Source organism: Pseudomonas sp. RL_5y_Pfl2_69 (assembly GCF_963970465.1).
Classification (GTDB): Bacteria; Pseudomonadota; Gammaproteobacteria; order Pseudomonadales; family Pseudomonadaceae; genus Aquipseudomonas.
On the sequence record NZ_CAXAOU010000001.1, the window covers coordinates 575,161 to 631,786 of the forward strand.

56 protein-coding genes, 2 tRNA genes and 1 pseudogene (2 of these 59 running past the window's edge) are annotated in these 56,626 nt (G+C 57.6%); 36 read left to right on the forward strand and 23 right to left on the reverse strand.

The window, feature by feature from the left end:
• The 6 genes from AACY07_RS02715 to mreB form a co-directional block, all read right to left on the reverse strand.
• On the reverse strand, positions 1–2,917 hold the 5' portion of the coding sequence (locus AACY07_RS02715; protein WP_339473356.1) for a YhdP family protein. The gene continues 896 nt to the left of window position 1, outside the view; the window shows 2,917 of its 3,813 coding nt (coding positions 1–2,917); it begins with the start codon at positions 2,915–2,917; its stop codon lies off the left edge, out of view.
• Between the two features lie 75 nt (positions 2,918–2,992).
• Positions 2,993–4,450, reverse strand: a complete 1,458-nt coding sequence (rng, locus tag AACY07_RS02720) for a ribonuclease G (RefSeq protein ID WP_133076383.1) — start codon at positions 4,448–4,450, stop codon at positions 2,993–2,995.
• Between the two features lie 56 nt (positions 4,451–4,506).
• Positions 4,507–5,112, reverse strand: coding sequence for a Maf family protein (locus tag AACY07_RS02725; protein ID WP_133076384.1), 606 nt, complete (start codon positions 5,110–5,112; stop codon positions 4,507–4,509).
• Between the two features lie 51 nt (positions 5,113–5,163).
• Positions 5,164–5,652 carry a rod shape-determining protein MreD gene (gene mreD, locus AACY07_RS02730; RefSeq protein ID WP_019825061.1) on the reverse strand — a complete coding sequence of 163 codons (489 nt, stop codon included), beginning with the start codon at positions 5,650–5,652 and terminating at the stop codon, positions 5,164–5,166.
• Positions 5,652–6,737, reverse strand: a complete 1,086-nt coding sequence (gene mreC / locus AACY07_RS02735; RefSeq protein WP_339473438.1) for a rod shape-determining protein MreC — start codon at positions 6,735–6,737, stop codon at positions 5,652–5,654. Before mreC ends, mreD begins: the two co-directional genes overlap by 1 nt.
• A gap of 143 nt (positions 6,738–6,880) precedes the next feature.
• Positions 6,881–7,918: a rod shape-determining protein MreB gene (gene mreB / locus AACY07_RS02740; protein ID WP_003439856.1), complete on the reverse strand. Its 1,038-nt coding sequence runs from the start codon at positions 7,916–7,918 to the stop codon at positions 6,881–6,883.
• Between the two features lie 210 nt (positions 7,919–8,128).
• Between mreB and gatC the strand changes: the two genes are divergently transcribed.
• The 5 genes from gatC to AACY07_RS02765 all read left to right on the forward strand — a co-directional run bounded on the left by gatC (position 8,129) and on the right by AACY07_RS02765 (position 12,979).
• Positions 8,129–8,416: an Asp-tRNA(Asn)/Glu-tRNA(Gln) amidotransferase subunit GatC gene (gene gatC, locus AACY07_RS02745; RefSeq protein WP_019825066.1), complete on the forward strand. Its 288-nt coding sequence runs from the start codon at positions 8,129–8,131 to the stop codon at positions 8,414–8,416.
• 14 nt (positions 8,417–8,430) lie between these two features.
• Complete coding sequence (gene gatA / locus AACY07_RS02750; RefSeq protein WP_339473359.1) at positions 8,431–9,882, forward strand: Asp-tRNA(Asn)/Glu-tRNA(Gln) amidotransferase subunit GatA; 1,452 nt, start codon at positions 8,431–8,433, stop codon at positions 9,880–9,882.
• Between the two features lie 10 nt (positions 9,883–9,892).
• Positions 9,893–11,338, forward strand: a complete 1,446-nt coding sequence (gene gatB, locus AACY07_RS02755) for an Asp-tRNA(Asn)/Glu-tRNA(Gln) amidotransferase subunit GatB (protein ID WP_133076387.1) — start codon at positions 9,893–9,895, stop codon at positions 11,336–11,338.
• Between the two features lie 178 nt (positions 11,339–11,516).
• On the forward strand, positions 11,517–11,888 hold the full coding sequence (locus AACY07_RS02760; RefSeq protein WP_133076388.1) for a septal ring lytic transglycosylase RlpA family protein: 372 nt from the start codon (positions 11,517–11,519) through the stop codon (positions 11,886–11,888).
• 50 nt (positions 11,889–11,938) lie between these two features.
• Positions 11,939–12,979: a calcium/sodium antiporter gene (locus AACY07_RS02765; RefSeq protein WP_339473440.1), complete on the forward strand. Its 1,041-nt coding sequence runs from the start codon at positions 11,939–11,941 to the stop codon at positions 12,977–12,979.
• Here AACY07_RS02765 and AACY07_RS02770 read toward each other — a convergent pair.
• Both AACY07_RS02770 and AACY07_RS02775 read right to left on the reverse strand, forming a co-directional pair.
• Positions 12,976–13,917 (reverse strand): AEC family transporter, encoded by a 942-nt coding sequence (locus tag AACY07_RS02770; protein ID WP_133076389.1) that lies wholly within the window; start codon positions 13,915–13,917, stop codon positions 12,976–12,978. The genes AACY07_RS02765 and AACY07_RS02770 overlap by 4 nt on opposite strands.
• Before the next feature lie 65 nt (positions 13,918–13,982).
• The gene (locus tag AACY07_RS02775) at positions 13,983–14,540 is read right to left on the reverse strand and encodes a hypoxanthine-guanine phosphoribosyltransferase (RefSeq protein ID WP_133076390.1); all 558 of its coding nucleotides are present in this window, start codon (positions 14,538–14,540) and stop codon (positions 13,983–13,985) included.
• Positions 14,541–14,705: 165 nt separating this feature from the next.
• On the opposite strand from AACY07_RS02775, the gene upp reads away from it, so the two are divergent.
• A complete protein-coding gene (upp, locus tag AACY07_RS02780; RefSeq protein ID WP_133076391.1) occupies positions 14,706–15,344 on the forward strand; it encodes a uracil phosphoribosyltransferase in 639 nt (212 codons plus the stop codon).
• A 1-nt stretch (position 15,345) separates the two neighbouring features.
• Entirely contained in the window at positions 15,346–16,620 is a 1,275-nt protein-coding gene (locus tag AACY07_RS02785) for a uracil-xanthine permease family protein (RefSeq protein WP_133076392.1), read from the forward strand.
• A 107-nt stretch (positions 16,621–16,727) separates the two neighbouring features.
• On the opposite strand, the gene hemH is transcribed toward AACY07_RS02785, so the two are convergent.
• Both hemH and AACY07_RS02795 read right to left on the reverse strand, forming a co-directional pair.
• Positions 16,728–17,753: a ferrochelatase gene (gene hemH, locus AACY07_RS02790; RefSeq protein WP_338648775.1), complete on the reverse strand. Its 1,026-nt coding sequence runs from the start codon at positions 17,751–17,753 to the stop codon at positions 16,728–16,730.
• A 13-nt stretch (positions 17,754–17,766) separates the two neighbouring features.
• A complete protein-coding gene (locus tag AACY07_RS02795) occupies positions 17,767–18,669 on the reverse strand; it encodes a TIGR01777 family oxidoreductase (RefSeq protein ID WP_339473362.1) in 903 nt (300 codons plus the stop codon).
• Positions 18,670–18,860: 191 nt separating this feature from the next.
• Here AACY07_RS02795 and AACY07_RS02800 point away from each other — a divergent pair, with 191 nt between their 5' ends.
• The 11 genes from AACY07_RS02800 (at position 18,861) to AACY07_RS02850 (ending at position 28,500) form a co-directional block, all read left to right on the forward strand.
• Complete coding sequence (locus tag AACY07_RS02800) at positions 18,861–19,847, forward strand: NAD(P)/FAD-dependent oxidoreductase (RefSeq protein ID WP_339473363.1); 987 nt, start codon at positions 18,861–18,863, stop codon at positions 19,845–19,847.
• Positions 19,844–20,059, forward strand: coding sequence for a TIGR02450 family Trp-rich protein (locus AACY07_RS02805; protein ID WP_019825089.1), 216 nt, complete (start codon positions 19,844–19,846; stop codon positions 20,057–20,059). Before AACY07_RS02800 ends, AACY07_RS02805 begins: the two co-directional genes overlap by 4 nt.
• Before the next feature lie 122 nt (positions 20,060–20,181).
• Entirely contained in the window at positions 20,182–21,150 is a 969-nt protein-coding gene (locus tag AACY07_RS02810; RefSeq protein ID WP_339473365.1) for a DUF523 and DUF1722 domain-containing protein, read from the forward strand.
• Between the two features lie 2 nt (positions 21,151–21,152).
• A complete protein-coding gene (locus tag AACY07_RS02815) occupies positions 21,153–22,088 on the forward strand; it encodes a MerR family transcriptional regulator (RefSeq protein ID WP_338648780.1) in 936 nt (311 codons plus the stop codon).
• A 12-nt stretch (positions 22,089–22,100) separates the two neighbouring features.
• Positions 22,101–23,546 carry a deoxyribodipyrimidine photo-lyase gene (gene phrB, locus AACY07_RS02820; RefSeq protein WP_338648781.1) on the forward strand — a complete coding sequence of 482 codons (1,446 nt, stop codon included), beginning with the start codon at positions 22,101–22,103 and terminating at the stop codon, positions 23,544–23,546.
• Positions 23,539–24,309 carry an SDR family NAD(P)-dependent oxidoreductase gene (locus AACY07_RS02825; protein WP_339473367.1) on the forward strand — a complete coding sequence of 257 codons (771 nt, stop codon included), beginning with the start codon at positions 23,539–23,541 and terminating at the stop codon, positions 24,307–24,309. The genes phrB and AACY07_RS02825 overlap by 8 nt, the downstream gene beginning before the upstream one ends.
• On the forward strand, positions 24,306–25,553 hold the full coding sequence (locus AACY07_RS02830; protein WP_339473369.1) for an NAD(P)/FAD-dependent oxidoreductase: 1,248 nt from the start codon (positions 24,306–24,308) through the stop codon (positions 25,551–25,553). The genes AACY07_RS02825 and AACY07_RS02830 overlap by 4 nt, the downstream gene beginning before the upstream one ends.
• Entirely contained in the window at positions 25,550–26,350 is an 801-nt protein-coding gene (locus AACY07_RS02835) for a DUF1365 family protein (protein ID WP_133076401.1), read from the forward strand. The genes AACY07_RS02830 and AACY07_RS02835 overlap by 4 nt, the downstream gene beginning before the upstream one ends.
• Entirely contained in the window at positions 26,337–27,608 is a 1,272-nt protein-coding gene (locus tag AACY07_RS02840; protein ID WP_339473371.1) for a cyclopropane-fatty-acyl-phospholipid synthase family protein, read from the forward strand. Before AACY07_RS02835 ends, AACY07_RS02840 begins: the two co-directional genes overlap by 14 nt.
• On the forward strand, positions 27,601–28,095 hold the full coding sequence (locus AACY07_RS02845; RefSeq protein ID WP_326397358.1) for a DUF2878 domain-containing protein: 495 nt from the start codon (positions 27,601–27,603) through the stop codon (positions 28,093–28,095). The genes AACY07_RS02840 and AACY07_RS02845 overlap by 8 nt, the downstream gene beginning before the upstream one ends.
• A 99-nt stretch (positions 28,096–28,194) precedes the next feature.
• Positions 28,195–28,500 (forward strand): YkgJ family cysteine cluster protein, encoded by a 306-nt coding sequence (locus tag AACY07_RS02850; RefSeq protein ID WP_037032157.1) that lies wholly within the window; start codon positions 28,195–28,197, stop codon positions 28,498–28,500.
• A gap of 10 nt (positions 28,501–28,510) precedes the next feature.
• Here the strand turns inward: AACY07_RS02850 and AACY07_RS02855 are convergent, their stop codons facing one another.
• The 6 genes from AACY07_RS02855 to hemA form a co-directional block, all read right to left on the reverse strand.
• Positions 28,511–29,029, reverse strand: coding sequence for an acyloxyacyl hydrolase (locus AACY07_RS02855; protein WP_133076404.1), 519 nt, complete (start codon positions 29,027–29,029; stop codon positions 28,511–28,513).
• 82 nt (positions 29,030–29,111) lie between these two features.
• Positions 29,112–29,903 carry a glutamate racemase gene (gene murI, locus AACY07_RS02860; protein WP_339473374.1) on the reverse strand — a complete coding sequence of 264 codons (792 nt, stop codon included), beginning with the start codon at positions 29,901–29,903 and terminating at the stop codon, positions 29,112–29,114.
• A complete protein-coding gene (locus AACY07_RS02865) occupies positions 29,896–30,651 on the reverse strand; it encodes a molybdopterin-synthase adenylyltransferase MoeB (RefSeq protein ID WP_133076406.1) in 756 nt (251 codons plus the stop codon). The genes murI and AACY07_RS02865 overlap by 8 nt, the downstream gene beginning before the upstream one ends.
• Positions 30,645–31,475 carry a peptide chain release factor N(5)-glutamine methyltransferase gene (gene prmC / locus AACY07_RS02870; protein WP_339473375.1) on the reverse strand — a complete coding sequence of 277 codons (831 nt, stop codon included), beginning with the start codon at positions 31,473–31,475 and terminating at the stop codon, positions 30,645–30,647. Before prmC ends, AACY07_RS02865 begins: the two co-directional genes overlap by 7 nt.
• Complete coding sequence (gene prfA / locus AACY07_RS02875; RefSeq protein WP_339473376.1) at positions 31,476–32,558, reverse strand: peptide chain release factor 1; 1,083 nt, start codon at positions 32,556–32,558, stop codon at positions 31,476–31,478.
• Between the two features lie 2 nt (positions 32,559–32,560).
• Positions 32,561–33,844 (reverse strand): glutamyl-tRNA reductase, encoded by a 1,284-nt coding sequence (gene hemA / locus AACY07_RS02880; protein WP_133076409.1) that lies wholly within the window; start codon positions 33,842–33,844, stop codon positions 32,561–32,563.
• A gap of 203 nt (positions 33,845–34,047) precedes the next feature.
• On the opposite strand from hemA, the gene AACY07_RS02885 reads away from it, so the two are divergent.
• From AACY07_RS02885 to AACY07_RS02955, 15 genes and pseudogenes are all read left to right on the forward strand, one after another.
• The gene (locus tag AACY07_RS02885; RefSeq protein ID WP_133076410.1) at positions 34,048–35,772 is read left to right on the forward strand and encodes a tetratricopeptide repeat protein; all 1,725 of its coding nucleotides are present in this window, start codon (positions 34,048–34,050) and stop codon (positions 35,770–35,772) included.
• A gap of 18 nt (positions 35,773–35,790) precedes the next feature.
• On the forward strand, positions 35,791–36,402 hold the full coding sequence (gene lolB, locus AACY07_RS02890; RefSeq protein ID WP_405046719.1) for a lipoprotein insertase outer membrane protein LolB: 612 nt from the start codon (positions 35,791–35,793) through the stop codon (positions 36,400–36,402).
• 1 nt (position 36,403) lies between these two features.
• Positions 36,404–37,291, forward strand: a complete 888-nt coding sequence (gene ispE / locus AACY07_RS02895; RefSeq protein ID WP_326427360.1) for a 4-(cytidine 5'-diphospho)-2-C-methyl-D-erythritol kinase — start codon at positions 36,404–36,406, stop codon at positions 37,289–37,291.
• Between the two features lie 10 nt (positions 37,292–37,301).
• Positions 37,302–37,376 (forward strand) — tRNA-Gln (locus AACY07_RS02900).
• Positions 37,377–37,421: 45 nt separating this feature from the next.
• Entirely contained in the window at positions 37,422–38,363 is a 942-nt protein-coding gene (locus AACY07_RS02905; RefSeq protein ID WP_019825119.1) for a ribose-phosphate pyrophosphokinase, read from the forward strand.
• A gap of 140 nt (positions 38,364–38,503) precedes the next feature.
• Positions 38,504–39,091, forward strand: coding sequence for a 50S ribosomal protein L25/general stress protein Ctc (locus AACY07_RS02910; protein ID WP_095035802.1), 588 nt, complete (start codon positions 38,504–38,506; stop codon positions 39,089–39,091).
• A 166-nt stretch (positions 39,092–39,257) separates the two neighbouring features.
• Entirely contained in the window at positions 39,258–39,842 is a 585-nt protein-coding gene (gene pth / locus AACY07_RS02915) for an aminoacyl-tRNA hydrolase (protein ID WP_003439790.1), read from the forward strand.
• Positions 39,843–39,865: 23 nt separating this feature from the next.
• Positions 39,866–40,966 (forward strand): redox-regulated ATPase YchF, encoded by a 1,101-nt coding sequence (gene ychF, locus AACY07_RS02920; RefSeq protein WP_133076413.1) that lies wholly within the window; start codon positions 39,866–39,868, stop codon positions 40,964–40,966.
• Between the two features lie 131 nt (positions 40,967–41,097).
• Positions 41,098–42,171, forward strand: a complete 1,074-nt coding sequence (locus AACY07_RS02925; protein WP_133076414.1) for an FUSC family protein — start codon at positions 41,098–41,100, stop codon at positions 42,169–42,171.
• Between the two features lie 237 nt (positions 42,172–42,408).
• Entirely contained in the window at positions 42,409–43,326 is a 918-nt protein-coding gene (locus AACY07_RS02930) for a sigma 54-interacting transcriptional regulator (RefSeq protein WP_339473378.1), read from the forward strand.
• 294 nt (positions 43,327–43,620) lie between these two features.
• Positions 43,621–43,863 carry a hypothetical protein gene (locus AACY07_RS02935; RefSeq protein WP_339473380.1) on the forward strand — a complete coding sequence of 81 codons (243 nt, stop codon included), beginning with the start codon at positions 43,621–43,623 and terminating at the stop codon, positions 43,861–43,863.
• 120 nt (positions 43,864–43,983) lie between these two features.
• A complete protein-coding gene (locus AACY07_RS02940) occupies positions 43,984–44,337 on the forward strand; it encodes an EscI/YscI/HrpB family type III secretion system inner rod protein (protein ID WP_339473382.1) in 354 nt (117 codons plus the stop codon).
• Positions 44,338–44,375: 38 nt separating this feature from the next.
• Positions 44,376–45,122: a type III secretion system inner membrane ring lipoprotein SctJ gene (sctJ, locus tag AACY07_RS02945; protein ID WP_339473383.1), complete on the forward strand. Its 747-nt coding sequence runs from the start codon at positions 44,376–44,378 to the stop codon at positions 45,120–45,122.
• On the forward strand, positions 45,119–45,679 hold the full coding sequence (locus tag AACY07_RS02950) for a type III secretion protein (RefSeq protein ID WP_339473385.1): 561 nt from the start codon (positions 45,119–45,121) through the stop codon (positions 45,677–45,679). Before sctJ ends, AACY07_RS02950 begins: the two co-directional genes overlap by 4 nt.
• A pseudogene (locus tag AACY07_RS02955) lies at positions 45,655–46,155 on the forward strand (type III secretion system outer membrane ring subunit SctC); the annotation flags it as partial. The gene AACY07_RS02950 and the pseudogene AACY07_RS02955, both read left to right, overlap by 25 nt.
• On the opposite strand, the gene AACY07_RS02960 reads toward AACY07_RS02955, so the two are convergent.
• The 3 genes from AACY07_RS02960 to sctW are packed head-to-tail and all read right to left on the reverse strand — an operon-like array spanning position 46,115 to position 50,213.
• The gene (locus AACY07_RS02960) at positions 46,115–47,020 is read right to left on the reverse strand and encodes an FHA domain-containing protein (protein WP_339473387.1); all 906 of its coding nucleotides are present in this window, start codon (positions 47,018–47,020) and stop codon (positions 46,115–46,117) included. The pseudogene AACY07_RS02955 and the gene AACY07_RS02960 overlap by 41 nt on opposite strands.
• Entirely contained in the window at positions 47,017–49,110 is a 2,094-nt protein-coding gene (sctV, locus tag AACY07_RS02965; protein ID WP_339473389.1) for a type III secretion system export apparatus subunit SctV, read from the reverse strand. Before sctV ends, AACY07_RS02960 begins: the two co-directional genes overlap by 4 nt.
• Positions 49,107–50,213, reverse strand: coding sequence for a type III secretion system gatekeeper subunit SctW (gene sctW, locus AACY07_RS02970; RefSeq protein WP_339473391.1), 1,107 nt, complete (start codon positions 50,211–50,213; stop codon positions 49,107–49,109). The genes sctV and sctW overlap by 4 nt, the downstream gene beginning before the upstream one ends.
• Before the next feature lie 25 nt (positions 50,214–50,238).
• Between sctW and AACY07_RS02975 the strand changes: the two genes are divergently transcribed.
• Both AACY07_RS02975 and AACY07_RS02980 read left to right on the forward strand, forming a co-directional pair.
• Complete coding sequence (locus AACY07_RS02975; protein WP_339473392.1) at positions 50,239–50,406, forward strand: hypothetical protein; 168 nt, start codon at positions 50,239–50,241, stop codon at positions 50,404–50,406.
• Between the two features lie 68 nt (positions 50,407–50,474).
• Positions 50,475–51,014: an RNA polymerase sigma factor gene (locus tag AACY07_RS02980; RefSeq protein WP_326397353.1), complete on the forward strand. Its 540-nt coding sequence runs from the start codon at positions 50,475–50,477 to the stop codon at positions 51,012–51,014.
• Between the two features lie 85 nt (positions 51,015–51,099).
• Here the strand turns inward: AACY07_RS02980 and AACY07_RS02985 are convergent, their stop codons facing one another.
• Positions 51,100–52,317 (reverse strand): MFS transporter, encoded by a 1,218-nt coding sequence (locus AACY07_RS02985; RefSeq protein ID WP_219261707.1) that lies wholly within the window; start codon positions 52,315–52,317, stop codon positions 51,100–51,102.
• A gap of 172 nt (positions 52,318–52,489) precedes the next feature.
• On the opposite strand from AACY07_RS02985, the gene AACY07_RS02990 reads away from it, so the two are divergent.
• Positions 52,490–52,566: transfer RNA gene (locus AACY07_RS02990), tRNA-Met, on the forward strand.
• Between the two features lie 408 nt (positions 52,567–52,974).
• On the opposite strand, the gene betA is transcribed toward AACY07_RS02990, so the two are convergent.
• The 3 genes from betA to AACY07_RS03005 form a co-directional block, all read right to left on the reverse strand.
• Positions 52,975–54,663 carry a choline dehydrogenase gene (gene betA / locus AACY07_RS02995; RefSeq protein ID WP_133076433.1) on the reverse strand — a complete coding sequence of 563 codons (1,689 nt, stop codon included), beginning with the start codon at positions 54,661–54,663 and terminating at the stop codon, positions 52,975–52,977.
• A gap of 2 nt (positions 54,664–54,665) precedes the next feature.
• Entirely contained in the window at positions 54,666–56,237 is a 1,572-nt protein-coding gene (locus AACY07_RS03000) for a purine-cytosine permease family protein (RefSeq protein WP_133076434.1), read from the reverse strand.
• A gap of 136 nt (positions 56,238–56,373) precedes the next feature.
• On the reverse strand, positions 56,374–56,626 hold the 3' portion of the coding sequence (locus tag AACY07_RS03005) for an aldehyde dehydrogenase family protein (protein ID WP_339473393.1). Its footprint extends 1,256 nt past the window's final position; the window shows 253 of its 1,509 coding nt (coding positions 1,257–1,509); its start codon lies off the right edge, out of view — the gene reads right to left on this strand; it ends in the stop codon at positions 56,374–56,376.

Genomic DNA, 56,626 nt, shown 5'->3' on the forward strand with positions numbered 1-56,626 from the left:
ATCTGATGCTCTGCATCGTGACCACAATCGGGGCGTTTTTGGCATCCGGCAAGGTCACGGCACCGATAGCCTGTTTGCTGTCGATTTGCAGCGCCCAGGCCGCCGCGTTGCGCTTCATGACCAGACGAACTTTGTCCAGTTGGGTACCGAAGGCAATCAACTTGCCGACTTTAAAATCTGCACTGCTGAGCAGTTGCTTGGCACTGCCCCCCGGATCCTTGCCGGCATAGCGTTCGACCAGCGCCTGCCACGGGGCAACGTCCAGTTCCGACAGCACGCCACGAATTCTCAGGCCTTTGGTGGTCGGCAAGATCGGATCGCCATCGCCCAGAAACAACTCACCGCGTCCGTCTTCAAACTTGCCGTTGGGCGCGGCAAAGGTCAGGTTGGCCAGGTCGCCGTAGTCAAACCAGTAACGGCGCTCGGCACCTTGCAGGGTCATGCGAAACACGCTGTTGCGGCTTTCATTGGCCGCCAGACCGAAGGGCGCTGGCAAATCAACCACTGCGCCCTTGAGGCTGGAACTGACCCGTAGCTGGCTGTCGGCACCGTCCAGGGTCAGTTGCAATTGATAAGGCAAGTCACCCGTCACCGGGATCGGCTGATTGAACTTGAGCCAGTCCGTGAGTTTTTTAACCCCAACCTGGCCGCTGGCCACGACCCGGGTGCTGAGGCGACCAGGCTTGCCGTCGGCAAAAATCTGCGCCGTGATCGGACGATCAAAGGCCCGGGCGCTGATGCCCTTGCCGGTCAGCCCCTTGGTACTGTCAAAGCGAAAGCTGCCCTTGAGCTGAGTCAGTTCAAACTCCGGGTCGCTGATTTTCAAGCGCGCCTTGTCGGTGTTGAAATCCACCAGGATTTTAGGCTCAACGCCTTTCTCCAGAGGGATATCCAGATCGACGCGGCCTTTGAGCGAGCCTTCTCCCTGCCAGCCGGCGAACGTTTCAGCGGTGCCAATCGGCGCCTCCTGAAGTATTTTCAGGCCGTCACCCAACCCGCCCTCAAAATCGCCGTCCAAAAACAGGTGGCTGACCTTGCCGGTGGGCACATGGGGAATACTGACGGCCACATTGCGGACCTGGGTGTCGAGCAACTGGCCCTTGCTGGCCATGATGCGCACACCGCTGTCTTCGATGAACACATCACCCGAGACGTTGCGCACATGGGGCCAGCCGGGCTGGAACGCCAGTTCGGCGCCATGCACTTTAAAGAACAGGCTGATATTGCGCGCTGCCGCAACGGCGTCGTGGCTCAGAGAGCCCTGGTACTGGAAGAAGCCCTCTTCCACCGCACCCTTTATGATTGCGGTGCTCAACCATTCGGTGAGCGCCGGGCTCAACACTTCCGGCAGGTATTTAGGCGTGAAACTGCCGTCGCCATCCGTAAGGCCGACCCGCAGGTCCATGTAGTCTTCCTGGGAATGGTCGAGATGGATACGGATCAAAAAGTCCGCCGCAATCTTGCCTTCTTCGCCCAGCACTTTGATGTACGGGGCAACCAGGGTGAAGCTGTCCTTGTTCAACGTCCACGTCAGCAAGGCGTTGGCTTGCTGGTACTGCCAGGGTTTGGCGAAGATCGGCTCCAGATGCAGCATGAAGTCCTTGCTGTCGAGCCGCAGTTCGCCCTTGCCCAGGTCACCGCTGATCAGGCCGCTGACATTGCGCGCAGCCGGGGCGCCGTGGGTGGCGTTGAAGCCGACCTGCTGCAGGTTCGCCGCAAAGCTGAGTTTTTGATCATCGCGGGCCTCGGGGCGGTAATCGGCAAGCACATTGCGCAGCGTACCCGTGACCTTGAGTTGGTCAATAACCTTGGCCACACCGTCCGGCCAGGGTGCCAGGGAGTCGAGCAAGGGTGTGATCGGGGTCAGGTCCAGGCGGTCGGCCTGTAAATGCCAGCGCTCCTGCTCCTTGTCGGAGGCCGCAAACTGCTGCAGTTGCAGGCGGGTTTCCCAACGGGTCTTGCCCAGATTCATGGCCAATGAATCGAGCACCACATTGAAACCTTGCTTGCCCTGTTCGGCCCAGGCATGCAGGGCCAGGTTCTCGATGGTTTCAGGTTTGCGGTCGGCGTAGGCACCTTTCAGTTTTGGCGCATTCAAGCGCGCTACCGCGCTCTGTACCGAGCCCTTGCCCCAGTTGAACCAGAGTTCGCCGCCCGCCTTCAGCTCAGAGACTTTCCAGGGTGCAATCAGTGTGGCTGGCAGCCATTTGGCCCAATCACTTTGCGGCAGGCTCACGTAGGCCTGGGCCGCGCCATCACGCCAGCGACTGGCCTGGACCTGGGTCTTGAGGCTCAGCGCTACTGGCTGGCCATCGGGCAGGGTCAGGCGCGCATCGAGGCGCTGATCCGAGGGGCCAACGTCCAGCGTCAGCCCTACATAAGTCAGGGTCAGCGGAGCTTGCTTGAAGGGTTCTAGCGTCACCTGGCTGTCGAGTACCGACAACTGCGCCACGTGTTGCAACTGATTGAGCAACTGCTCCGGGTCCAGTGGCTGATCATCCTGCACCGGCAGCCCTTCAAGGCTCCAGTGGCCGCTTTCATCCTGGCGCAAGCTCAGTTGCAGGCCATTGAGTTGTACGCGGGCGATGCGGATATCCCGGCTCAACAGGCTGGCCCACACGTCGGGTACCACCCGCACTTCATCCAGACGCAGGGCACTGTTGCCCTCGCCGATCATCACGTCGTGTGCCAGCAACACCGGCGCCATCACACTCCAGCGGCCCTCGAGGCTGCCAATGGTCAATGGCATGCCCAAAGCTTCGCGGGCCTTGTTCTGGACCTCTACGCGGTATTCGGCAATCAGGGGCGTGAGTTCGCGGCCCAGGCTGACGTACAGCGCCGTCAGCACCAAAACCAAAGCACACAGGCCCAACCCCCAACGGGTCAGCGCGGCAAAAAAGCGTGTCAGACGCTCCATGTCATGTGGCCCCTTCAGTAATAATCGAAGGGGCCGGATTCAGCCCCTTTAAAACGCTATATGACGCCTGATACTTCAGAGCAGCACCACGTCGTATTGTTCCTGGGAATACATGGTTTCGACTTGAAAGCGAATCGTACGCCCGATAAATCCTTCAAGCTCTGCAACGTTACCCGACTCTTCGTCCAGCAAGCGATCGACCACTTTCTGGTTGGCCAGTACCCGATACCCCGTTGCCTGATAAGCCCGGGCCTCGCGCAGGATTTCACGGAAGATTTCATAGCAGATGGTTTCAGGGGTTTTCAACTTGCCACGGCCCTGACAGCACACACACGGCTCGCACAAGACCTGTTCCAGGCTTTCGCGGGTACGCTTGCGGGTCATCTGCACCAGGCCCAACTCGGTAATCCCGATGATGTTGGTTTTGGCGTGATCACGCTCAAGCTGTTTTTCGAGGGTACGTAACACCTGGCGCTGATGCTCTTCATCTTCCATGTCGATGAAGTCGATGATGATGATCCCGCCCAGGTTGCGCAGGCGCAGTTGCCGGGCGATGGCTGTGGCCGCCTCGAGGTTGGTCTTGAAAATGGTTTCTTCAAGATTGCGATGGCCCACAAATGCGCCGGTATTGACGTCGATGGTGGTCATGGCTTCCGCCGGATCGACCACCAGATAACCGCCGGACTTGAGCGGTACCTTACGATCAAGGGCTTTCTGGATCTCGTCTTCGACGCCATACAAATCGAAAATCGGCCGCTCACCCGGATAATGCTCAAGGCGGTCGGCAATTTCCGGCATCAGTTCGGCAACAAACTGCGTGGTCTTCTGGAAGGTTTCCCGTGAATCGATGCGAATTTTCTCGATCTTGGGGCTGACCAGATCGCGCAAGGTCCGCAACGCCAGGCCCAGGTCTTCATAGATCACGGTCGGCGCGCCAACGGTCTGGATCTGGGCACCGATCTGGTCCCACAGACGACGCAGGTAACGAATGTCCATCAGGATTTCATCCGCCCCGGCGCCCTCGGCCGCTGTACGCAGGATAAAACCACCGGTTTCCTTGATGCCTTCCTGGGCCACGCAATCGCTGACCACCTTCTTCAGGCGCTCACGCTCGGCTTCGTCTTCGATCTTCAACGAAATGCCCACATGGGCAGTGCGTGGCATGTACACCAGATAGCGTGACGGTATCGACAGCTGGGTTGTCAGGCGTGCACCTTTGGACGCAATCGGGTCTTTGGTGACTTGCACCACCAGGCTCTGGCCTTCATGCACCAGGGTGCTGATGCTTTCAACCGCCTGGCCTTCACGCAGGGAAATTTCGGAGGCATGGATAAACGCAGCGCGATCCAGTCCGATATCAACAAATGCGGCCTGCATGCCGGGCAAAACCCTGACAATCTTGCCTTTGTAGATATTGCCCACAATACCCCGGCGCTGGGTACGTTCGACATGAACCTCTTGCAGAACACCGTTCTCTACCACCGCCACGCGCGATTCCATCGGCGTGATGTTGATCAGGATCTCTTCACTCATGGCTGGGTCTCGTTCAGGCGTCATCACAGTAGTGCCACGTCTCGTAGGTGCGGTATTCAGCGCACGGTAAGGTTTTGCCAACAGGGTATGCCGAAATGCCCGAGCAGTTCTGCGGTTTCGCACACAGGCAAGCCCACAACGGCGGAATAACTGCCATTGAGCCCCGCTACAAACACTGCGGCCAACCCCTGAATGGCGTAGCCACCGGCTTTATCCTGCGGCTCACCGCTGGCCCAATACAGGCTGGCTTCTTGTTTACTGATGTTGCGAAAGCGTACCTGGCTGCTGACCACACGGGTTTCACAGCGATCGGCATCAATGATTGCGATGGCGGTCAACACTTCATGCTCCCGGCCAGACAGCGCCATGAGCATAGCCAAGGCATCGGCCTCGTCGATCGGTTTACCAAGAATGCAGCCATCCAGGACCACGGCGGTGTCGGCCCCCAGCACGCAAAAAGTGCTGTCCGCCGCTGTTGTCAGGAGTTGCTGGCGCCCAGCCTGGGCCTTTTCGCGCGCCAGGCGCTCGACGTAGGCCACAGGGGGTTCATTTTGAAAGGGAGTTTCATCGATGGCCGCGCTGACCGTTTTGAACGGCACGCCGATCTGAGTCAGTAACTCGCGTCGGCGCGGTGAGCCAGAGGCCAGATAAAGCGAAGTCATCAAGACATCTCCCTGTCGAAGTGCACAAACCAGGAAATGGCTCGTATCCAATTAATTGATTTTAAAACGTCGGCACAGCCCACGAAGTCCGTAACTGATCCAGGGCCACAACAGGGCGCTGACCAACGCGGGCAAGACCAGCGCCAGGGTCGGCTGTCGATTACCGGTCAAGGCACTGAGCCACAACTGGGCAAGCTGGGCCAGACCGAAAATCACCAGAAGCACCAGGCATTGCTGCCACATCGGGAACACCCTCAGACGCTGTTGAAGCGACAGTACCAGGAAGGTGATCAAGGTCAGGGTCAGGGCATTCTGCCCCAGCAACGTGCCGTAGAGCACATCTTCGGCCAGCCCCAGGCAAAACGCTGTAACCATACCCACTTTGTGCGGCATGTATAAGGCCCAAAAAGCCAGCAACAGCGCCAGCCACAGCGGACGCAGGATTTCCATGAACTGGGGCATCGGTGAAATGCTGAGCAACAGGCCGATGGCAAACGTCAGCCAGATCAACCAGCCATTACTCGAACGCGTATTCGCCATTATTGCCTCTCCCGAGTAGTGGCCGGCGCAGTGGCAGGCGTTCTGGCTGCGGCGGGGGTTGCAACTGGCGCAGGTTTTTTCACGGCCTTGGGGTCAGTGGCCACCGCCGCAGGCGCGGCAGGTGTAGCTGGCGCTGCAGCGGGTGCAGCGGCTGGCGCAGGCACTGTCGGCTTGGGCACTGTGGTCGGAACGATCGCCGGCGCTTCACCGTTTTGCTCGGCTTCCTGGGCCTTGGCCGCATCGTTGGCCCGCTCTTCCGGAGTTCGGCTATCGCTGAACACCAGCAGCAGGTAGCGACTGCGATTCAATGCCGCCGTGGGAACCGCACGCACAATGGCGAACGGCTGACCCGAGTCGTGGATGACTTCCTTGACCGTTGCCACCGGATAACCGGCCGGGAAGCGCTGCCCCAGGCCCGAGCTGACCAGCAGGTCGCCCACTTTGATATCCGCAGTGTCGGCCACATGGCGCAGTTCCAGGCGCTCGGGGTTCCCCGTACCGCTGGCAATTGCACGCAAGCCATTACGGTTTACCTGGACCGGAATGCTGTGAGTGGTATCGGTGAGCAACAGTACACGGGAGGTGTAGGGCATCAACTCAACCACCTGCCCCATCAAGCCCCGTGCGTCGAGCACTGGCTGACCCAGCACCACGCCGTCGCGCTCACCCTTGTTGATGATGATGCGATGGGTAAAAGGGTTAGGGTCCATGCCGATCAACTCGGCCACTTCCACCTTTTCGTTGACCAGCGCAGAGGAGTTCAACAACTCGCGCAGACGAACGTTCTGCTCGGTCAAGGCGGCCAGCTTTTGCATGCGGCCTTGAAGCAGAAGGTTTTCGGTTTTGAGTTTCTCGTTTTCAGCCACAAGCTCGGTGCGGCTGCCGAACTGACTGGCTACGCCCTGCCACAATCGCTGCGGCAAATCGGTAATCCAGTAGGACTGCATCAGCACCAGCGACATTTGACTGCGCACAGGCTTGAGCAACGTGAAGCGAGCGTCCACTACCATCAGCGTGACAGATAGCACGACCAGCACCAGAAAGCGCACGCCCAATGATGGGCCTTTGGAAAAGAGCGGTTTAATAGGCCGCTCCTCCCGGGCAAGTGTTCAATTTATTCATACGGCTTCAAGCGGCCTGGATGAAGATTGACAGAAGATAAACGCCAAAAGGCAGCACTGCAAAGTGCTACCTTCTGGTGATAACCATAGGACTGCACCACGCGATCTTATTCGCTGGAGAGCAGGTCCATTGTGTGTTTATCCATCATTTCCAGCGCACGGCCACCGCCACGCGCAACGCAGGTCAGCGGGTCTTCGGCAACGATAACCGGCAGGCCGGTTTCCTGAGCCAGTAACTTGTCGAGGTCACGCAGCAAGGCGCCACCACCGGTCAGTACCAGGCCACGCTCGGCGATGTCCGAAGCCAGCTCTGGAGGAGACTGCTCCAGCGCGCTTTTCACAGCCTGAACGATGGTTGCCAGCGACTCTTGCAGAGCCTCAAGCACTTCATTGGAGTTCAGGGTGAAGGCACGTGGGACACCTTCTGCCAGGTTACGGCCGCGCACGTCGACTTCACGTACTTCGCCACCCGGGAAAGCCGTACCGATTTCGGTCTTGATGCGCTCGGCCGTCGATTCACCGATCAGGCTGCCGTAGTTACGACGCACATAAGTGATGATCGCTTCGTCGAAGCGGTCGCCGCCAACCCGTACGGATTCGGCATACACCACACCGTTGAGGGAGATCAGCGCGATTTCAGTGGTACCACCACCGATATCGACAACCATCGAGCCGCGTGCTTCTTCAACCGGCAAGCCGGCACCGATGGCAGCAGCCATTGGTTCTTCGATCAGGAACACTTCACGGGCGCCCGCGCCGAGTGCCGATTCACGAATGGCGCGACGCTCTACCTGAGTCGACTTGCACGGGACGCAAATCAGTACGCGTGGGCTAGGTTGCAGGAAGCTGTTTTCATGCACCTTGTTGATGAAGTACTGCAGCATTTTTTCGCAAACGCTGAAATCGGCAATAACGCCGTCCTTCATCGGACGAATGGCAGCAATGTTGCCCGGTGTACGGCCAAGCATGCGCTTGGCCTCGGTGCCGACGGCAACGACACTTTTCTGGTTACCGTGTGTCCGAATAGCCACAACCGATGGCTCATTCAGGACGATACCGCGCTCACGCACGTAAATAAGGGTGTTGGCAGTGCCCAGGTCGATGGAAAGATCGCTGGAAAACATGCCACGCAGTTTCTTGAACATGGGAAAGGGACCCTAGGCAACGCGTGGGTAAAAAAGTGCGGCAAACTCTAACAACGACAGGGATTTTGGGCAAGGCGCCAATATGTTAAATTGGGCGCTTTTCTGAGCACCAACTCCCACAATCGCGGCCATATGACCGTAGAAATGCGGTAGTGTTCCGACAATCTAACACACGGATAGCATCCGTCCTGTTTTCCACTGGAGAATCCCATGGCGCTAGACCGCTCCGACGTGGAAAAAATCGCTCATTTGGCCCGCCTTGGTCTTAATGATGCCGATATTCCACGCACCACCGAAGCCCTTAACAGCATTTTGGGGCTGATTGATCAGATGCAGGCTGTTGACACCACAGGTATCGAGCCTATGGCCCACCCTCTGGAAGCCAGCCAGCGCTTGCGTGCAGACGTCGTGACTGAAAGCAATCATCGCGAGGCTTATCAGTCCATCGCTCCAGCGGTCGAAAACGGCCTCTATCTGGTTCCGAAAGTCATCGAGTAAAGGAAAGAGCCTGCATGCATCAATTGACTCTGGCCGAGATCGCCCGCGGACTCGCCGATAAAAAGTTTTCTTCCGAAGAGCTGACCAAGACCCTGCTGGCGCGTATCGCCCAGCTCGATCCTCAGCTCAACAGTTTCATCACAGTCACCGAAGACCTTGCCCTAGAGCAGGCCAAGGCCGCTGACGCACGTCGCGCCAACGGTGAAACCGGTGCCCTGCTGGGCGCGCCGATCGCTCACAAGGACCTGTTCTGCACCCAGGGCGTACGCACCAGCTGCGCCTCCAAAATGCTCGACAACTTCAAGGCTCCCTACGACGCCACCGTGGTTGCCAAGCTTGCCGCTGCCGGCACCGTGACCCTGGGCAAGACCAACATGGACGAATTCGCCATGGGGTCGGCCAACGAGTCGAGCTACTACGGCGCGGTCAAAAACCCGTGGAACCTCGAGCACGTACCGGGCGGTTCTTCGGGCGGTTCGGCAGCCGCTGTTGCCGCTCGTCTGCTCCCTGCTGCGACCGGCACCGACACGGGCGGATCTATCCGACAGCCGGCAGCCCTGACCAACCTCACCGGCCTGAAACCGACATACGGTCGTGTTTCGCGCTGGGGCATGATCGCTTACGCCTCCAGTCTCGATCAGGGCGGCCCATTGGCTCGCACCGCCGAAGACTGCGCCATCCTGCTGCAAGGCATGGCCGGTTTCGACCCGCAAGACTCCACCAGCATCGACGAACCCGTACCGGACTTCAGCGCCAGCCTCAATGGTTCGCTGCAAGGCCTGCGCATCGGCGTGCCTAAAGAGTTCTTCAGCGAAGGCCTGGACGCGCGCATTGCCGAACTGGTCCACAACAGCGTCAAGGCGCTTGAAAAGCTCGGCGCCGTGATCAAGCCCATCAGCCTGCCGAACATGCAGCACGCCATTCCTGCGTACTACGTGATCGCGCCAGCAGAAGCTTCGTCCAACCTGTCGCGTTTTGACGGCGTGCGCTTCGGCCATCGCTGCGAAGACCCAAAAGACCTCACCGACCTGTACAAGCGCTCGCGCGCCGAAGGCTTTGGCCCGGAAGTACAGCGCCGGATTCTGGTCGGTGCCTACGCCCTGTCGGCGGGTTACTACGACGCTTACTACCTGCAAGCGCAAAAAATCCGTCGCCTGATCAAAAATGACTTCATGACCGCGTTCAACGAAGTCGACATCATCCTCGGCCCGACCACGCCTAACCCGGCCTGGAAAATCGGCGCTAAAAACAGCGATCCGGTTTCGGCCTATCTGGAAGACGTCTACACCATCACCGCCAACCTCGCCGGCCTGCCAGGCCTGTCGATGCCAGCCGGTTTTGTCGATGGCTTGCCAGTAGGCGTGCAATTGCTTGCGCCTTACTTCCAGGAAGGCCGCCTGCTCAACGTCGCTCACCAGTATCAGCTCAACACTGACTGGCACACGCGCTCACCTGCCGGCTTCTGAGGAGAAACATATGCAATGGGAAGTTGTGATCGGGCTGGAAATTCACTCCCAGCTCGCCACCCAATCGAAGATTTTCTCCGGTAGCGCCACCACCTTTGGCGCAGAACCGAACACCCAGGCCAGCCTGGTCGACCTGGGCATGCCCGGCGTACTGCCGGTGCTGAACCAGGAAGCCGTGCGCATGGCGGTCATGTTCGGCGTAGCCGTTGACGCCGAAATCGTTCAGCACAACGTGTTCGCCCGCAAGAACTACTTCTACCCGGACCTGCCCAAGGGCTACCAGATCAGCCAGATGGAACTGCCGATTGTCGGCAAGGGCCACCTGGACATCACCCTTGAAGACGGCACCGTCAAACGTGTCGGCATTACCCGTGCCCACCTGGAAGAAGACGCAGGCAAAAGCCTGCACGAAGACTTCAGCGGCTCCACCGGCATCGACTTGAACCGTGCCGGCACGCCATTGCTAGAAATCGTTTCCGAGCCGGACATGCGCAGCGCCAAAGAGGCCGTGGCCTACGTCAAGGCGATGCACGCTCTGGTGCGTTACCTGGGCATTTGCGACGGCAACATGGCTGAAGGCTCCCTGCGCTGCGACTGCAACGTATCGATCCGCCCGGTCGGCCAGGCCGAGTTCGGGACTCGCTGCGAGATCAAGAACGTCAACTCGTTCCGCTTTATCGAGAAAGCGATCAACAGCGAAGTACAACGCCAGATCGAGCTGATCGAAGACGGCGGCAAGGTCATTCAGCAAACCCGCCTGTACGACCCGAACAAGGACGAAACCCGCGCCATGCGCAGCAAGGAGGAAGCCAACGACTACCGTTACTTCCCCGATCCTGACCTGCTGCCAGTGGTGATCGAAGATTCGTTTATCGAAGAGGTGCGTGCCACGCTGCCGGAACTGCCGCCGCAAAAGCGCGAACGCTTCCAGTCGCAGTTCGGCCTGTCGGCCTACGACGCCAGCGTATTGGCTTCGAGCCGCGAGCAAGCGGACTACTTCGAAAAAGTCGTGAGCATCAGTGGCGATGCCAAGCTGGCGGCCAACTGGGTGATGGTCGAGTTGGGCAGCCTGCTCAACAAACAAGGCCTGGACATCGACCAGTCGCCGGTCAGCGCAGAGCAATTGGGCGGCATGCTGCAGCGCATCAAAGACAACACCATCTCCGGCAAAATCGCCAAGGTTGTGCTGGAAGCGATGGCCAATGGTGAGGGCAACGCAGACGAAGTCATCGAAAAGCGCGGCCTCAAGCAAGTGACCGACAGCGGCGCCATTGAAAAGGTGCTGGATGAAATGCTGGCGGCCAACGCAGAGCAGGTCGAGCAATACCGTGCGGCAGACGAAGCCAAGCGCGGCAAGATGTTCGGCTTCTTCGTGGGCCAGGCGATGAAAGCCTCCAAAGGCAAAGCCAACCCGCAACAGGTCAACGAACTGCTCAAGAGCAAGCTCGAAGGCTAAGCCACAAAACTCGTAGCAGCTGCCGCAGGCTGCGTCCGGCGGCGTAGCCGTCGTAAAACCAGAGGTTGCGGTTCAAGAGTTGAACCGCATTTTCTAACTTTACGATCGCTTCGCAATCGAACGCAGCCTTCGGCAGCTGCTACGCGAATCGCTTTTCAAGCAACATAAGGATTCCCCCATGAAGCGGCTACTCGGCGCTTGCGCCCTGCTCAGCTTGCTCGCAGGCTGCGCCAGCCATGACATAGACCCCCGTGGCTATGACAAAACAGGCATTGCCTCTTATTACGGTGCTCGCCATCACGGCAAGCGAACCGCCAGCGGTGAACCATTCGACCAGAATGCCCTTACCGCCGCCCACCCTGCCCTGCCTTTCGGGACGCGGGTGCTGGTCACCAATCTGAGCAACGACAAATCTGTTGTGCTGCGCATCAATGATCGCGGCCCCCATACCCGCGGACGCCTGATAGACGTTTCGCGCAAGGCCGCCCAGCAACTGGATATGCTGCGCAGCGGCACAGCAAAAGTCCGGGTTCAGGGCTTGAGTGATTAATTGAGGGAGTTGCCGCCATTTTGGGCTTGAGCGCGCTGTCACCATGGAACCTGCTGCAATTGCTCTGCGGCCTCGTCATGCTGATCGCAGGGGCCGAATTGCTGGTGCGCTGCGCCGTACGCATGGCTGCCAACATGAAGGTACGCCCGCTGCTGATCGGTTTGACCGTGGTCGCATTGGGCAGCAGCGCCCCACAGATGACTGTCAGCCTGCAGGCCGCGCTCAATGACACCTCGGACATTGCCGTAGGCAGTGTGATCGGCAGCAATATTTTCAACATCCTGGTCACCCTGGGGCTGTCGGCGCTGATCATTCCCCTGCGCGTATCCCGTCAACTGGTACGCCTGGACATTCCCCTGATGATCCTCGCCAGCGCCCTGGTGTTTGCCCTGGCACTCAACAAACAGCTCGATCGCCTGGACGGTGTTGTCCTGTTGTGCGGCCTGATGATCTACCTGGCCCTGCTGCTGCGCCAATCGCGTCAAAGCGGCCACCATCACAACAGCCACGCGCAGCCACACACCCCATGGCTGCACAACATCGCGTTAATGCTGTTGGCCCTGATCCTGCTCGGGGCGGCCGGGCACCTGCTGCTCGGCGCGGCAGTCACGGTTGCCACTGAGCTTGGACTATCAGAGCGGATTATCGGGCTGACCATCATTGCGGTCAGCACTTCACTGCCGGAACTGGCCACGTCACTGATCGCAGCCTTTCGCGGCCAGCGCGAAATCGCTGTCGGCAATGTGATTGGCAGCAATGTTTTCAGCCTGCTGGGGGTACTTGGCCTGACGGCTCTGGTCGCTCCAGCGCCCTTGTCGGTATCGCCCAACGCGCTGGCGTTCGACTTGCCGGTGATGCTGGGTGTGGCGGCGCTGTGTCTGCCCGTGTTCTACGCGGGGTACCGCGTCACCCGCGCTGAAGGGTTGCTGTTTCTGGGTTTATACCTGGCCTATGGGCTGCATGTAGTGTCCTTCACCATCGGCATGCCCTTGGCCGGCAAGCTTGAACACCTGATGCTGTTTTTCATCTTGCCGGTGCTGCTGGTGTTTCTGCTGTTCAGTACCCTGCGCGCGTGGCGCCGTCAGCACTAGATCCAGCCGCCCCACTGCAATACAAATATCCCGATATTGGTCGTGATGGCCGCCATCAAGGTGGTGATCACAATAATTGCAGCCGCCAGCTCGTGATTACCGTTGGCCGCCCGCACCATGACATAACTGGCAGCGGCCGTCGGGCTGGCGAAATAAAGGAACAAAATCCCCAATTCCGGCCCGCGAAAGCCACACAACCAAGCCCCCAGTGTTGTCAGTAGCGGCAAACTGACCATTTTCACCAGACTTGCGCTCAGCGCCCTGTCGCCACTTTTACGCAGACTTGCCAGCGACAGAGTGCCACCGATGCAAATCAGCGCCAGGGGCAAGGTCATTGCGGCCAGGTATTCGCCAGACGCTTGCAACCAACCGGGCAGGCTGATCTTGAATACCGCAAACGGCACCGCAGCCAGCACGCTGATGATCAGCGGGTTCTTGACCACACTTTTGCAGATGCTCCACGGATCGGACTTGATCACCGGGCTGTACACCGCCAGCACGATAGTCGACAGCGTGTTGTAGAACAGGATCACGAGGCCTGCGAGTACCGCGCCCAATGAAATCCCGTAGTCGCCGTACATGCTGGCCGCGAGAGCCAGGCCAATGACCCCGTTATTGCCGCGAAAGGCGCCCTGGGTGTAGACCCCACGGTCTTCACGAGGGCAGCGCCAGATCGACCAACCCCAGGCAAACGCAAACCCTGCGAGGGTTGCCAGCACGAAATAAGCCAGCACCTTGGGCTGCAGGGCCGCCCTGAGATCGGCATGCAAAATGCCCAGAAACAACAACGCCGGCATGGTGACGTTAAACACCAGTGCCGACGCTGTGTGGATAAAGTTGTCATTGATCCAGCCCACGCGCTTGAGCACCACGCCCAGAAACAGCATGGCAAACACGGGGGCGGTTATCGTGAGCGTCTGAAGGAAAATAGCCAGCATGTCAGCACACTCATGGAGGTAGAACCGGGTTGAGGCCTTCTTGAAGAAAGCCTCAACGTCCTTTGTTACATACCTTTGACGGCATAAATGCCGGCGGCATTACGCCAGTAGCCTTTGTAGTCCATACCATAGCCGAAGATATAACGGTCAATGCACGGCAAGCCGACGTAGTTGGCCTTCAAGTCCGGACGCGCCTTGCGGTCATGGTCCTTGTCGATCAATACCGCGGTGTGCACCTGACGGGCACCGGCGTGCTTGCAGAATTCTACGATCGCGCTAAGGGTGTGCCCCTCGTCGAGGATGTCGTCGATGATCAACACGTGACGGTCGATGAACGATACTTCTGGCTTGGCTTTCCAGAACAGGTCGCCGCCAGTGGTTTCATTGCGATAGCGCGTAGCGTGCAGGTACGACGCTTCAAGCGGGAATTTCAGATGGGTGAGCAGCTTGCCGGAAAAAATCAGGCCGCCGTTCATCACACAAAAAACCACTGGATTGGTCTCGGCCATTTCTGCCGTGATTTGCGCACCAACGCGGGCAATTGCCTCTTCGACTTCGGCTTCGGTGTACAGGCAGTCAGCCTCTCGCATGATTTGACGGATATGCTCGAGATCAGCAGACATGACGCTCTCCAGGGGGGGTTGTGCAAGAAAAGCGGGCAAAGGTACGCATCCGCATGGCTCAGATCAAGCATTTATGGACTAACGTGCAGTAATGTCTGTAGGACATCACCCCGGATTAGATTAATCTAGGCCGGTTTTTTTGCCTGCCCCCCGGAGTTTTTCCCTATGCCTATCCGCGAGATACGCCATCCGCTAATCCGTCATAAACTCGGCCTCATGCGTCGCGCTGACATTAGCACGAAGAATTTCCGTGAGCTCGCTCAGGAAGTCGGCGCTTTGCTGACCTATGAAGCCACCAGTGACCTGACCCTCGAAACCTACGATATCGAAGGCTGGTGCGGCACTGTTCAAGTTGAAAAAATCGCCGGTAAGAAAATTACCGTCGTGCCGATCCTGCGCGCCGGTATCGGCATGCTGGAAGGTGTTCTGAGCCTGATCCCGGGCGCCAAAGTCAGCGCTGTCGGTATTGCCCGTAACGAAGAAACCCTCCAGGCCCACACCTACCTGGAAAAACTGGTTCCGGAAATCAACGAGCGTCTGGCGATGATTATCGACCCGATGCTGGCCACCGGCTCTTCGATGGTTGCCACCATTGATCTGCTGAAAAAAGCCGGCTGTAAGGAAATCCGCGCCATGGTGCTGGTTGCTGCGCCAGAAGGGATTGCTGCTGTTGAAGCCGCTCACCCGGACGTGACCATCTACACCGCCTCCATTGATGAGCGTTTGAACGAGCACGGCTACATCATCCCGGGCTTGGGCGATGCCGGCGACAAGATTTTCGGCACCAAGCAAAAGGACATTTAACATGCAGGACGAGTTCAACGACCCGCTCTGGCGCCAGATAATCTCTGGCGCGCAGATGCTCTTCGTGGCGTTTGGCGCGTTGGTGTTGATGCCATTGATTACCGGCCTCGACCCCAACGTTGCGCTGTTCACGGCGGGTCTCGGGACTCTGCTGTTCCAGATCGTGACCCGGCGCCAGGTGCCGGTCTTTCTGGCTTCGAGTTTCGCTTTCATTACCCCGATCATTCTCGCCAAAGGGCAGTTCGGCCTTGCAGCGACCATGGGCGGCGTCATGGCAGCCGGTTTTGTGTATACCTTTCTCGGTTTCGCGGTGAAGCTCAAGGGCACCGGGTTCATCGACCGCTTGTTGCCACCTGTGGTGATCGGTCCGGTGATTATCTCGATTGGCCTGGCGATGGCGCCTATTGCAGCGCACATGGCCATGGGCCGCGCTGAAGATGGCACCGAGCTGATTCACTATCAGACGGCCATGATGATCTCGATGCCAGCGCTGCTGACCACCTTGATCGTGGCTGTATTCGGTAAAGGGATTTTCCGTCTGGTGCCCATCATCGCCGGTGTGCTGGTCGGGTTTGGCATGGCGTTTTACTTTGGCGTCGTCGACACCGCCAAGATCGCCGCAGCGCCGTGGTTCGCCATGCCGCACTTCACTGCCCCCGAGTTCAACTGGCAGGCGATTCTGTTTATCGTCCCCGTAGCGCTTGCTCCGGCCATTGAACATATCGGCGGCGTGATTGCCGTAGGCAGCGTGACCGGTCGCGACTACCTGAAAAAGCCGGGCCTGCACCGCACGCTGTTCGGTGACGGTATCGCCACCACCGCTGCCGGCATGCTGGGCGGACCACCCAACACCACCTACGCCGAAGTGACTGGCGCGGTGATGCTGACCAAGAACTACAACCCGAAAATCATGACCTGGGCAGCGATTTTCGCCATCAGCCTGGCATTTGTCGGTAAGTTCGGCGCACTGCTGCAAAGCATTCCGGTCCCTGTAATGGGCGGGATTCTGTGCCTGCTGTTCGGTTCGATTGCAGCCGTGGGCATGAACACCCTGATCCGCCATCAGGTCGACCTGAGCGAAGCACGCAACCTGGTGATCGTGTCGGTGACTCTGGTCTTCGGGATTGGCGGCGTGCTGATCGGTACGGGGATGGGGCCTGAGGACTTCGGTCTTAAAGGCATCGCGTTGTGCGCCATTGTGGCGATTGCGCTGAACCTGATCCTGCCGGGCAACGACAGCTGGAAACACAAGAAAGGTGACGGCCCCGTCATCTGACCTGTAATCCCTGTAGGAGCGGACATGCTCGCGATTGCATCACCTCTATCCAACCGATAGACCGCGTTGACTGCATCGCGAGCAAGCCTGCTCCCACAGGGGTTTTTCTAAAGCGCCAGCGGCGCCCTTTCACACAAAGTTTTTAACGCCTGCGCCCATTGCGGGTTGTCATTGAGACACGGCACCAGCACCAACTCTTCGCCCCCCGCCTCGATAAACTGCTCGCGCCCGCGATCACCGATCTCTTCCAGCGTTTCAATGCAATCAGCCACAAACGCCGGGCACATCACCAGAATCTTCTTCACCCCCTGCTTGGCCAACGCATCAAGACGCGCCTCCGTGTAGGGTTCGATCCACTTGGCCCGGCCCAAACGGGACTGGAACGCCACCGACCACTTGCCTTCAGGCAACCCCATACGCTCGGCAAAAGCCTGGGCAGAACGCAAACACTGCGCTCGATAACAGGTTTGCAAAACTGCAGGCGAAGCATTCTGGCAGCAGTCTTCATTCTTGAAGCAGTGATTGCCGGTCGGGTCCAGCTTGTGCAAATGCCGCTCGGGCAAACCGTGAAAGCTGAGCAGCAGGTGATCGTAATCCTGCTCCAGATGCGGCCGGGCGCTAGCCACCAGCGCATCGAGGTACTCGGGCTGGTCATAGAAGGGCTGCACAATCGAAAACTGCATCGGCAATTTTTTGGCCTTGACCACGCGCTTGGCTTCTTCAATCACCGTGGTCACGGTGCTGTCAGCGAACTGCGGATAAAGCGGTGCCAGCGTGACCTTCTTGATGCCCTGCGACGCCAGACGGGTGAGCACGGTTTCAATCGACGGCTCGCCGTAACGCATGGCCAATTCGACCGGGCCCTGGGTCCACTCTTTGGTCATCGCCTGCTGCAGGCGACGACTGAGTACCACCAGTGGCGAACCCTCGTCCCACCAGATCGAGGCATACGCGTGGGCCGACTGCTCAGGACGCTTGACCAGGATCAACGACACCAGCAAGCGCCGTACCGGCCACGGCAAGTCGATGACATACGGATCCATCAAAAACTGGTTCAAGTAACTGCGTACATCCGCTACCGAAGTAGACGCCGGCGAACCCAGGTTAACCAGCAACAACGCGTGGTCGGTCATGCAACTTCCTATTTCAGAGGCGGGCGGCGATATCATCAAGTGCCGCACGCAAATCGGTGAACTGAAAAGTAAAACCGGCAGCCAGCAACTTTGCAGGCATAGCCCGCTGGCCACCCAGTAACAAACCGGACATCTCGCCCAGCAACACGCGCAGTACAAATGCAGGCATGGGCATAAATGCCGGACGTTGCAACACGCTGCCCAAGGTCCTGGCGAAGTCGGCATTGCGTACCGGGTGTGGCGCGCAGGCATTATAAGGACCGCTGGCGGCATTCTCATGCACAAGAAAATCAATCAGGGCAATTTGATCCTTGATATGAATCCACGGCATCCACTGCCGACCATTGCCTATCGGCCCGCCCAGCGCCAGCTTGAAAGGCAACAACAGGCGCGACAAAAAGCCGCCTTCAGCTGCCAGTACCAGTCCCGTGCGCACCAGCACCACTCGAATGCCCAAGGCCTGCGCCCGCTGCGCGGTTTCTTCCCAGGCAATGCACAAGTGGCTGGCAAAATCTTCGCTGACGGGCGGTGAGTCCTCGGTCAGCTCACGCTCGCCACCGTCGCCGTACCAGCCAACGGCCGAACCGGACACCAGCACCGACGGCCTTTGGTCCCGGCTTTCAAGCCAGGCCACCAGGGTTTCGGTCAGGGTAATGCGACTGCTCCACAGCAGAGCCTTGCGCCCGCGCGTCCAGGGACGATCGGCGATGGGCGCACCTGCCAGATTGACCACGGCATCAATCGGTTCCTGCCCGAGCTCCTCAAGCAGGGCAACACCCTTGACCTGAGCACCGCACAATCGGGCCACTTGCTCAGGGCGCCGACTCCACACACTAAGGCGGTGGCCTTGCGCCAGCCAGTGACGACAGAGCTGACGCCCTATCAAGCCTGTACCGCCGGTCAGCAATATGTGCATGAGTTGATCCTCGCAAGGAGTTTTATCGGGAGCACTGGTCTATTTTTACTGTAAGACCTTTTATCGGTCGTCGACCTGACTTAAGAATAGGCCACATGGATCTGGAAGAATCACTAAAACCTATACTAACAAATAGAATTGTACAGGTATTGCCGACGGCGTAGTCTGTGCAAACAGAGATCGAGGCCATAATGACTGTACCTATCGCGATTATTGGCGCCGGCATAGCCGGGCTGGCAGCAGCAAACACTCTGCACAAGGCAGGGCACGCGATTCATCTTTTCGACAAGAGCCGTGGCAGCGGCGGACGCATGTCGAGCAAGCGCAGCGATGTCGGTGTACTGGACCTGGGGGCTCAGTACTTCACCGCACGGGACCGGCGTTTTGTCGATGAAGTCCAGCAGTGGCAAGCCAATGGCTGGGCTGCCGAGTGGGAGCCACACCTGTACCACTATAAAAACGGTCAGTTAAGCCCCTCCCCCGACGAACAGACCCGCTGGGTGGGCACGCCCCGCATGAGCGCCATCACACGCGGCCTGCTCGGCAGTCTGCCAGTCAGCTTCTCGTGCCAGATCACCGACCTGATACGCGGCGAGAAACACTGGCACCTGCTGGATGCCGAAGGTGAAGAGCACGGCCCGTTCAGCCACGTCATCATTGCCACCCCGGCGCCACAGGCCACCTCTCTGCTGGCCAGCGCCCCTAAGTTGGCGAGCACCGCAGCCGGGGTCAAAATGGAACCGGCCTGGGCCGTCGCCCTGGCCTTTGAATCCCCCCTCGACACACCTATGGAGGGTTGCTTCGTACAAGGCAGCCCGCTGGACTGGATAGCCCGAAACCGTAGCAAACCCGGACGTGCCAGCCAGCCTGACACCTGGGTTTTGCACGCGACTAGCACTTGGAGCAAGCAAAACCTCGACTTGCCCAAGGAGGCGGTCATCGAACAATTGCATGGCGCTTTTGCCGAGCTAATGCATTTCCCCACCCCGGCCCCGATTTTCAGCCTGGCGCACCGCTGGCTCTACGCCCGCCCCGCCGCAGCCCATGAATGGGGGGCCCTGGCGGACTCCGATCTGGGCCTGTATGCCTGCGGCGACTGGTGCCTGTCGGGTCGCGTGGAAGGGGCATGGCTGAGTGGTCAGGAAGCTGCACGCCGCCTGATTGAGCACCTGGGATGAACCGCATCAACCCGCGCAAATTGCTGCTGTCAAAATGGACAGCAGCTGTGCCGCGTAACCGTGAAAAACACTTTCTGGTCACCCAGCTGTTTTGCGACGAAGAAGGCACCGTGCTCGATATCGAACTGCAAGCGGTGCTTACCCAGCGTAATCAGCGTTTGACGTGGCAAAGCCTGCAAGATGCGGGCGAATGGAAAATGGGCTGGCAATAATCCTTTCGGCAGCACTTCAAATACTTGTACAAGATAATTGACTTGTACAACATCAGACCTATGATGAACTCAAGCTGTACATCGATTAAAAGATGTACAAGTAATTCTTGGAGGTTCGTCACATGGCCAGCACCGTTCCCGCCCGGCACAAACCGAAAATTGCCATCAGCGCGTGCTTGCTGGGGGCCGAAGTTCGCTTCAACGGCGGGCACAAAGAGTCGCGGCTGTGCAGCCAGGCGTTGAGCCAGCACTTCGAATTTGTGCCGCTGTGCCCCGAGGTTGCCATCGGCCTTGGCATTCCTCGCCAGCCTGTACGCCTGGTGGGCAATCCTGCTCAACCTCAAGCCGTCGGCACCGTCGATAGCACCTTGAACGTGACTCAGCCATTGCACGACTACGGCGTGGAAATGGCCGCAGCCCACACGGATATTTGTGGCTACATCTTCATGCAAAAGTCGCCCTCATGCGGCCTGGAGCGGGTCAAGGTGTATCAGGACGGCGGCCGTCCCGCAGAGTTGAGCGGCCGTGGCATTTACGCTCAAGCGTTCTGTGACGCCCATCCCGACTTGCCTGTGGAGGAAGACGGTCGATTGAATGATCCGGTGCTGCGCGAGAACTTCATGACCCGGGTTTATGCCTACAGCGCCTGGCAGGCCCTGCTCAAACAGGGCGTCACCCGCCGCTCACTGACAGAATTTCACGCCTGCTACAAATACCAGCTGATGGCCCATCACCCGGTGCAGTACAAAACCCTGGGCAATTTGCTCGGCAGTCTTGGCAAGCAAGATCCGCGAGCCATTGCACCGCAGTACTTCAGCGAGCTGATGAAAGCGCTGAAAAAATGCGCGACCCGGCGCACCCACACCAACGTGCTGCAACACATCAGCGGCTACCTCAAACAATCCATCAGCCCCGAAGACAAGCAGGAAGTTCAGCAACTGATTGGCCAGTACCTGCACGGCATCGTGCCGCTGGTGGTGCCCCTGACCCTGCTCAAGCATCACTTTCGCCTGCACCCGCACCCTTACATCTCGCGCCAGGTTTACCTGCAGCCGCATCCGGAAGACCTCAGCCTGCGCAATGCCATCTGACCATGAATGATGACCTGATCATGTCCAATACCCCTGACACGGACTACAGCCAGGCACTGGCTGAAGGCTGGTTGCCCATTCGTGAAGTCTCGCGCATCACCGGTGTGAATGCCGTGACCTTGCGTGCCTGGGAGCGACGCTATGGCCTGATCGTGCCGCACCGCACGGCCAAGGGCCATCGTCTGTTTTCCAGCGAGCATATCCAGCGTATTCAGCACATTTTGTTGTGGCTCAATCGCGGCGTGTCGGTCAGCCAGATCAAACCGCTGCTCAACACCCCCTCGACTCCCGCCGTAACGCCCGACAGCGACTGGCAGGTGTGGCGCCAAACCATGATTGAGTCCATCAGTGAACTGGCCGAGCGCCGCCTGGATGATTGCTTCAATCAGGCAATGTCGCTCTACCCTGCTCGCCCGCTCTGCGAACAACTGCTGGTGCCGCTGCTCAACGATCTGGAGCAGCGCTGGCAAGGGCAATTCGGCGCGCAACTGGAGCGTGTGTTTTTCCACTCCTGGTTACGCAGCAAACTGGGGGCCCGGATTTATCACAACAACCGCTCGCTCAAGGGCGCACCGGTCTTGCTGATCAACCATTCCGACCTGCCGTTCGAGCCACAGCTGTGGCTGACCGCCCTGCTGGTCAGCAGCAGTCACTGTGCGGTCGAGGTATTCGACGCGCCTTTACCCAACGGTGAACTGGGCCTGGCGGTGGAACATTTAAAACCCCGTGCAGTGGTGCTGTATTCCAGCAAAACCCTTAACACCCAAGTACTGCCCAGGCTACTGAGCGGCATTGAATGCCCGATCCTGATTGCCGGACCAACGGTAAGCATCCATTTCGATCTGTTGTCCGTAACTACAACCGAGATCGCAGGATTGTACCTGGCCCACGACCCGGTAGAGGCCCATCAACGCCTCAGCCAACTTGGCCTTTTATAGCAAGGAATTGACATGCAACTGATCTGGCTGCGCAGCGACTTGCGCCACTACGACAACACCGCCCTGAGCGCCGCAGCCAAACGCGGACCGACCGTGGCCGTGTACCTCATCAGCCCCGAGCAATGGCTGGCCCACGATGATGCGCCGTGCAAAGTTGATTTCTGGCTGCGCAACCTGCGCACCTTGAGTGACAGTCTGCAGCAGCTCAACATCCCGCTGCTGATCCGCACCGCTCCAGCATGGGATCAGGCGCCTGCAGTGCTGCTTGAACTGTGCCAGCAGCTCGGGATTCAGGCCGTCCACACCAATCAGGAATACGGCATCAACGAAACCCGTCGCGACCAGGAGGTGGCTCGGACTCTTGAAGCCCAGGGCATCGAGTTTCACAGCTACCTCGACCAATTGCTGTTCCAGCCGGGCAGCATCCTGACGCAATCGGGCTCGTACTTTCAGGTCTTCAGCCAGTTCCGCAGGATCTGCTACAACCGCCTGCACATGGCCTTGCCACAGATTGTGGCCAGGCCTGACAGCCAGGCACCGCTGAACATCGAGCCCGATAGCATTCCAGAATCGGTCAGCGGATTTGCTACACCCAGCCAAACGTTGCGGGCGCTCTGGCCAGCAGGCGAGAAAGAAGCTCAGCAGCGCCTGGCACAGTTTGCCGATGAACAGATTCACTTCTATCAGGACGAACGCGACCTGCCGGCCAAACCCGGTACCAGCCAGCTTTCGACCTACCTCGCCGCGGGCGTTATCTCACCCCGCCAATGCCTGCATGCGGCATTGCACAGTAACAACGGCGAGTTTGAAAGCGGCAGCCCGGGGGTGTTCACCTGGATCACTGAACTGCTCTGGCGCGAGTTCTACAAACATATTCTGGTCGGTTACCCACGCGTCTCCCGTCATCGCGCCTTCCGCCTTGAGACCGAATACCTGCCGTGGCGTAACGCGCCGGATGAGCTGGCCGCCTGGAAACAGGGGCGCACGGGCTTCCCGATTATCGACGCAGCCATCCGCCAACTGCTGGAAACAGGCTGGATGCATAACCGCCTGCGCATGGTAGTGGCCATGTTCCTGACCAAAAACCTGCTGATCGACTGGCGCGAAGGCGAGCGCTTTTTTATGCAGCATTTGATCGACGGTGATTTGGCCGCCAACAACGGCGGCTGGCAGTGGAGCTCATCCACAGGCACCGACTCAGTACCGTACTTCCGAATTTTCAACCCGCTGACTCAGTCAGAGCGCTTCGATCCCGAAGGTCGATTCATCAAACACTGGCTGCCGGAGCTGGCGGACCTGAATAAAAAACAAGTGCACAACCCAGCATTGATCGGCGGGTTATTTGGCGTGGCCAATTACCCGGCCCCCATCGTCGATTTGAGCAAAAGCCGTGAGCGTGCCCTCAGCGCTTTCAAGAGCCTGCCGTCGCGGCAAATAGTGGAGGTGAGCCATGGCTGAAGGGCGGCGGATCTGGCTGACAGGCGCCAGCAGCGGGATTGGCGCGCAAATCGCTGAGGAATTGCTCACAAACGGCGCCCGGCTGGCGTTGACTGCCCGTACGCTCGCCCCCTTGAAAGCCTTGTCTGACCGCTTCCCCGGCCAAGTCCTGCTGGTACCCGGCGACCTGACCGACATTGTGCAGGTCCGCGAGATCAGCAAACGCATCACACAGGCCTGGGGCGCACTGGACACCGTGATCCTCAACGCCGGAACCTGTGAGTATGTCGACGTCCGTGAGTTCGACTCCGCATTGATCGAGCGCGTGGTGCGCACCAACCTGCTGGCCAACTGTTATTGCATTGAGAGTGCGCTGCCACTGCTGCGCGCCGGTTCGCGCCCGTATCTGGTGGGCGTGGTCAGCTCTGTCACCTATTGGGCGCTGCCACGGGCGCAGGCTTATGGCGCATCAAAAGCCGGCTTGCGTTACTTGCTCGAATCGCTGCGTATCGACCTGGCCCAGGAAGGCATCAATGTCACCCTCGTCAGCCCCGGCTTCGTCGACACCCCGCTCACCGAAAACAATGACTTCCCGATGCCGATGCGCTGGTCAGCGCAAAAAGCGGCACAGCATATATGCCAGCGCCTGAAAAAACGTCCGTTGGAAATCGCCTTTCCCACATTGTTCATCCTCTCGCTGAGGCTGTTGGCGAACTTGCCAAAACGCCTGCAAGTCGCACTCGGGAAACGCCTGGCACGCAACTCTGACGGTAAACCCTCATGAAAATCGCGATCATTGGCAGTGGTATTTCGGGGCTGACCTGCGGCTACCTGCTGCATAAAGAGCACGACATCAGCGTATTCGAAGCCAGTGACTGGGTCGGCGGCCACACCCACACCGTCAACCTGAGTGTCAAAGGCAAGTCCTACGCCGTGGACACTGGTTTTATCGTGTTCAACGACTGGACTTACCCCAACTTCATCAAGCTGATGGACCAGTTGGGGGTTCGCTCAAAAGCCACTGAAATGAGCTTTTCAGTGCACGACACCGACAGCAACCTCGAATACAACGGCAACACCCTCAATAGCCTGTTTGCCCAGCGCAGCAACCTGTTGTCTCCCGGGTTCTGGGGCATGTTGCGCGACATCCTGCGCTTCAATCGCCAAGCCATTCGCGACCTGGACGAGCAGCGCATTGCCAGTGACACCCGGCTGGGTGACTACCTGCAGCAGCAGGGTTATGGCACGCGTTTTATCGAGCACTACATCGTACCGATGGGTGCTGCGATCTGGTCCATGTCCCTGGCAGACATGCTGAGCTTTCCGCTGCAGTTTTTTGTGCGGTTCTTCAAGAATCACGGCTTGCTCAGCGTCAGCAATCGCCCGCAATGGCGTGTGATTGAAGGTGGCTCCAGTGCCTACATACAACCCTTGAGTGCAGGCTTTGCCGACAGGATTCGTCTGAACTGCCCGGTCATTCAGGTAACCCGCAATGAACAGGGCGTTCAGGTACACAGTGCCGGCGGTATTGAAGACTTCGACAAGGTGATCTTTGCCTGCCACAGCGATCAAGCCCTCAAGCTGCTGGCCACCCCCTCATCTGCAGAACGGCAAATCCTGGCAGCGATGCCCTATGCCGATAATGACGTGGTGCTGCACACCGATACCCGCTTGCTGCCAGACCGAAAACTGGCCTGGGCGAGCTGGAATTACCGTTTGGGCTCTGCAGGCCAAAAGCGTGCTGCCGTGACCTACGACATGAACATCCTGCAAGGAATTGAGAGCGAGACCACATTCTGCGTCAGCCTCAATCAAACCAGCGCGATTGATCCGCTCAAAGTACTGGCCCGTTTTACCTATGCCCATCCTCAGTACAGCTTGGGCGCCATTGCTGCACAAGCACGCTGGCAAGAACTACTGGGCGCCCAGCACAGCTACTTTTGCGGCGCCTATTGGGCCAACGGCTTTCATGAAGACGGCGTGGTCAGCGCATTGCGCGTGGCCCAGGCCTTTGGCCAACAACTATGAACAGCGCCCTGTACAGCGGCTGGATCGCCCATCGACGCTTTGCGCCGACTACCCATGCGTTCCGCTACCAGATCGGCTTGTTGTATCTGGATCTGGATGAGCAAGACGCTGTACTGGGGCTTTCGGCGCTGGCAGGAAAAAGCCGATTTGCACCTTTCTCCTTTCGTGAAACTGATTACCTGAAAACCTACACCGCAACCGGTATGCGCCTGATTGACGCGGTTCGTCAGCAAGTCGGCATCGCCTTAGGGCATACGCCCCAGGGCTCGATCTGCTTGCTGACCCAAGCCCGCAGCTGGGGGCTGTCGTTCAACCCGGTGAGCTTCTTTTACTGCCACGAGGCGGACGGAAAACTGGCTGCCATCTTGTGCGAAGTCACCAACACGCCTTGGCGCGAACGCTATCACTACGTGCTCCCGGCACAAGGCGATGGTTTTCAGCATGTCGCCGTGGCCAAGGCCTTTCACGTTTCCCCCTTTCTGCCACGGGACCTGGAATACCGCATGAGCTTCAGCCCACCCCAGGCCCGACTCGGCGTGCACATGGCCGACTGGCAGGGCGAGCTGAAACTGTTCGACGCCACCCTCAACCTGCAACGTACGACCCTGGACCGCGCAGGGCTGCACCGCTACTTGCGGCAGTTTCCGTGGATGACCGCCAAAACCTGCCTGGCCATTTACTGGCAAGCCTTGCGCCTGTTTCTCAAACGCACACCGATTTTTTCCCATCAGGCCGCCGACGGCGCCTTTCGTATTGCCGCCCTGCAACCTAAGGATAAACGCCATGAAGAGCTCTAGCCTGGTGAGCAAATCCTCACTGTCGACTACCCATAACCTGACCAGTGCGCTATTGCGACGCGGAGTCATGCGCCAGCTTGCCCAGTTGAAACACGGTCATCTGGTGGTGATCGAAAACGGCGAACGCCTGATGTTCGGCGACAGCGGCGCCGGTCTGGTCGGCGAAATACAGATTCACGATGCAAGCCTGTGGGGCATGATAGCCAGCAGCGGCTCGATTGGTGCGGGCGAGGCCTTTATTCATGGCTACTGGAGCTCACCCGACCTGACCAAGGTGATCCGGGTGCTGGTCAGCAATATGGATGTGCTCGATGCAATGGAGGGTGGTCTGGCGCGCCTGGGCCGCCCGTTGATACGCGGCTTGCACTGGATCAATCGCAATACCCGCAAGGGCTCGCAAAAAAACATTGCCGCCCATTACGACCTGGGCAATGAAATGTTCGAGCAGTTTCTCGACCCTACCATGATGTATTCAGCGGCCCAGTTTTTAAGCCCTGACGACACGCTGGAACAAGCGCAGCTCAACAAGCTGGAGCGAATCTGCCAGAAGCTCGATCTCAAGCCCGAGGACCATTTGCTCGAAATTGGCACCGGCTGGGGCAGCATGGCGTTATTTGCGGCGCAGCATTACGGGTGCAAGGTCACGACCACGACCCTGTCCAAAGAGCAGTTCGACTACACCAAAACCCGCGTTGACGCTTTGGGCTTACAGGACCAGGTAACGTTGCTGCTGGAGGATTACCGCGATCTGACAGGGCAGTACGACAAGCTTGTATCGATCGAAATGATCGAGGCCGTCGGGCATCGTTTTTTACCCAGCTACTTCAAACAGTGCTCCCACCTGCTCAAGCCCCACGGATTGATGCTGCTGCAAGCCATCACCATTCGCGAGCAGCGTTACGAGCAAGCCAAAAGCAGCGTGGACTTTATCCAGCGCTACATTTTCCCCGGCGGTGCCCTGCCCAGTGTGCAAAAAATGCTCGAAATCGTGGGCAAGGACACTGACATGAACCTGATGCACATGGAAGATTTCGGCTTGCACTACGCCAAAACTCTGCGCCTGTGGCATGAGAACTTTCGCCGTGCTCACGGGCGTTTGACTGAGTTGGGTTACGACGAATACTTCCTGCGCCTGTGGGAGTTTTACCTGTGTTACTGCGAAGGTGGTTTTCTGGAACGCAGCATCGGTACCGCGCAATTGTTGCTGGCCAAGCCGGCAGCCATGCCTGAACCACTGCTCGGTCGGTTCAATGCTTAAGAATCTGGCCAATGCCGGGCTGTTCCAGCTCGGCTGGTTTGCCTGTGTAGTGGGCGGCAACAGCCCGTGGCTCGTGCTGGCAGGTGGTGCATTGATGGCACATCTGCTGTGGATAAGTCGCTCAATGGCAGAGGTCCGTTTAATCGTGGTCGTGTGTTTACTCGGCACTGCCGTAGACAGCCTGCTGCTCAATGCCGGAGTTTTCGTCTTCAAGCAGCCCGGTTTGTTGATTCCATTCTGGCTGATACTGCTTTGGGCCCTGCTGGCCATCACCTTGAACCACTGTCTGGCGTGGACTGCCAAGCCCTGGTGGCGGGCTGTTTTGCTGGGAGCCATTGGTGGACCATTGTCGTATTACGCAGGTCAACGCTTGGGAGCGGTGCAGTTCCCCTTGGGCCTGTGGCCTACGCTGGCCGGATTGAGCCTGTTGTGGGCGGGGTTGTTTGCATTGCTAATCACCTGTAGTCGCTGCCGAAGGCTGCGATAGAGGCCGCAGGACCTTCGCAGCCTTCGGCAGCGACTACAAAAGCCGGCGTTCATCAGCACATTTACACCTGATGCCAGCTCTGCCTTACACTGCGCGCCTATGACCAACATCCCCCTGACCGAAATTACCGAACCCGCTGTCACGTGTTCGACGTGCGCGGCGTGCTGCTGCCAACTGGAAGTGATGTTGATCACTGATACCGGCGTGCCCGAGCGCTTCATCGACAACGATGACTGGGGCGGTGAAGTGATGCTGCGCCTGGATGATGGCTGGTGTGCGGCCCTGGACCGCAACACCATGATGTGCACCATTTATGAGCTGCGCCCGCTGATTTGTCGCGAGTTCGAAATGGGCGATGTTGAATGCCTCAACGAACGCCAGGGCATTGCGACGGCGTATCGTTAACCCCCCGCAACTACAGCGCCATTGTGTAATGCAGCGCATAGCTTTCTACGCCGTCATTGGTGCTGGAAATCCCGGCATTGGAATAGTGGGTCGCACGAATCCCGACTTCATGCCCCCCCGCAAAGCGCACACCGAAGCCAAGACGGTCCTCAAACTGGAAGGCCGTTCCCAGCTTGTTCCCTTCAACTTCGGTGTGAGAAAACAACGCGACCCCAATACCAGCCTCGACATAGGGCTTTACCCTTTCACCCGCAAATTCGTACACCAGTACGGGCGAGAACGACAGACTGCTGCTCGCGGATGACTTGTCACCTTCCCAGTAGGTGTAAGCCCCATCCCAATAACCGGTCAGACGACCGACATCACTTTGCAGCCAGCTCTTGTCCCAATCCGACTTCAAGCCAAGCCGATACGTCATGGTCGATTCGCTGGTGTGCCCTACCCCAAATTCAAGCCCGGCAGCGTTTGCCGTAAAACTTTGCCCCAGTGCAACGGCTGCAACCGCAGCCAAACAAAACAGTCGCTTCATAAGAAAATCCTATTTTCATATGCCCGTGTCAGTTGTTATGCGCTACATCAGGCAGGCGTTTTAAAGCGGAGTTCAGGTTTTTTTACAGACCGAAGCTTCGCACAACGCCAGATTTATTCCACAACACAGGCAGGATATTTCCCATGTGTTCAGGTGAGGCGCTGGTCCAGAACTGCGTGTCACTGGGAGGGCCGGCTGCCAGCAAGCCTTGATCAACCAACAAACGCTGAAGCTGACGGGCCACGGCAGCGCCGGTATCGATCAGGGTGATCGAGGGCGGGAGCATCCGGGCAAGCAGAGGCTTGAGAAAAGGGTAATGAGTGCAGCCAAGAATGATCGTGTCACAGCCCGCTGCCAGCAACGGCTCGACATAACCCCGCAACAGGGTGCACAAGGCTTCGCTGTGCAAGTCACCGGTCTCGATCAGCTCCACCAGGCCCGGGCATGGCTGGGTGATCACCCGGACATCGCTGGCAAAACGATCAAGCAAGGCGGCAAATTTGGCACTTTGCAACGTGCCCGTCGTCGCGAGCACACCCACCACGCCGCTGCGAGTGGCCGCTGCAGCGGGTTTGACCGCAGGTTCCATGCCGACCATGGGCCAGTCGGGATAACGCTGACGCAGGTCCGCTACCCCCGCCACCGTCGCCGTATTACAGGCCAGCACCAGTGCCTTGGCCCCCTGACGCTGGAAAAAATCAGCCATTACGGCACAGCGCTGACGGATAAATTCAGGGCTTTTTTCGCCATAGGGAATATGCCCGCAGTCCGCCACATAGAGCAGCGACTCGTTGGGCAGCAGTGCATGAATTTCCTTGAGTACCGACAAACCGCCAACGCCGGAGTCAAAAACCCCAATCGGCGCCTCACTCATGGCCAGTACCACACACGCTGCAGGCAGGATCGCGCTTGACCCGCAGCTCGCGAAAGCGCGTGCTCAATGCATCGACCAGCAATAGACGCCCCACCAGCGGCTCACCAAAACCGGCCAGAATCTTGAGTGCCTCAAGGGCTTGCAGGCTGCCGACCAACCCCACCAGCGGCCCCATCACTCCGGCTTCGCTGCAGGTCAGTTCCGCTTCGCTGCCGTGCCCGTACAGGCAGTGGTAGCAGGGACTGGCAGGCTGACGCGAATCAAACACCGACAACTGCCCTTCGAGGCGAATGGCCGCGCCACTGACCAACGGTTTGCGCGCCGCCACACAGGCTTTGTTCACCGCTTCACGGGTGGCAAAGTTGTCGCAGCAATCGAGCACCAGATCCACTGCACTGACAGCCTCGGCCAGCGAATCGGCATCCAGTGCCGAACGGTGGGCAACCAGTTTAATGAGCGGATTGATCAGGCGCAGTCGGCGAGACGCCGAGTCGACCTTGCTCTCCCCCACATTGGCGGTGTCATGGATGATCTGACGCTGCAGATTGGTCAGGTCAACGCTGTCAAAGTCGGCCAGATGCAGTTCGCCGATACCGGCGGCGGCAAGGTAGAGCGCAACGGGCGAACCCAGACCACCGAGGCCGATAATCAGTACACGACTGTTTTTCAGCTTCAACTGACCGTCGATATCAACCTGTTGCAACAGGATCTGTCGGCTATAGCGCAACAGCTCCTCATCGGTCAGCACGGCAGGCGGCCCAACGTGATGCGCTCGTGGCCACCCAGGTCCTTGCGGCTTTCAACCTGAGCAAAACCTGCGTCTTGCAGCAATTGGCGAACCGCCTCTGCCTGGTCATAACCGTGTTCCAGCATCAACCAGCCACCCGCATTCAGGTGGCTGGCAGAGCCGGTGATAATCTCGCGAATATCGTCCAGGCCATCGGTACCGGCAACCAGGGCGCTTTCCGGTTCGAAACGCACATCGCCTTCAGCCAGGTGAACGTCACCGGCGGCAATGTAGGGCGGGTTGCTGATAATCAGGTCAAAACACTGGTCGGCCAATGCGCTGAACCAGTGGCTGGTAAACACGTTGACGTTTTCAAGCTGCAAACGTTGGCGATTGCGCTCGGCCAACGCTACGGCCTCCAGCACGCGGTCAACTGCCGTGACGTGCCAGGCGGCGCGTTCACTGGCCAATGCCAGGGCGATTGCACCGCTGCCAGTGCCCAGGTCCAGCACCTTGGCCGGGCTTTCCGGCAACAGGGCCAGCGCGGTTTCGACCAGCAGTTCGGTATCGGGACGCGGGATAAGGGTATGTGGCGCCACTTCCAGATCAAGGTTCCAGAAACCCTGTTGGCCCAGAATGTAGGCCACCGGCTCTCCGGTACGGCGACGCAACAAGTATTCGGCGAAGGTCAATGCCGCTTCGCTGCTGACAATCTTTTCGGGCCATGTATGCAGATAACTGCGCGACTTGCCCAGGGCAGCAGCCAATAAAAGCTCCGCATCCAGACGGGCCGTGGGTGAGTCAGGCAGTTCAGCAGCACGTAACAAACTGGCAATAATAGTCATTTATTCACCCAGGGTCGTCAGTTGATCAGCCTGAAACTCCGCCAATAATGGCTCGATAACGGCATCAACGCCGCCAGCCAGTACGTCATCCAGGGAATACAGGGTCAGGTTGACGCGATGGTCGGTCACTCGCCCCTGCGCGAAATTGTAAGTGCGGATGCGCTCGGAACGATCCCCCGAGCCCACCAGCGACTTGCGCTCGCTTGCAATTGCATTTGCCGCCGCGCTGGTTTGCTGGTCATTCAACTTGGCCGACAGCCAGGACATCGCCCGCGCCCGGTTTTTATGCTGGGAACGCTCTTCCTGACACTCCACCACAATGCCCGATGGCAAGTGGGTGATACGAATCGCCGAGTCGGTCTTGTTGACGTGCTGACCACCCGCACCCGAGGAGCGGTAGGTATCAACGCGCAAGTCGGCCGGGTTGATCTCGATGGCTTCCTGCTCGTCCGGCTCTGGCAAGACCGCCACAGTACAGGCGGAAGTATGGATACGGCCCTGGGATTCGGTGGCGGGCACACGCTGCACGCGGTGAACACCCGACTCGAACTTCAGCTTGCCGTAAACATTCTCGCCCTCGACGCGGGCAATGACTTCTTTATAGCCACCATGTTCGCCGCTGTTTTCTGACAGGATTTCCAGCTTCCAGCCGCGACGTTCAGCGTAACGGGAATACATGCGAAACAGGTCGCCGGCAAAGATGGCCGCTTCATCGCCACCGGTTCCGGCCCGAATTTCAAGGAACACATTGCGTCCGTCATTCGGGTCCTTGGGTAACAGCATCCGTTGCAGGTCTTTTTCAAGCTCGCTCAGGCGCTCTTTGGCTTCGCGAACTTCTTCGACCGCCATTTCACGCATGTCAGGGTCGTTGTCCTTGAGCAGCGCCTGGGCGCCTTCAAGGTCGGCCTGCACTTTGAGCCACTGCCCGTAGGCCGCGACAATGGGTTCAACTTCTGCGTATTCCTTGGAATAAGCACGAAATTTGGTTTGATCAGAAATGACTTCGCCATCGCCAAGCAATGCGGTCAGTTCTTCAAAACGGTCCTGGAGGATGTCCAGCTTATTCAGCAGTGACGCTTTCATTACTATTTTTTATCCGCAGAGCTATGCGATGAGCCCTCACCGAGGGCAAAAAGTTCTTGGGCCATGGCCAGCGCATCGAGGCGGCCTTCGGCGGAAAGCTTTTTCAGCTGCACGCTGGGCGCGTGCAGCAATTTATTGGTCAGGCCGCGTGCCAGTTGTACCAGCACATCTTCAGGGTTGCTGCCGTTGGCGAGCATCCGCTGGGCTTTTTGCAGTTCTTCATCACGCAGGCGCTCGCTCTGCTGGCGATAGGCTTTGAGCACATCGACAGCCGCCAGCTCACGCAAACGCACCATAAAGTCTTCGGCGCCGATGCTGACCAGCTCTTCTGCCGCCTGGGCTGCACCCTGACGACTCTTGAGATTCTCGGCGACCACTTCGTGCAAGTCATCGACGGTATAGAGGTAAACGTCGTCCAACTCGCCGACTTCAGGCTCGATATCGCGGGGAACCGCAATATCGACCATGAAAATAGGTTTGTGCTTGCGCAACTTCAAGGCACTTTCGACTGCCCCTTTGCCCAAAATCGGCAACTGGCTGGCCGTGGAGCTGATCACGATATCGCTATGTACCAGCTCTTGAGGAATATCCGACAGCAGCACTGCATGGGCACCGAACTGCTCAGCCAGAGTGCTCGCGCGCTCCAGGGTACGGTTGGCGACCACGATGCGTTTTACGCCCAGGTCATGCAGGTGACGGGCGACCAGGGTAATGGTCTCGCCCGCACCGATCAGCAAGGCCTGACTGCGCTGCAAGTCGCTGAAAATCTGCTTGGCCAGGCTCACCGCAGCAAACGCGACGGAAACCGGGTTTTCACCGATGGCGGTGTCGGTGCGCACTTGCTTGGCCGAGTTGAACGTCGCCTGAAACAAGCGCCCCAACAAAGGCCCTACCGTGCCCGCCTCACGCGCCACGGCGTAGGCCGATTTCATCTGGCCAAGAATCTGCGGCTCGCCCAGCACCAGCGAATCGAGGCCCGAGGCCACACGCATCATGTGACGAACGGCAGCGTCTTCTTCATGGACATACGCACAGGCGCGCAGTTCATCAAGGCTCAGGTTGTGATAGTCGGCCAGCCACTTCAGTACGCTGTCAGCTGAAAGGTGGTCCTGCTCTATATAGAGTTCACTGCGATTGCAGGTGGAGAGGATCGCAGCTTCGCGACTGTCGGTTAGGCGGCAGAGCTGCTGCAGGGCCTCAACCAACTGCTCCGGAGTAAAAGCCACGCGCTCGCGGACGTCTACTGAAGCAGTCTTGTGGTTAATACCGAGTGCGAGGAAGGCCATTCAATATCGCTGATGATGACGAGAAGCCGACAATTGTCCTACTTCGCCAGATTGAGAACAACCACTGCTGACTATTGTCTCTATAGTTAACCTCTGTTGAACACATCATCAGCCCCCCGGATATCGATAGTCGCACCTGCTAGGGTTTGCGACATCGCATGTGTCATGATGCCCGGACCGCAGGTAAGTCGCCCATCTCTTATATGAATAGATCCTCCGCGTTGCTCCTCGCCCTCGTTCTTCTTAGTGGCTGCCAGGCTTTGGCTCCCACGTCCCCGGATGACTCATCCGCGGCCGAAGACGTCACCTCCGTCCCGGAAAAACCAACGGTCTACAGCTCGTTCAGCGAAGAAACGCTGTACAGCCTGTTGAGCGCCGAGCTGGCCGGCCAACGTAATCGTCTGGATATCGCACTCGATAACTACGTGACGCAGGCGATCAATACACAAGATCCCGGCATTTCTGAGCGGGCGTTTCGTATTGCCGAATACCTGGGCGCCGATCAGGCCGCACTCGACACCTCGCTGATCTGGGCCAGAAATGCCCCGGACGACCTTGAGGCACAACGTGCTGCCGCCATTCAGCTGGCACGTAACGGTCGTTACGACGAATCCATGGTGTACATGGAAAAAGTCCTACAGGCCAAGGGCGATACTCACTTCGATTTCCTCGCCCTGTCGGCGGTAGAAACAGATGCGGACACCCGTGCGGGCCTGCAAAAAAGTTTTGACAGCCTGCTGGTCAAGCATCCGGACAATGGCCAGCTGATTTTCGGCAAGGCCTTGTTGATGCAACAGGACGGTGATGCTGAAGGCGCGCTGAAACTGCTGGAAAAAAATCCGCCGCAAAACGGTGAGGTCGCCCCGGTCTTGTTGCGCGCCCGTTTGCTGCAAAGCCTCAATCGCGGCAAAGAAGCCTTGCCACTGCTGCAAAAAAGCATTCGCCAATACCCCGACGACAAGCGCCTGGGCCTGACGTATGCCCGCACGCTGGTCGAGCAGAACCGCATGGGCGAGGCAAAAGTGCAATTTGCCAGTCTGGTCGAGCAATACCCCGAAGACGATGAGCTGCGGTTCTCCCTGGCCCTGGTGTGCCTGGAAGGCAAGGCCTGGGATGAGGCCGAGGGCTATCTCGAAGAGCTGATCGAGCGCGACAGCCATGTCGACTCGGCACACTTGAACCTTGGCCGTATCGCTGAAGAGCGCAACGACCCCGAGACTGCACTCACCCAATACGCACTCGTCGGCCCGGGCAACGACTATTTGCCCGCACAACTGCGCCAGGCCGATATTCTGATCAGCCACGGTCGCGGCACCGAGGCATCGAAAAAACTGGCCGCGGCCCGTGATGCTCAACCCGACTTCGCCATTCAGCTGTATTTGATAGAAGCGGAAACCCTGTCGGCGAATAACCAGACCGATCGCGCCTGGAATGTCCTGCAGCAGGCACTCAAGCAGTACCCGGACGACATGAACCTGTTGTACTCACGGGCCATGCTGGCCGAGAAGCGCAACAATCTCGAACAAATGGAGCGGGATTTACGCGCCATCATCCAGCGCGAGCCTGACAATGCGATGGCATTGAATGCGCTGGGCTACACGCTATCGGATCGCACCACTCGCTACGCCGAGGCCAAAGCATTGATCCAGCAAGCCTACGACCTGAATCCGGATGATCCGGCAGTGCTCGACAGCCTGGGCTGGGTCAATTTCCGCCTTGGCAATCTCGACGAAGCCGAACGCTTGCTGCGCCAGGCGCTGGAACGCTTCCCGGACCAGGAAGTCGCCGCTCACCTGGGCGAAGTGTTGTGGGCCAACGGCAAGCAACGTGAAGCCAAAAAAATCTGGGGCACTTTTCTTAAAGAAAATCCTGACAGCCCTACTCTGCGCAAAACCATCTTGCGCCTGACCGGATCAGAGACTCTTTAACTCATGTTTTTTCGTCATATGCGCCACCTTGTTGTTTTTAGCCTTATCGCCCTGCTCGCCGGTTGCGCGGGCTTTGGCGCTCGCGAATCCGTTGAAGGCCACGGCAGCCCGGCCTTGTGGTCGGCCCATAAACAGCAATTGACCCAGCTCGACGGTTGGCAAATCAACGGCAAAGTCGGCATTCGCGCCCCCAAAGACTCAGGCAGCGCCACGCTGTTCTGGCTCCAGCGCCAGGATTATTACGATATTCGTCTTTCCGGTCCGCTGGGCCGAGGCGCTGCCCGCCTGACCGGACGCCCGGGCAGTGTCGTTCTGGAAGTCGCCAATCAGGGCCGCTACGAAGCTCCAACGCCTGAAGAACTGTTGGGCGAGCAATTGGGCTGGAGCCTGCCGGTGTCACATCTGGTCTGGTGGGTGCGCGGCTTGCCTGCACCTGGCAGTAAAAGCCGCGTGACGCTGAACGCTGATAGCCGCCTTGCCAACCTGGAGCAGGACGGCTGGAAAATCGAATATTTAAGCTACGTCGAGCAAAACGGCTTCTGGCTGCCGGAGCGGGTCAAGCTGCACGGCCCGGACTTGGATGTCACGTTAGTGGTTAAAGATTGGCAACCTCGCCTGTTGGGTCAATGAGATGCAAGGCCATTTAGATAAAGAAAGCCTGGTTTTGCCCTCCCCGGCAAAGCTTAACTTGATGCTGCACATCCTCGGCCGTCGCGAAGATGGCTATCACGAACTGCAAACGCTGTTTCAATTCCTCGATTACGGCGATGAAATGACCTTTGCCGTACGTGACGATGGCGTTATTTGCCTGCACACCGAGTTCCCCGGTGTCCCTCATGACGAAAACCTGATCGTGAAGGCGGCAAAAAAACTTCAGGCGCAATCCGGTTGCGCCCTCGGGATCGACATCCAGATCAAAAAAGTGTTGCCCATGGGTGGCGGCATCGGTGGTGGCAGCTCAAATGCGGCGACCACCTTGCTGGCGCTTAACCATCTTTGGCAATTGGCCTGGGATGAAGACCGGCTGGCTGCGCTGGGCCTGAGCCTGGGGGCCGACGTCCCGGTTTTCGTGCGCGGACACGCCGCATTTGCTGAGGGTGTAGGCGAAATCCTTACGCCTGCAGACCCTGAAGAACCGTGGTATCTGGTCCTTGTCCCGCAAGTCTCTGTTAGTACTGCAGAAATATTTTCAGATCCTTTGTTGACACGTGACTCTTTGCCCATTAAAGTGCGCCCCGTTCCCAAGGGAAACAGCCGAAACGACTGCGAAGCAGTAGTGAAGGAGCGTTATCCAGAAGTACGTAACGCTTTGAATTTGTTAGGTAAATATACCGAAGCAAAATTAACTGGAACTGGAAGTTGTATATTTGGGGCCTTCCCAAACGAAGCAGATGCTGATAAAGTGCTGCACCTTCTGACAGACACCCTTACAGGGTTTGTAGCAAAAGGAAGCAACGTTTCGATGTTGCATCGCAAGCTACAAGATCTGGCAAAGGAAACGGGTACACGGTACTCGTAGCAACAGATACAGGGGCGTCGCCAAGCGGTAAGGCAGCAGGTTTTGATCCTGCCATGCGTTGGTTCGAATCCAGCCGCCCCTGCCATTTCTTATACTCATCCAGGTTACCCTCAGCCTTCAGGTACTGCGCGTGTCCAAGATGATGGTCTTTACGGGGAACGCTAACCCCGATCTGGCTCGGCGTGTCGTACGTCAGCTGCATATCCCACTCGGTGACATCTCTGTCGGCAAGTTTTCCGACGGCGAAATTACCGCTGAGATTAATGAAAATGTCCGCGGTAAAGACGTTTTCATCATTCAGCCGACTTGTGCTCCGACCAACGATAACCTGATGGAACTCGTCGTGATGGCTGATGCCTTCCGCCGCTCCTCAGCGACTCGTATTACTGCTGTTATTCCTTACTTTGGTTATGCCCGTCAGGATCGCCGTCCGCGTTCCGCACGTGTGGCTATCAGCGCAAAAGTTGTCGCTGACATGCTTACCGTAGTCGGCATCGATCGTGTTCTCACGGTTGATTTGCATGCTGACCAAATCCAGGGTTTCTTCGATATTCCTGTAGATAACATCTATGGCTCCCCAGTTTTGGTGGATGACATCGAAGATCAGCGCTTTGAGAACCTTATGATTGTGTCCCCGGATATCGGCGGCGTCGTGCGTGCACGAGCTGTTGCCAAGTCCTTGGGCGTCGATCTGGGTATCATCGACAAACGCCGTGAGAAAGCCAATCACTCGGAAGTGATGCATATCATCGGTGATGTCGAAGGGCGTACCTGTATTCTGGTTGATGACATGGTCGATACCGCCGGCACTCTGTGCCATGCGGCTAAAGCCTTGAAAGAGCATGGCGCTTCCAAAGTGTTCGCCTACTGCACACACCCTGTGCTGTCAGGTCGGGCAATCGAGAATATCGAAAATTCCATGCTGGATGAGCTGGTGGTGACTAACACCATTCCGCTGTCCGCAGCCGCACAAGCCTGTTCGCGTATCCGTCAGTTGGATATCGCACCGGTTGTGGCTGAAGCGGTTCGCCGCATCAGCAACGAAGAATCGATCAGCGCGATGTTCCGATAAGGGCCCTGCCCTTCTCAGACATCACGTTGACGAAAAGCGCCCCGCCCCAGCAGCCTGTTGGGGCGGGGCTTTTTTGCCCATACCGTCCATAGCGCTGGTCGCAAACGCTAGGCCGGATGTGGTTATTTTGGAGATACAACATGAACGATTTTACTCTGAATGCTGAAGTGCGTTCCGACCTGGGGAAAGGTGCGAGCCGCCGCCTGCGTCGTCTCGCAAGCCTGGTTCCAGCTGTAGTTTACGGTGGCGAAAAAGCCCCTGAATCCATCAGCATGCTGGCTAAAGAAGTTGCCAAACTGCTCGAAAACGAAGCTGCTTACAGCCACGTTATCGAACTGACCGTTGGCGGCGTTAAGCAAAACGTGATCATCAAAGCTCTGCAACGTCACCCGGCTAAAGGCCACGTGATGCACGCTGACTTCGTTCGCGTTGTTGCTGGTCAAAAGCTGACTGCAATCGTTCCAGTTCACTTTGTTGGTGAAGCTGCTCCGATCAAGAAAGGCGGCGAGATCTCGCACGTTGTTGCAGACATCGAAGTTTCCTGCCTGCCAAAAGACCTGCCTGAATTCATCGAAGTTGACCTGGCTAACGCCGAAGTCGGCTCGATCATTCACCTGTCGGACATCACCGCTCCTAAAGGCGTTGAGTTCGTAGCTCTGGCACACGGTAACGACCTGGCAGTAGCCAACGTTCACGCTCCACGTGTTGCACCAGAAGCAGCAGAGTAATTCATTACTCTGTCGTTGGAGTCTTGAGAAACATCGCGAGCTAACACGCAGCGAGTAAAGCGGACAAGATCGCGAAGTTTACTCATGTAAACCCGCTTTTTTGTCCGTTTTCGCCGCTAACTGTTAGCGGCGATGTTATCCACAACTCCATAGAAGGGCCCTTGTCGTGACCGCCATAAAACTGATCGTTGGCCTGGGAAATCCAGGCACCGAATACGAACAGACCCGGCATAACGCAGGGGCCCTTTTTGTTGAGCGTCTCGCGTCGGCAAACGGGGTAAACCTCGTTGCGGATCGCAAATATTTTGGCCTGACCGGGCGTTTCAGCCACCAGGGTCAGGATGTTCGTCTGTTGATTCCCACCACCTATATGAACCGAAGCGGCCAAGCCGTTGCGGCGCTTGCCGGTTTCTACCGCATTGCGCCGGAATCCATATTGGTGGCCCACGACGAACTCGACCTCCCACCAGGCGTTGCCAAGCTCAAACTGGGCGGCGGCCACGGAGGTCACAACGGATTGCGCGACATCATTGCGCAACTGGGAAACAACAATAATTTTTACCGTCTGCGGCTCGGCATTGGCCACCCAGGCGTCGCCAGCATGGTGTCCAACTTTGTCCTGGGTCGTGCGCCTCGCGCCGAGCAGGAAAAACTGGACGCCAGCATCGATTTTGCCCTCGGCGTGCTGCCGGATATCCTCGCCGGGGAATGGAACCGTGCGATGAAAAACCTGCACAGCCAGAAGGCCTGACTCTACTCCTCGGGGAAAACACCATGGGATTTAACTGCGGCATCGTCGGCTTGCCTAACGTCGGCAAATCCACCCTGTTCAACGCCCTGACCAAATCCGGTATTGCGGCCGAGAACTTCCCCTTCTGCACGATCGAGCCGAACACCGGTATCGTGCCGATGCCCGACCCACGTCTGGACGCGCTGGCTGCCATCGTTAAACCCCAGCGCATCCTGCCAACCACCATGGAGTTCGTCGATATCGCGGGCCTCGTGGCTGGCGCATCGAAAGGCGAAGGCCTGGGCAACAAGTTTTTGGCCAACATCCGCGAGACCGATGCTATCGCTCACGTGGTCCGCTGCTTTGAAGATGAAAACGTGATTCACGTTTCCAACAGCGTTGACCCGAAGCGTGACATCGAGATCATCGATCTTGAGCTGATCTTCGCCGACCTCGACAGCTGCGAAAAGCAACTGCAGAAAGTTGCGCGTAACGCCAAGGGCGGCGACAAGGACGCGGTGGCTCAAAAAGCACTGCTGGAACAACTGATCGCACACTTCACCTTGGCCAAGCCGGCGCGTAGCCTGATCAAGAACATGGATGCCGATGAGAAACAAATCATCAAAGGCTTCCACCTTCTGACCACCAAGCCTGTGATGTACATCGCCAACGTGGCTGAAGACGGTTTCGAAAACAACCCGTTGCTCGACGTGGTCATGGCCATTGCCGAAGAAGAAGGCGCAATCGTGGTTCCGGTCTGCAACAAGATCGAAGCTGAAATTGCCGAACTCGACGATGGCGAAGAAAAAGACATGTTCCTTGAGGCCCTGGGTCTTGAAGAGCCAGGTCTGAACCGCGTAATCCGTGCCGGTTACGAGATGCTTAACCTTCAGACCTACTTCACCGCAGGTGTTCAGGAAGTTCGCGCCTGGACCGTGAAGGTGGGTGCTACCGCTCCGCAAGCAGCTGGTGTGATTCACACCGACTTCGAAAAAGGCTTTATTCGCGCCGAAGTTATCGCGTACGACGATTTCATCAAGTACAACGGCGAAGCCGGTGCAAAAGAAGCCGGCAAATGGCGTCTGGAAGGCAAGGAATACATCGTCAAAGACGGTGACGTCCTGCACTTCCGCTTCAACGTGTAATACAGCACACGTCTAAAAAACCGCGCCCAGGCGCGGTTTTTTTTGGTCCGGTATTTAGTGCAGGTCAAACCATCCCCCGGGCAAAAGGTCTATGGTAAGTCTCAAGGCCATAAGACTGATCGGGAGTTTCAATGCTCGCCAAGGTGTTCATCAATCGCTTCACCACCCCTCTGATTCAGCGGATAAGCTTTCGCTGGTCCTCCGCCTGGCGAGATGCATTGGCTTCAGCAATCGCAGCGGCATTGGCCTGGGTTCTCGCCAAATATTTGTTCGGCCATGTACACCCCGTCTTTGCGGCCATCAGTGCAGTGGTATGCCTGGCACCCGGTTTGCCCAGTCATGGCAAACAGGCGATTGGTTTGATGGTGGGTGTCGCCACCGGGATTATCGTGGGTGACGCGGCCTTGTGGCTTCCAGATGCTTACCCTTTGCTGCGGATTGGCTTTGCCACGTTCTCTGCCATCGCCATTGCGGCCTTGTATGGCCTGGGACCCGTGGTTCCGATTCAGGCCGGGGTTTCGGCCGTGCTGATGCTCGCAGTCGGCCCCGAGAGTGCCGGGGTGGTACGCATGCTTGATGTACTGGTAGGCGCTGGCGTAGGACTGGTCTTCAGCCAGGTGCTACTAACCCCCAACCCTATTGGCATCATTGATGGCTCGGCGAAGGACTTACTGGAAAAACTCTCCTCGGGATTTAGCAAAAGCCTGCAGGCACTCGAAGAAAATAACGCCGACAAAGCTCAAAGCGCCGTACAGATTTTCTCTCGGGCCCACGACAGCCTGATTGCCCTGGAGAACGGAATCAGCATGGCCCGCAACACCGCACGCTGGACATTGCGCGGGCGCTTTGTGTCACGGGAGGTCAAGGGTATCGCCAGCCGTTACGAACGCCACGCCGTTCGTTTGTACGCAAGCTCGCTGTTGTTCTCCGAGGCCTTTGCCGATGCCTTGCGCAAGGAGCAAGGCCCGGCGCCGGCCTCGTTGCACGAGCGACTGGAAAATGTCGCCTCAGGCTGTGCTTCGATCGCCAATGATAATGAGCGACCAGTGCTGATCCCGGTGTCAGCCAGTGAACTGGCCGATGCAGTGTCGGCACCGTGGCAGCTTTGCTTGCAACACTTGAGTACCGTTGAAAGCGCCCTTCTGACGTTTGGCTTTACCACGCAAACCGAAAGCCAGACAAACGCCAGCAAAAGCAAACCATAAGCATCAGCGAAACCCTTGTTCCTTCATGGCCAGGGGTTAAATCACACAGCCACTAGTACTGCCCCCCTACAGCTTCTGTTTCTATTAACTCAAGAAATACGGCCATTTCATGACTTGGTTTACATATTCAATAGCACCAAGCTGTTTCCAGACGGGAGTTACTCCAAAAGACTGTCTATCCGGGTTGGCCGTAAAACACAGCCTTCCCAAAAAAGAAATAAAGCGGGAGCAAACTCAATGGCGTCTTCCCATTCGAGAGACGAACATTATCAAGCCTATCAATTCGAAGACCCCGAACTTGACGCCACCATCAACAGTACTGCAACACTCAACATAGATATTTTACTCTATGGTGAAACCGGCACCGGCAAGGACACGCTGGCAGAGCGGCTACATTCTTTATCCGGACGTCGAGGTCATTACATTGCAATAAACTGCGCGGCCATCCCCGAGAGCCTGGCTGAGAGCCAGTTGTTCGGCGTCACCCACGGCGCATTTACCGGTGCCATGCAATCACGGGCGGGCTTTATTGAAGCCTCCGATATGGGCACGCTGTATCTCGATGAGATAGACAGTATGCCGCTTATCCTGCAGGCCAAATTATTGCGTGTACTGGAGACTCGCGGAGTCGAACGGCTAGGATCGACAAGGTCCATACCCGTGGACATGCGCGTCATTGCCTCGGCTCAATCTTCTTTATCAGAAATGGTGGAACAAGGTCGTTTCAGACGAGACCTGTATTACCGTCTTAATGTAGTAAGCCTGCATTTACCGCCTTTACGCGAGCGACGCGAACACATTATTCCCTTGTTCCTTAACTTGATTCAGCGCGAAGCTAATTACTTCAACTCATCTATACCAGTGCCCAGCACTTCACTGCTTCAACGTGTTATTTGCCATGACTGGCCTGGTAATGTCCGGGAATTGAGATCCGTTGCCAAGCGGCTGGTACTGGGTTTACCCCCACTTTTGACATGTTCAGGGGCCAATAACAATGACGAAAAAAGCTTGAAACTTCGTTTGCAGCAAATCGAAAAATTAATCATTCAGGATTCCCTGCGACGTCACCTATATAGCTTGGATGCAGTGGTACTTGAGTTAGGCGTTGCGAAACGTACGCTTTACCATCGAATGAAACAACTGGAAATATCCTGACGTCAACAAACTGGAACTGAGCGACTTAATAACGTCACTCAAACAACGAACCAGCCTCCCGGTTCAATATTAATATCGGTCTCCAGAGGAATACATATGCTACCTCTACTCCCCCTATTGGCACCCATCCTATTACCGGTCGTCAACAAGGTTATTGATACGCTCGGCGGCCTTGCGAAAGACACGTTAAACACCGCGGTAACAACTGCGACCTCTCCTCTCAACAGCACCACCCCTACGAACAAGATCATGTTTTAACACTCCCATAAAATAACCAACCACAGGAATATCACCATGTTAATTCCACTCCTCTCAGCATTATTCAGTGGCGGTAGCGGCCGTAGCGGCGGCACACCAGATAAAGACCCCATCAAAGAACAAGCCGAACTAAACAAGAAACTAGCCTGGGACAGTTACTTAACAAACAAAGAGAAACTCGAAAATGACGCCCGCGGTGCAAAATCGGCGGGCATCATGGATACCGCCAGCAAGCAGATGAATGCGATGCAATCTGCTGGTAAAGCACTGAACTATTGATGCATTGGCCAATGCCCCATCTCAATAATGGGGCATTGGCCTAAACGACCCGCTCAGACCTTTCTTGCGACGCTCACCGATACGTCTCGCAGATCGAACACGGCACACCTGAGGCTTTATATGAACGTTAATGCCCCTGACGTTGCCACCCTGGCACCGTCCATGTTCCCTGACACGCCGTATCCTACACCTGAGACTGCCGATATAAACTGGTTCAATACCTTGTTGAAATCGCCTGCGGCCGAAGTTCCTTACAACAATGGCGCCAGCCCGCTCAGTCAGCGCTCGGAATTCTTGCAAGGCCTCTCAAACAGGGCTGCACAGGCCTTGCAAAAAGTCAGCACCAGTACCGATCCCGTCGACATGCTCAAATCAACCCGTGCCATGTCGGCATTTCATCTTGAGACCGTATTGAGCGCCAAGATAATCAGCAAGACGTCACAAGCAATCGAAAAACTCACCAATCTGTCTTAGACGGTAACAGCATTGTGTCGCGCCTTATCAAGAGCCTGATGTTTTTGCTCGTAATGTGTTTGGCCGGTTGTGGTGAAAGTGTGGAGCTTCACAGCCAGCTTTCCGAACAAGAAGCCAATGAAGTCATCGCCGAACTGGCAGACAAGCAAGTCCATAGCCAAAAGATCCCTACCAAAAACGGAGTCTCCGTGCGGGTGAGTGCACAAGATATCAGCCGGGCTATCAAGACTCTTGCAGCCGCCGGGCTACCCAAAGCAACACGCTCGACACTGGGACAAATCTTTCGCAAGGAGGGAGTCATTTCTACCCCGCTGGAAGAGCGTGCCCGCTACATCCACGCCTTGTCACAGGAACTCGAAGCCACGCTGTCAAACATAGACGGTGTCATCGTTGCGCGTGTGCATGTGGTGCTTCCCGAGCGAGTAGCCCCGGGCGAGGCAGTTCAGCCCGCGTCGGCTTCGGTCTTCATCAAACATGACTCAAGGCTGGACCCCGACAGCATTCAGTCTCGGGTACGCCGAATGGTTGCCAGCAGTATTCCGGGCATGGCCACGGCTTTAGACAACTCGAACAAAATAACCACGGTATTTGTTCCGGCGGCTGCTTTTCAAGACAAGCAGCAGCTGCTCTTCTTCGGCCCCTTTCTGGTGCCGGAGCAAAACCTGGGGTTCTGGAAAAAAACCTTTGCCGGTGGAGTATTTGGGCTCCTTCTTGCGATTACCGGCCCTGTCATGTGGCTGAAGTTGAGACATAAAACGCCCCCACCTGAGGAAGGTTCTGCATGACCGAGGCTGACCTGTGGGTTCAGTGGTGGGCCTTCCCATGGCGAAAAACCCATCCGGACTGGCGTAACGCTGAGGCTGTTGTTTCTGAAGGTGCCATGACCCGAAGCCGGCACTCGGCCGTGAGCAAGGCTTTTTCGATTACTCCCTGCCTGCCCTGCGAACCCTCTGCCAGCCTGGTTTATCTGGCGTTGGCCCAGCCGTCGCAACACGGCTTCATGTTGCAACTGATCGATCATATTTGCCGCCCGCGGCTGCCAAGTCAGCTAAAAGCCACACAACGTTTATGGTGCCAGCGCCTGGCGACAGGCCTGCATACCCAGAGCTGGCTCCAGCCAACCGACGACACGTTGCAGCTGCTTAGGGCTTGGGTTGAGCCGCACGTGTGGCAACGGTTGCGACTGCGCTTTGCGCCTACAAGGATCATGGCAATGGAGCAAAAACCACCGTTGGATATCCGCATGTCCAGGCTTGAGGTGCTTTGGCAAGCCGTGCTCTGGCATGAGCAAACATACCCTCCAGACTCAGGAAGCATCGACGGGCGCTGTATCAAACCTTGATCGCCGAGCTCGATGTACCACGCAAACTGGTAGAAATAGACGCCCTGATTCTGGACATCAACCGCACTCAACTCAAAGAGCTGGGCGTGAACTGGGGGTTTCAGAACAGCCGCTTCCGGGCCGGAGTGGGGAACCTGTCAGGCAATAGCATTTCGTCTGTCTCCATTGCCCAGTTTGATCGCTTCGTGGCTGATGTGAAGACCCTGGAGGAGCGCGGTTTGGCGACAGTGGTGTCCAACCCTTCGATCATGACACTGGAGAATCAACCGGCCGTCATCGACTTCAATCACACGCAATACATCAGAGCCATCGGTGACAGGGTGGCCAATATCTTGCCGGTTACCACAGGTACCAGCTTCCAGGTCATACCCAGGGTTATCGCGGCCAATGGGACCAATCAAATTCACTTGATCATCGACATTGAGGACGGCGCCTTTAGCGCTGTTTCCCCTCAAACAGCAGGCGATGATTGTCGATCGCCGTCAACCGCACGCCGTCCGTCTCATCTCCGAAAAACAGCCGACGCCCGTCTGCCAGAACAACATGTGCCCGTTTGCCGCCAATTATCTGCACGATCCTGAAGGGCAGCGCGGTACTGATTTCCCGCGCCTTGTTAATGATCGAAACCGGTGTTTCAAACTGCGCCTCAAAGCGATCGAGCATGCGTGAAACCAGCGCCAGCGCCTCTTGAGCAACGTCCCCACGCAGAGTGATTCGATCTGCGGCCACCTCCAGCGTGATGCGATTGCCCAGCTCGCGCTCAATCAACATGCTGAGTAATTGCTGATGGACCTGATGGACCGTCGCAAGCGGGCGCCTGTCACCGACTGCGGAGGATTGAGGTGCGGGAAGCGGCACCGTGCTGGAAGGCGACATGGCCAACCCGGCCATGGCCAGCACGAGCACTGTCAAGGTGACCAGCAGCCATTTCCCCATGCGCCCTTCGGGCGGTGTTCGCCTGTGTTCGGGCATGGCCTGGCTCGACACACAAGGCATGGCTGCAGGCGCCTCCCTCCAGAGACTGTGTGCATTGGCAATACACAGTCGAATACCGCCAATGGAAAACTCGGCACCGGGGATCAGGTTGGCAATGTGTGCCAGGGTCGCGCCAGTTTCATCCTGCAGCAACCCCTCTTGCGCCTGCACAATCCATCGACCATCAACGCGGGTCAACCGGGCATGCCGATCTGCAATCCCGGGGTCGTACAACTCCAGGTCGGCCTCCTGATGCGCGCCGATAAACCACTGCTCGCCGAACAATGGCAACGCAGCGCCCTGATGCAAACCGCTCAGCACCCGCAATTCGAACAGCACGTCAGGCTCACAGGGTTCGAGACTCAAGACTCGACCTCGCGCAGCAGGCCTTCGTATTCCAGATCAAATCGGCCCTGCACCCTGACCTTGGCCGATCCCGTCAACTCGGCGAACGATATGACCGGCACATGGTTGAACTCATCGAACAATAACGTGCGCAAAGGGCTGCGCAGGTCGTGTGCAACCAGCAACACGCTTTTCTCGCGTGTACGGGACCCGAAGGCTTCCTTGAGCAATTGCACGAGCTGCGTGCTGTGCTCATTGTCCAGCGCAAAGAACACGCCGGATTGGGTCTGGCGCAAGGCCTCGCGAAAGATGTTTTCGGTGTGGGGAGAAAACAGCCAGGCATGGAGGCCATCGTTCTGGCTGTACAGGTGATAGATCTGCGACCTCAAGGCAATCCGCACGTAATCCGCCAGCGCGATCACTTCACGTTCGTGCTGGCCGTGCTCGGTCAGTACTTCAACGATCAGTCGTATGGCGCGCAAGGGCACGCCCTCACTGGCCAGGCGCTGCAAGACGCCAGAGAGCCGCGAGAGCGGCATGATGCGTTGCAACTCCTGAACCAGCTCAGGCTGGCTTTGTTCAAGCCAGCCGAGGATCGATTTACACTCCTGGATCCCCAGAAACCGTGGCCCGCTGATCATCATCGCTTGGCGCATGCGTTCGAGAATCAAGGCATGAGCACTGAACGACCTGACCTCTTCCCGGGCCAGCAGCGGGTCGTCGGGTGGCAGCCATAACCACTCCAGTTCATCTCGCTGCTCGCTGCCTCTAAACGCACCCGGGGGTTGCGGGTCGACACTGTCCCGCGCCACGGCCAGCCAGTCACCAAAGGTCGCCTTGAGCACTGGCCCTTCGTGAACACAAAAACGGAACTCATCCTCGGCCAGCAGGGCGCTGTATTCGATTTCAAAGGAAGGGAGGGTCAAGCCGGCAGTCGTGACAATGCTGTTGCGCACCTGACGAATCCCGTGAATAAGTCGCGTGGTGCGCTCCTGATGCTGATGTGCGCTGGCGAACTGCAACAAGTAAGGGCGCGACGGTTCGAACACTCTGAGATCTTCTTCGCCGTTTTGTTCAGGGGCCATCTGCTCCACCTGTACCGGTTGCAACTCCTCGACTTTGCTGCTGCGCAGCAACAGGTAAAGCCCCAACGAAAAGGTACCCAGGGCAATACCGAAAAAAACCAGGGTCGGCATCCCGGGCAAGGCTGCGAACGCCAGCATTCCCGCCGATGCGATTATCCAGCTCTTGGGTTCGCCGGTTATTTGCTGCCCGATCTGCGTACCGATGTTACTGCGTGGGGATTGGTCGTCGGGAGCGACGCGGGTGATGATCATGCCTGCGGTCAATGAAATCAGCAGCGCCGGAATCTGCGCGATCAGGCCATCACCAATGGTCAACACTGAATACAGCGATATGGCTTGGGCAGCACTCATTCCGTGTTGCAGCATGCCGGTGGAGAACCCGCCCAGGATGTTGATCACAACAATGACCAAGCCTGCGATGGCGTCCCCCTTCACAAATTTCATGGCGCCATCCATTGCCCCGAACAGCTGGCTTTCCCGAGACAACTCATCGCGTTTGTGACGAGCCTGCGCACCATTGATCAACCCGCCACGCAAGTCACTGTCGATGGACATCTGCTTGCCTGGCATCGCATCCAGACTGAAGCGCGCCGCCACTTCGGCCACCCGTTCCGAGCCCTTGGTAATCACCAGAAAGTTGACGATGGTGATGATCAGAAAGATCACCAGCCCAACCGCGAGATTGCCCCCCACCACGAAGTTGCCGAACGCCTCGACAATGTCACCGGCATCCTGATCCATCAGGATCAGCCGGGTCGTCGCAATCGACAACGCCAGGCGAAACATCGTGGTAAGCAGCAGGAGTGCAGGAAACGAAGAGAACGCCAAAGGACTCGGCAGGTAAAACGCCAGAACAATCAGCAGGCAGGCAATACAGATATTGACCGCAATCAGGATATCGACCATCCAGGTCGGCAGCGGCACGATAAAAATAAACACGATCCCCAGCACCACAATGGCCCCAAGTACCTCTCCCGGACTTGCAATGCTGTTCAGGCCTTTATTGAGCCATTGAACAAGTCTCATCGAATGTATCTCGACAACCCGGGCCTCAGTTGGGCAATGCCTTCGGCCTGAGTGTGTTCACCCATCAGGCTCAAAAAAAGCTGCAAGGTTGTCTGGCGCTTTTCCGGATCACTCCACAGCACCAGGGGAAGGTGCTGAATCAACGGGTAGAGTTGATTGAGCGAGACCAGTTGGCTGGACAACCTGGCGCCACCCAACTCCCGGCTCAGGCTTCGAACTTCCTCGGCGTCAATGTCAGTACTCGCGTATCCCAACAGACGTTGCAACAGGGCAACGGCCGACAGTTCGGCCTGCCGTTCACGGGATGGCAAACGCTCAAGATAAAGACGGCAATTACCCAAGGCACTGCCCAGTTGGCTGCAGCCCTGCAGACCGAGCAACAAGGCTCGCAGCTTGATGGTCGGAACAGAGGGACGGTAGGCCGCAAGATCATCCGCCAGCGCTCGTCTCATCATGCTCAGACCGACACTGATCTCCTCTTCACCGAACAGTCCCAACAGCGCCTGGGTAATGCTCACCAGCGATTGCTTCACCACCACGCTGGCGTAATACAAAACACGAACCGCCTGACGCAATGCGGCATCGCCATCGGCCGTTTTAAGCGCCAGCGCGATATTCACCCCGGCCTGGATCTGCGGGTGATAGCGGGCTTGCACCTGCTCTTGAAAATCACGCGCCAGCGCCGCTTCAGTTTCACGCCCTTGTGCCTGTGCCTGGTCTGTCACGTGCTGCAGTACGACGTGGGTGCGAGCCGGATCACCACCGGTCAACGTCAGCAAACCCTCGACATCCGGCTTTGACAACAGCTCCTGACGAACTTGCCGGGCCAGTTGCCCCAGGCTGAGCTGGCCGGGATGACCCAGCTGCTCATAGAGTTCGTTCAGTTGTTCAATACCCTGAATTCTCTGCACCTGGGTATCCAGCGTTCGCAGCTTGCGTTGACTCAGTTCCTTGCTGCTGCTCTCGACCTTTTGACTGAACAGCATGCCGACTTCCTCGGCGGCACTTTGCTGAGACGAATGCGGCGTCTGAATTTGAACGGCCCGCGAAGAGAGCATCGAACTCAGTGCCTGCACGGCCTCGTTTCGTCCGTCAAATTTCATAGGGATGCCAAGTCAGGAAGGTTCGATGACCTGTGTGGCCGGTCCCAGGCAAACGGTTCCCCGGCGCGCAGCTGACATGGTTTTTGAAAAAGTTGGCGCAAGCCCAGGACAGGCCACGCAAGTTTCGGCACAAAAAGGTGCCATCAAAAAAATAAAACCCTTAAAAAACAATCATATACAGGCAATTCATTGATTGGCACAGGCGGTGCTTAGGAGGCCTTCGTCGAAATCATTGCGATAGCGCACACCTGAGGATAAAAAATGAATTGCCTTGATGATGTTTCCTCCCCACCCCTCTTGACCTCTTCTACCACCCCCCTGGATCTGTCGACCGGGCTCCAGAAAAAACTGAAAGCCTTTATTCACAAGCGCGTATTGAACCCCGAGGATGCGGACGATATTTTTCAAGTGACCTGTCTGGAGGCCTGGCGCAGCAAAGACCGCTTCAATGGCCAGGCAACACTGAGCACATGGATGTGCGGCATTGCCCAGAATCTGATTCGCAATCACTTTCGCCGGCTGTACGCGAGGCCGGTACATTGCGAGTTCGACGAGGCGCTCTGCCCTGAGCAGCATTGCGCCAGCGACCTGGGTGGTCAGTTCGAAATCAATCGACGTCTTGAACTGACCCTCACGGCCATCAACCGGCTGCCAACCGAAATGCGCAATACGCTGTACGTGTCGCTGGAAAGCGGCGGTAGTTATCGCGACACGGCCAATGTTCTGGAGATCCCCATAGGGACGGTTCGTTCACGCATCTCGCGGGCCCGGGAGCAGCTCAAGATAGCCACCCACTGCTAGTGCTCACCACGGACATCTGCACAGAGAGGTCCATGGTTGAGGGTTAGCGTGCAGAAAGGCCAGGGAGTGGCCGCCCACTACCGATTCAGATTTTTTTCGTTCGCGGCAGCAAAATCGCCAGCACGCCGAACAGCGGCAGATATGAGCACAGGGTATAGACGTACTCGATGCCATGAATGTCAGCCAGGTGCCCGAGCAAGGCGGCACCGATCCCGCCAAAGCCAAACATCAAGCCAAAGAAGATACCCGCAATCATTCCCACATTGCCCGGCACCAGCTCCTGGGCGTACACCACGATAGCCGAGAAGGCAGAGGCCAAAATAAAGCCGATGACCACACTGAGCACACTGGTCCAGAACAGGTCGGCATAAGGCAACATCAACGTGAACGGTGCCACCCCGAGTATCGAGAACCAGATCACCGCCTTGCGTCCGATGCGATCGCCTATCGGCCCACCAAAGAACGTACCCGCTGCAACGGCTCCCAGGAACAGGAACAGATACAGCTGTGAAGTCGAGACCGACACGTCGAACTTCTCAATCAGAAAGAAGGTGTAGTAGCTGGTCAGGCTCGCCATGTAGAAATACTTGGAGAACACCAGCAGGCCGAGCACCACCAACGCACCGAGCACCCGCCGTTTTGAAAGGCCATGGGTCGCTTTCTGCCCGGCCTTGAGCTTGAACAGGTTCAAGTGGTTGCGGTACCAGCGGCTAATGACATACAGCAGCCCTACGGCGAACAGCGCAAATAGCCCGAACCAGGCCACATTGCCCTGGCCATAGGGAATAATGATGGCCGCAGCCAACAACGGCCCGAAGGCCGAGCCCGCGTTGCCACCCACTTGAAAGGTCGATTGCGCCAGGCCGTATCGTCCGCCTGAGGCGAGCCTTGCCACGCGGGATGCTTCAGGGTGAAAGGTTGAAGAGCCAACCCCGACCAGCCCTGCCGCCAGCAGGATCAGCGGAAAGCTGCCAACCTGGGACAGCATCAAAATCCCTATCAGGGTGCACACCATACCGGCTGGCAGCAATAACGGATTGGGATGACGGTCGGTGTAGTAACCCACCCACGGCTGCAATAGAGAAGCCGTCATCTGGAACGTCAGGGTAATCAGCCCGATCTGGGTAAAGGTCAGGTCATATTTGGCCTTGAGCATCGGATAGATCGACGGCAGTACCGCCTGGATCAGGTCATTGATCAGATGCGCCAACGCCACGGCACCGATAATGCGCATGACTAACGGGCTGGACTGGGGAACTGGAGGGGACGCGGTTGTAGTTGTTTGAGCGTTGCTAAGAGCCATTTGAGCTTCCGTACGACAGGTGAATGCGCGCTTGCAGGTACGTCAATGTGCCATTTTTTTACAAGATATTGCCATCCAAAGCCGCCCAAAACCTTAAGCAGTTGATAGCACAAAGAATTTTTAAGATATTTGCTTGACACATGTCCATTACGAGGGAATAATGCGCGCCATTGGCTACATAGCTCAGTTGGTTAGAGCATAGCATTCATAATGCTGGGGTCCGGGGTTCAAGTCCCTGTGTAGCCACCAAATACCGGTTTCACTACATCGCAAGATGAACATGAAACCAACAAGAAGCCCGCCTAGTGCGGGCTTTCTTGTGTCTGGGGGATTCGGTTTGTCGCTCTATGTCCCCTGACAGCCCCGCCTTCGTGTATGCCTGCTTGTAGCCCCATGGCTGACACCACACTGCCCAGTCTGGAACCAGAAGCTTGCGCCTGCCGTGAGCTGGACGGCAGCGCTCTGTATTTCCGGGTCAAACCCAACAGCCAGAAATACTGGGGACTCTGGTCGGAAGGCGTATTGGTTTCTCTGTCTCCATGGCGGTCTCAAGAAGTCACAGACTAGCAATGGGAACGGATCACAGCCGCGGCAGCTCTTACAGGGGAACGAATTCCAATGCAGTAGCTGCCGCAGGCTGCGATCATTTCTACAGAATTAAACCCGCACGTTGCGGCCCGGCACCGTTGAGCGCTGACTGCTCCCCCAATCCTCGACCAACCCCACGGGTACAAGCGACGCCGGCAGCATCTTCAGCCCGCGAACCAGGTCGGATGCGCGTTCGGCCAGCATGATGGTCGGCGCGTTGAGGTTGCCGTTCGGCTCGGTCGGGAATACCGAAGAATCGATCACGCGCAAACCGGCGATGCCGCGCACACGCAATTCAGAATCAACCACCGCCATGTCATCTTCGCCCATGCGGCACGAACCGCAAGGGTGGTAGGTGCTTTCCAGATTGTCACGCACGAAGGCGTCGAGTTCTTCGTCGCTGGTCAGGTGCGCGCCAGGGGCAATTTCGCCATCGCGGAAGCGGTCCATCGCCTTCTGACCGATGATCTCGCGAGTCAGACGAATGCAGCGGCGAAAGCCTTCGCGGTCCTCTTCCCGTTCCAGGTAGTTGAAGCGAATTTCCGGATGCACGTAAGGATCCGCCGAGCGCGCCCGCACATACCCGCGGCTTTTCGGTTTATTCGGTCCGGTGAGCACCATGAAGCCATGGCCCTTGATCGGTTTGTTGCCGTCGTAGCGCATGGCCGCCGGCAGGAAGTGGAACTGAATGTCCGGCCAGCGCAGGCCCTTCTCCGAGCGAATGAAACCGCCGGCCTCGAAGTGGTTGGTCGCGCCAAGCCCGTCCTTGAACAGCAGCCAGCGTAAACCGATCATCAGCTTGCTCAGCGGGTCCATCTTGCTGTTGAGTGTCACCGGCTCCTTGCAGCCGAACTGGATGTACACCTCGGCGTGATCCTGCAAGTTCTCCCCTACCCCCGGCAGGTCATGGCGCACGCCAATCCCGGCTTTACGCAGGACATCGGCCGGACCGATACCCGAGCGTTGCAGCAGGTGCGGCGAACCGATAGGACCGGACGATATCAGCACTTCACGGTTGCAATGGACCTGATGTGTCTGACCGTCATGGTCATACATGACCCCCACAGCGCGCTTGCCTTCAAGCAGGATCTGGCGAGTCATCGCGTGGGTAATCACGGTCAGGTTCGGACGGCCCATGGCAGGCCGCAGATAGGCATTGGCAGTCGAGCAGCGCACGCCGTTTTTCACGGTCATGTGCATGGCACCGAAACCTTCCTGCATGTAGCCGTTGCAGTCCTCGGTCTTGATGTAGCCCGCTTCTGCACCGGCTTCGACCCATGCGCCGTACAGCGGATTTTTCATGTTGTTGCCGTTGGTGGTGTGCAGCGGCCCGGTTTTCCCGCGATAGCTGTCGCCACCCAACTCGTAGTTCTCGGCCCGTTTGAAGTACGGCAGACAGTTGCGATAGCCCCACCCTTCAGCACCGAGGGATTCCCACTCGTCAAAGTCCAGCGCATGGCCACGGATGTACACCAGGCCGTTGATCGACGAAGAACCACCCAACACCTTACCCCGTGGGCAGTGAACCCGCCGGCCGTTGAGGTAAGTCTCCGGCTCGGTCTCATAGCGCCAGTTGTACTTCTTGGTGTTCATTGGGATCGAGAACGCGCTCGGCATCTGGATCACCACGCTGCGATCACTGCCACCAAACTCCAGCACCAGTACCGAGGTGTCCGGGTCTTCACTCAGGCGGCTGGCTAAGACACAACCTGCCGAGCCTGCGCCAATGATGATGTAGTCGTATTTTTGCGTAACCATGGTCATCTCCCGACCGTTGATTCAGTGAAAACCGGCTTTTGCTGTTTGTGGGTCAGCGTGTCGCCAGTGGTGTATTGCGGGGAGGTTTTTTCGATTTGCTGGATCACGGCTTCCTCGCGCTTGAGATCGATCGAACGGCTGAGCCAGTAGTACGCCAATCCAGAGACGATCAGCCCGACTAGCCAGGCGATGTCGATGCTCCCCAGCGCCTTGGCGAGGGGGCCGACATAGACTTCACGCTGTTCAACGCCGTCGAAGATGTAGAAGAACGGAATCATCGAAACAAAACCGATGGCATACGCGGCGATGCCGCGCAGTCCCCAGCTGCCATAGATGTTGCCGTGGGGCATGAAGAAGTGCGGGATGGCGTAGCGGCCCTTGCGCACGAAGAAGTAGTCCGTGAGGTTGACCGAGGTCCAGGGCACCAAGAAGTACAGCATCACCACAAGGTAGATCCCCAACACCGACAATCCTTTGCCCGAGCTCTGGATGCTCAGGGCCACGCCCAGTTGCAGCAGGATCACGAAGCCAATCGCTAGAATCCGCGCCTTGCGGGTGGGTTCGATGTGCTTGATTGAATCGACGCAAGTCAGCGTGGTCAGTTTCGCGCTGTAGATGTTCATCGCGATCACCGGCAGGAACGCCACGATGGTGATGACCACGACCGCCGTCCCCATCAGTGGCGACACGGTGTTGCCGACTTGACCGAGGGCCACCAGCACGTCAGTGGAGTGCAGGTGATCGGCCAGCCAGCCACCTACGGAAATCATCCACGCGCCGGACAACGAAGCACCGAGAAACACCACCGCAATCAACTTGCCGCTGGAGGTGTTCTTTGGCAGGTAGCGCGAGTAGTCAGACACATACGGGGCGTAGGCGATGTTGTAACTGGCGGCTGCCGCAAACTGCGCAATGAAACCGGTCCAGTTGAAGCCCAATGGGGCTGGAGCCACTTCGCCGGCCACCAATGCTGGCATTGCCGCATCCGGCACCCACCCCATCAGCACCGCCAACGTCACCAGGCCATACAGCGGCAGCGACAGGAACAACGCCCATTTGAAGCTGCGGTGCATCCAGTCGTGACCGAGAATCGCCAGCACCGCCGCCGGTATCGTCACCGCGACCCCGATTACCCAGGGGTGAAAGCCGAACAGCGTGTGCAGCCCCTGCATCATCAACACCAGGTTGACGATATTGAAGCCGGCGAACACAAACAGCGTCGCCAGTAACACCAGAATCACACCGCGATAGCCGAACTGTGCTCGGGACTGGATCATTTGTGGCAGGCCCAGGTGTGGGCCTTGGGAACCATGAAACGCCATGAACAGTGTGCCGAACATAATGCCCAGAGTGCCAGCGAGCGTGGTCCAGAGCGCGGTCAAGCCGACGCTTGGGCCCACGAAGCCGATGGTCATGGTGAAGAACGTGAAATTGCCGAGGAACCAGAACGGGCCCTGGCTCGACAGTTTATCGGTTCGCTCGTTCTCCGGGATGAAGTCAATTGAATGGCTTTCAACGACGATTTTGTCATCGTGGGCCGATACGCTCGAGGCTGACTTGGCGTTAGTGTTCATGACGTACTCTTATTGTTGGAAGATCATGACGAGACAACCGCATTCTTTCGGGTGAACGACTATCGGGCGCGTCCTTGCCGTTCCCGAGTCATGAGGGCGCCATTGGCGCCGCGTGTAGAGGGGCGTCAGCCGTGACTTAAGGCAGCGTGATCCAGACCGCCTTGGTTTCGAGCAGGTAATCGAGCTGCTCGGCGCCCAGATCCTTGCCGAATCCGGACTGCTTGTAGCCACCAAACGGCATCGACGGGTCGAGGGTGCCGTGGGCATTGACGTAAACCGAACCCGCTTTGAGGCGTGGAATCAGGCTGTGCACTTTGCCAAGGTCATTGGAATACAGTGCAGCGGCCAGGCCGTATGGCGAGTCATTGGCCAGGGCCAGCGCGTCTTCC

Excerpts from the sequence above, each read along its gene's own strand:
- rng (WP_133076383.1), bottom strand. The coding sequence starts at position 4,450 with ATGAGTGAAGAGATCCTGATCAACATCACGCCGATGGAATCGCGCGTG.
- AACY07_RS02725 (WP_133076384.1), bottom strand. The coding sequence starts at position 5,112 with ATGACTTCGCTTTATCTGGCCTCTGGCTCACCGCGCCGACGCGAGTTA.
- mreD (WP_019825061.1), bottom strand. The coding sequence starts at position 5,652 with ATGGCGAATACGCGTTCGAGTAATGGCTGGTTGATCTGGCTGACGTTT.
- mreB (WP_003439856.1), bottom strand. The coding sequence starts at position 7,918 with ATGTTCAAGAAACTGCGTGGCATGTTTTCCAGCGATCTTTCCATCGAC.
- gatC (WP_019825066.1), top strand. The coding sequence starts at position 8,129 with ATGGCGCTAGACCGCTCCGACGTGGAAAAAATCGCTCATTTGGCCCGC.
- gatA (WP_339473359.1), top strand. The coding sequence starts at position 8,431 with ATGCATCAATTGACTCTGGCCGAGATCGCCCGCGGACTCGCCGATAAA.
- gatB (WP_133076387.1), top strand. The coding sequence starts at position 9,893 with ATGCAATGGGAAGTTGTGATCGGGCTGGAAATTCACTCCCAGCTCGCC.
- AACY07_RS02760 (WP_133076388.1), top strand. The coding sequence starts at position 11,517 with ATGAAGCGGCTACTCGGCGCTTGCGCCCTGCTCAGCTTGCTCGCAGGC.
- AACY07_RS02770 (WP_133076389.1), bottom strand. The coding sequence starts at position 13,917 with ATGCTGGCTATTTTCCTTCAGACGCTCACGATAACCGCCCCCGTGTTT.
- AACY07_RS02775 (WP_133076390.1), bottom strand. The coding sequence starts at position 14,540 with ATGTCTGCTGATCTCGAGCATATCCGTCAAATCATGCGAGAGGCTGAC.
- upp (WP_133076391.1), top strand. The coding sequence starts at position 14,706 with ATGCCTATCCGCGAGATACGCCATCCGCTAATCCGTCATAAACTCGGC.
- AACY07_RS02785 (WP_133076392.1), top strand. The coding sequence starts at position 15,346 with ATGCAGGACGAGTTCAACGACCCGCTCTGGCGCCAGATAATCTCTGGC.
- hemH (WP_338648775.1), bottom strand. The coding sequence starts at position 17,753 with ATGACCGACCACGCGTTGTTGCTGGTTAACCTGGGTTCGCCGGCGTCT.
- AACY07_RS02795 (WP_339473362.1), bottom strand. The coding sequence starts at position 18,669 with ATGCACATATTGCTGACCGGCGGTACAGGCTTGATAGGGCGTCAGCTC.
- AACY07_RS02800 (WP_339473363.1), top strand. The coding sequence starts at position 18,861 with ATGACTGTACCTATCGCGATTATTGGCGCCGGCATAGCCGGGCTGGCA.
- AACY07_RS02805 (WP_019825089.1), top strand. The coding sequence starts at position 19,844 with ATGAACCGCATCAACCCGCGCAAATTGCTGCTGTCAAAATGGACAGCA.
- AACY07_RS02810 (WP_339473365.1), top strand. The coding sequence starts at position 20,182 with ATGGCCAGCACCGTTCCCGCCCGGCACAAACCGAAAATTGCCATCAGC.
- AACY07_RS02815 (WP_338648780.1), top strand. The coding sequence starts at position 21,153 with ATGAATGATGACCTGATCATGTCCAATACCCCTGACACGGACTACAGC.
- phrB (WP_338648781.1), top strand. The coding sequence starts at position 22,101 with ATGCAACTGATCTGGCTGCGCAGCGACTTGCGCCACTACGACAACACC.
- AACY07_RS02825 (WP_339473367.1), top strand. The coding sequence starts at position 23,539 with ATGGCTGAAGGGCGGCGGATCTGGCTGACAGGCGCCAGCAGCGGGATT.
- AACY07_RS02830 (WP_339473369.1), top strand. The coding sequence starts at position 24,306 with ATGAAAATCGCGATCATTGGCAGTGGTATTTCGGGGCTGACCTGCGGC.
- AACY07_RS02835 (WP_133076401.1), top strand. The coding sequence starts at position 25,550 with ATGAACAGCGCCCTGTACAGCGGCTGGATCGCCCATCGACGCTTTGCG.
- AACY07_RS02840 (WP_339473371.1), top strand. The coding sequence starts at position 26,337 with ATGAAGAGCTCTAGCCTGGTGAGCAAATCCTCACTGTCGACTACCCAT.
- AACY07_RS02845 (WP_326397358.1), top strand. The coding sequence starts at position 27,601 with ATGCTTAAGAATCTGGCCAATGCCGGGCTGTTCCAGCTCGGCTGGTTT.
- AACY07_RS02850 (WP_037032157.1), top strand. The coding sequence starts at position 28,195 with ATGACCAACATCCCCCTGACCGAAATTACCGAACCCGCTGTCACGTGT.
- AACY07_RS02855 (WP_133076404.1), bottom strand. The coding sequence starts at position 29,029 with ATGAAGCGACTGTTTTGTTTGGCTGCGGTTGCAGCCGTTGCACTGGGG.
- murI (WP_339473374.1), bottom strand. The coding sequence starts at position 29,903 with ATGAGTGAGGCGCCGATTGGGGTTTTTGACTCCGGCGTTGGCGGTTTG.
- prmC (WP_339473375.1), bottom strand. The coding sequence starts at position 31,475 with ATGACTATTATTGCCAGTTTGTTACGTGCTGCTGAACTGCCTGACTCA.
- prfA (WP_339473376.1), bottom strand. The coding sequence starts at position 32,558 with ATGAAAGCGTCACTGCTGAATAAGCTGGACATCCTCCAGGACCGTTTT.
- hemA (WP_133076409.1), bottom strand. The coding sequence starts at position 33,844 with ATGGCCTTCCTCGCACTCGGTATTAACCACAAGACTGCTTCAGTAGAC.
- AACY07_RS02885 (WP_133076410.1), top strand. The coding sequence starts at position 34,048 with ATGAATAGATCCTCCGCGTTGCTCCTCGCCCTCGTTCTTCTTAGTGGC.
- lolB (WP_405046719.1), top strand. The coding sequence starts at position 35,791 with ATGCGCCACCTTGTTGTTTTTAGCCTTATCGCCCTGCTCGCCGGTTGC.
- ispE (WP_326427360.1), top strand. The coding sequence starts at position 36,404 with ATGCAAGGCCATTTAGATAAAGAAAGCCTGGTTTTGCCCTCCCCGGCA.
- AACY07_RS02910 (WP_095035802.1), top strand. The coding sequence starts at position 38,504 with ATGAACGATTTTACTCTGAATGCTGAAGTGCGTTCCGACCTGGGGAAA.
- ychF (WP_133076413.1), top strand. The coding sequence starts at position 39,866 with ATGGGATTTAACTGCGGCATCGTCGGCTTGCCTAACGTCGGCAAATCC.
- AACY07_RS02925 (WP_133076414.1), top strand. The coding sequence starts at position 41,098 with ATGCTCGCCAAGGTGTTCATCAATCGCTTCACCACCCCTCTGATTCAG.
- AACY07_RS02930 (WP_339473378.1), top strand. The coding sequence starts at position 42,409 with ATGGCGTCTTCCCATTCGAGAGACGAACATTATCAAGCCTATCAATTC.
- AACY07_RS02935 (WP_339473380.1), top strand. The coding sequence starts at position 43,621 with ATGTTAATTCCACTCCTCTCAGCATTATTCAGTGGCGGTAGCGGCCGT.
- AACY07_RS02940 (WP_339473382.1), top strand. The coding sequence starts at position 43,984 with ATGAACGTTAATGCCCCTGACGTTGCCACCCTGGCACCGTCCATGTTC.
- sctJ (WP_339473383.1), top strand. The coding sequence starts at position 44,376 with ATGTTTTTGCTCGTAATGTGTTTGGCCGGTTGTGGTGAAAGTGTGGAG.
- AACY07_RS02950 (WP_339473385.1), top strand. The coding sequence starts at position 45,119 with ATGACCGAGGCTGACCTGTGGGTTCAGTGGTGGGCCTTCCCATGGCGA.
- sctV (WP_339473389.1), bottom strand. The coding sequence starts at position 49,110 with ATGAGACTTGTTCAATGGCTCAATAAAGGCCTGAACAGCATTGCAAGT.
- sctW (WP_339473391.1), bottom strand. The coding sequence starts at position 50,213 with ATGAAATTTGACGGACGAAACGAGGCCGTGCAGGCACTGAGTTCGATG.
- AACY07_RS02975 (WP_339473392.1), top strand. The coding sequence starts at position 50,239 with ATGACCTGTGTGGCCGGTCCCAGGCAAACGGTTCCCCGGCGCGCAGCT.
- AACY07_RS02980 (WP_326397353.1), top strand. The coding sequence starts at position 50,475 with ATGAATTGCCTTGATGATGTTTCCTCCCCACCCCTCTTGACCTCTTCT.
- AACY07_RS02985 (WP_219261707.1), bottom strand. The coding sequence starts at position 52,317 with ATGGCTCTTAGCAACGCTCAAACAACTACAACCGCGTCCCCTCCAGTT.
- betA (WP_133076433.1), bottom strand. The coding sequence starts at position 54,663 with ATGGTTACGCAAAAATACGACTACATCATCATTGGCGCAGGCTCGGCA.
- AACY07_RS03000 (WP_133076434.1), bottom strand. The coding sequence starts at position 56,237 with ATGAACACTAACGCCAAGTCAGCCTCGAGCGTATCGGCCCACGATGAC.